52 protein-coding genes (1 of these 52 running past the window's edge) are annotated in these 56,846 nt (G+C 75.0%); 24 read left to right on the top strand and 28 right to left on the bottom strand.

All coding sequences use genetic code 11. The features are described 5' to 3' along the window. Positions 1-586: the 5' portion of a hypothetical protein gene (locus ACI79R_RS00790; protein ID WP_456571663.1), read on the bottom strand. It extends 50 nt beyond the left edge of the window; the window shows 586 of its 636 coding nt (coding positions 1-586); the start codon lies at positions 584-586; the stop codon falls past the left edge of the window. A gap of 162 nt (positions 587-748) precedes the next feature. Here ACI79R_RS00790 and ACI79R_RS00785 point away from each other — a divergent pair, with 162 nt between their 5' ends. Beyond that, positions 749-1,768 (top strand): methyl-accepting chemotaxis protein, encoded by a 1,020-nt coding sequence (locus ACI79R_RS00785; RefSeq protein ID WP_456571662.1) that lies wholly within the window; start codon positions 749-751, stop codon positions 1,766-1,768. A gap of 24 nt (positions 1,769-1,792) precedes the next feature. On the opposite strand, the gene pgm is transcribed toward ACI79R_RS00785, so the two are convergent. Both pgm and ACI79R_RS00775 read right to left on the bottom strand, forming a co-directional pair. Continuing rightward, on the bottom strand, positions 1,793-3,427 hold the full coding sequence (gene pgm, locus ACI79R_RS00780) for a phosphoglucomutase (alpha-D-glucose-1,6-bisphosphate-dependent) (protein ID WP_456571661.1): 1,635 nt from the start codon (positions 3,425-3,427) through the stop codon (positions 1,793-1,795). Positions 3,428-3,453: 26 nt separating this feature from the next. Next, entirely contained in the window at positions 3,454-3,783 is a 330-nt protein-coding gene (locus ACI79R_RS00775; RefSeq protein WP_456571660.1) for a hypothetical protein, read from the bottom strand. A gap of 126 nt (positions 3,784-3,909) precedes the next feature. Here ACI79R_RS00775 and ACI79R_RS00770 point away from each other — a divergent pair, with 126 nt between their 5' ends. After that, complete coding sequence (locus ACI79R_RS00770; RefSeq protein WP_456571659.1) at positions 3,910-5,124, top strand: DUF222 domain-containing protein; 1,215 nt, start codon at positions 3,910-3,912, stop codon at positions 5,122-5,124. Between the two features lie 6 nt (positions 5,125-5,130). Here ACI79R_RS00770 and ACI79R_RS00765 read toward each other — a convergent pair whose 3' ends face one another. Continuing rightward, positions 5,131-5,973 carry an alpha/beta fold hydrolase gene (locus ACI79R_RS00765; protein WP_456571658.1) on the bottom strand — a complete coding sequence of 281 codons (843 nt, stop codon included), beginning with the start codon at positions 5,971-5,973 and terminating at the stop codon, positions 5,131-5,133. Then, positions 5,970-6,107, bottom strand: coding sequence for a hypothetical protein (locus ACI79R_RS00760; RefSeq protein ID WP_456571657.1), 138 nt, complete (start codon positions 6,105-6,107; stop codon positions 5,970-5,972). Before ACI79R_RS00760 ends, ACI79R_RS00765 begins: the two co-directional genes overlap by 4 nt. 75 nt (positions 6,108-6,182) lie before the next feature. Between ACI79R_RS00760 and ACI79R_RS00755 the strand changes: the two genes are divergently transcribed. Continuing rightward, a complete protein-coding gene (locus tag ACI79R_RS00755; RefSeq protein ID WP_456571656.1) occupies positions 6,183-7,904 on the top strand; it encodes a helicase in 1,722 nt (573 codons plus the stop codon). A 9-nt stretch (positions 7,905-7,913) separates the two neighbouring features. Here ACI79R_RS00755 and ACI79R_RS00750 read toward each other — a convergent pair whose 3' ends face one another. After that, entirely contained in the window at positions 7,914-10,001 is a 2,088-nt protein-coding gene (locus tag ACI79R_RS00750) for a signal peptidase I (protein WP_456571655.1), read from the bottom strand. Beyond that, positions 9,998-10,609: a hypothetical protein gene (locus ACI79R_RS00745; protein ID WP_456571654.1), complete on the bottom strand. Its 612-nt coding sequence runs from the start codon at positions 10,607-10,609 to the stop codon at positions 9,998-10,000. Before ACI79R_RS00745 ends, ACI79R_RS00750 begins: the two co-directional genes overlap by 4 nt. A 196-nt stretch (positions 10,610-10,805) precedes the next feature. On the opposite strand from ACI79R_RS00745, the gene ACI79R_RS00740 reads away from it, so the two are divergent. Both ACI79R_RS00740 and ACI79R_RS00735 read left to right on the top strand, forming a co-directional pair. Continuing rightward, positions 10,806-12,167 (top strand): DNA polymerase IV, encoded by a 1,362-nt coding sequence (locus ACI79R_RS00740; RefSeq protein ID WP_456571653.1) that lies wholly within the window; start codon positions 10,806-10,808, stop codon positions 12,165-12,167. Further along, positions 12,164-12,754, top strand: coding sequence for a class I SAM-dependent methyltransferase (locus tag ACI79R_RS00735; RefSeq protein ID WP_456571652.1), 591 nt, complete (start codon positions 12,164-12,166; stop codon positions 12,752-12,754). The genes ACI79R_RS00740 and ACI79R_RS00735 overlap by 4 nt, the downstream gene beginning before the upstream one ends. Before the next feature lie 9 nt (positions 12,755-12,763). Here ACI79R_RS00735 and ACI79R_RS00730 read toward each other — a convergent pair whose 3' ends face one another. Next, the gene (locus ACI79R_RS00730) at positions 12,764-13,045 is read right to left on the bottom strand and encodes a hypothetical protein (protein WP_456571651.1); all 282 of its coding nucleotides are present in this window, start codon (positions 13,043-13,045) and stop codon (positions 12,764-12,766) included. A gap of 187 nt (positions 13,046-13,232) precedes the next feature. Between ACI79R_RS00730 and ACI79R_RS00725 the strand changes: the two genes are divergently transcribed. Then, complete coding sequence (locus tag ACI79R_RS00725; protein WP_456571650.1) at positions 13,233-13,661, top strand: hypothetical protein; 429 nt, start codon at positions 13,233-13,235, stop codon at positions 13,659-13,661. Positions 13,662-13,730: 69 nt separating this feature from the next. Here the strand turns inward: ACI79R_RS00725 and ACI79R_RS00720 are convergent, their stop codons facing one another. The 3 genes from ACI79R_RS00720 to ACI79R_RS00710 are packed head-to-tail and all read right to left on the bottom strand — an operon-like array spanning position 13,731 to position 15,710. Continuing rightward, complete coding sequence (locus ACI79R_RS00720; RefSeq protein WP_456571649.1) at positions 13,731-13,856, bottom strand: hypothetical protein; 126 nt, start codon at positions 13,854-13,856, stop codon at positions 13,731-13,733. Positions 13,857-13,912: 56 nt separating this feature from the next. Beyond that, the gene (locus tag ACI79R_RS00715) at positions 13,913-14,497 is read right to left on the bottom strand and encodes an RBBP9/YdeN family alpha/beta hydrolase (RefSeq protein ID WP_456571648.1); all 585 of its coding nucleotides are present in this window, start codon (positions 14,495-14,497) and stop codon (positions 13,913-13,915) included. A gap of 19 nt (positions 14,498-14,516) precedes the next feature. Further along, positions 14,517-15,710, bottom strand: a complete 1,194-nt coding sequence (locus tag ACI79R_RS00710) for a PucR family transcriptional regulator (protein ID WP_456571647.1) — start codon at positions 15,708-15,710, stop codon at positions 14,517-14,519. A gap of 155 nt (positions 15,711-15,865) precedes the next feature. Here ACI79R_RS00710 and ACI79R_RS00705 point away from each other — a divergent pair, with 155 nt between their 5' ends. Together ACI79R_RS00705 and ACI79R_RS00700 are read left to right on the top strand one after the other, a co-directional pair. Continuing rightward, the gene (locus tag ACI79R_RS00705) at positions 15,866-16,903 is read left to right on the top strand and encodes a ferredoxin reductase (protein ID WP_456571646.1); all 1,038 of its coding nucleotides are present in this window, start codon (positions 15,866-15,868) and stop codon (positions 16,901-16,903) included. Positions 16,904-16,940: 37 nt separating this feature from the next. After that, positions 16,941-18,149, top strand: a complete 1,209-nt coding sequence (locus tag ACI79R_RS00700) for a fatty acid desaturase family protein (RefSeq protein ID WP_456571645.1) — start codon at positions 16,941-16,943, stop codon at positions 18,147-18,149. A gap of 63 nt (positions 18,150-18,212) precedes the next feature. Here the strand turns inward: ACI79R_RS00700 and ACI79R_RS00695 are convergent, their stop codons facing one another. After that, positions 18,213-18,941, bottom strand: a complete 729-nt coding sequence (locus ACI79R_RS00695) for a MerR family transcriptional regulator (RefSeq protein WP_456571644.1) — start codon at positions 18,939-18,941, stop codon at positions 18,213-18,215. Positions 18,942-18,994: 53 nt separating this feature from the next. On the opposite strand from ACI79R_RS00695, the gene ACI79R_RS00690 reads away from it, so the two are divergent. Then, positions 18,995-19,450, top strand: a complete 456-nt coding sequence (locus ACI79R_RS00690) for a DUF6194 family protein (protein ID WP_456571643.1) — start codon at positions 18,995-18,997, stop codon at positions 19,448-19,450. Between the two features lie 7 nt (positions 19,451-19,457). On the opposite strand, the gene ACI79R_RS00685 is transcribed toward ACI79R_RS00690, so the two are convergent. Both ACI79R_RS00685 and ACI79R_RS00680 read right to left on the bottom strand, forming a co-directional pair. Next, positions 19,458-20,339 carry a hypothetical protein gene (locus ACI79R_RS00685; RefSeq protein WP_456571642.1) on the bottom strand — a complete coding sequence of 294 codons (882 nt, stop codon included), beginning with the start codon at positions 20,337-20,339 and terminating at the stop codon, positions 19,458-19,460. Next, complete coding sequence (locus ACI79R_RS00680; RefSeq protein WP_456571641.1) at positions 20,336-21,334, bottom strand: SPFH domain-containing protein; 999 nt, start codon at positions 21,332-21,334, stop codon at positions 20,336-20,338. The genes ACI79R_RS00685 and ACI79R_RS00680 overlap by 4 nt, the downstream gene beginning before the upstream one ends. A gap of 95 nt (positions 21,335-21,429) precedes the next feature. On the opposite strand from ACI79R_RS00680, the gene ACI79R_RS00675 reads away from it, so the two are divergent. Further along, positions 21,430-22,122 (top strand): NUDIX hydrolase, encoded by a 693-nt coding sequence (locus ACI79R_RS00675; RefSeq protein ID WP_456571640.1) that lies wholly within the window; start codon positions 21,430-21,432, stop codon positions 22,120-22,122. 84 nt (positions 22,123-22,206) lie between these two features. Here ACI79R_RS00675 and ACI79R_RS00670 read toward each other — a convergent pair whose 3' ends face one another. From ACI79R_RS00670 to ACI79R_RS00645, 6 genes are all read right to left on the bottom strand, one after another. Continuing rightward, positions 22,207-25,926 (bottom strand): replicative DNA helicase, encoded by a 3,720-nt coding sequence (locus ACI79R_RS00670; RefSeq protein WP_456571639.1) that lies wholly within the window; start codon positions 25,924-25,926, stop codon positions 22,207-22,209. A gap of 586 nt (positions 25,927-26,512) precedes the next feature. Continuing rightward, positions 26,513-26,959 (bottom strand): 50S ribosomal protein L9, encoded by a 447-nt coding sequence (rplI, locus tag ACI79R_RS00665; protein WP_456571638.1) that lies wholly within the window; start codon positions 26,957-26,959, stop codon positions 26,513-26,515. Between the two features lie 11 nt (positions 26,960-26,970). Continuing rightward, positions 26,971-27,207 (bottom strand): 30S ribosomal protein S18, encoded by a 237-nt coding sequence (gene rpsR / locus ACI79R_RS00660; protein ID WP_456571637.1) that lies wholly within the window; start codon positions 27,205-27,207, stop codon positions 26,971-26,973. A gap of 103 nt (positions 27,208-27,310) precedes the next feature. Continuing rightward, positions 27,311-27,796 (bottom strand): single-stranded DNA-binding protein, encoded by a 486-nt coding sequence (locus tag ACI79R_RS00655; RefSeq protein WP_456571636.1) that lies wholly within the window; start codon positions 27,794-27,796, stop codon positions 27,311-27,313. 2 nt (positions 27,797-27,798) lie between these two features. Continuing rightward, positions 27,799-28,089: a 30S ribosomal protein S6 gene (gene rpsF, locus ACI79R_RS00650; RefSeq protein ID WP_456571635.1), complete on the bottom strand. Its 291-nt coding sequence runs from the start codon at positions 28,087-28,089 to the stop codon at positions 27,799-27,801. A gap of 235 nt (positions 28,090-28,324) precedes the next feature. After that, the gene (locus tag ACI79R_RS00645; protein ID WP_456571634.1) at positions 28,325-29,371 is read right to left on the bottom strand and encodes a hypothetical protein; all 1,047 of its coding nucleotides are present in this window, start codon (positions 29,369-29,371) and stop codon (positions 28,325-28,327) included. A gap of 122 nt (positions 29,372-29,493) precedes the next feature. On the opposite strand from ACI79R_RS00645, the gene ACI79R_RS00640 reads away from it, so the two are divergent. Beyond that, on the top strand, positions 29,494-30,309 hold the full coding sequence (locus ACI79R_RS00640) for a deoxyribonuclease IV (RefSeq protein WP_456571633.1): 816 nt from the start codon (positions 29,494-29,496) through the stop codon (positions 30,307-30,309). Here ACI79R_RS00640 and ACI79R_RS00635 read toward each other — a convergent pair. The 3 genes from ACI79R_RS00635 to ACI79R_RS00625 all read right to left on the bottom strand — a co-directional run bounded on the left by ACI79R_RS00635 (position 30,301) and on the right by ACI79R_RS00625 (position 34,864). Further along, a complete protein-coding gene (locus ACI79R_RS00635) occupies positions 30,301-31,716 on the bottom strand; it encodes a glycosyltransferase family 87 protein (protein WP_456571632.1) in 1,416 nt (471 codons plus the stop codon). The genes ACI79R_RS00640 and ACI79R_RS00635 overlap by 9 nt on opposite strands. 175 nt (positions 31,717-31,891) lie before the next feature. Then, on the bottom strand, positions 31,892-34,276 hold the full coding sequence (locus ACI79R_RS00630; protein ID WP_456571631.1) for a transglycosylase domain-containing protein: 2,385 nt from the start codon (positions 34,274-34,276) through the stop codon (positions 31,892-31,894). Positions 34,277-34,450: 174 nt separating this feature from the next. Further along, positions 34,451-34,864, bottom strand: coding sequence for a DUF5318 family protein (locus ACI79R_RS00625; RefSeq protein ID WP_456571630.1), 414 nt, complete (start codon positions 34,862-34,864; stop codon positions 34,451-34,453). Positions 34,865-35,031: 167 nt separating this feature from the next. Here ACI79R_RS00625 and ACI79R_RS00620 point away from each other — a divergent pair, with 167 nt between their 5' ends. From ACI79R_RS00620 to ACI79R_RS00610, 3 genes are all read left to right on the top strand, one after another. Next, complete coding sequence (locus ACI79R_RS00620; RefSeq protein ID WP_456571629.1) at positions 35,032-35,649, top strand: PadR family transcriptional regulator; 618 nt, start codon at positions 35,032-35,034, stop codon at positions 35,647-35,649. A gap of 129 nt (positions 35,650-35,778) precedes the next feature. Beyond that, a complete protein-coding gene (locus tag ACI79R_RS00615) occupies positions 35,779-36,858 on the top strand; it encodes an inositol-3-phosphate synthase (protein WP_456571628.1) in 1,080 nt (359 codons plus the stop codon). A 115-nt stretch (positions 36,859-36,973) separates the two neighbouring features. Beyond that, positions 36,974-37,741: a hypothetical protein gene (locus tag ACI79R_RS00610; protein WP_456571627.1), complete on the top strand. Its 768-nt coding sequence runs from the start codon at positions 36,974-36,976 to the stop codon at positions 37,739-37,741. Positions 37,742-37,883: 142 nt separating this feature from the next. Here the strand turns inward: ACI79R_RS00610 and ACI79R_RS00605 are convergent, their stop codons facing one another. Continuing rightward, positions 37,884-38,549: a YqgE/AlgH family protein gene (locus ACI79R_RS00605; RefSeq protein ID WP_456571626.1), complete on the bottom strand. Its 666-nt coding sequence runs from the start codon at positions 38,547-38,549 to the stop codon at positions 37,884-37,886. Between the two features lie 103 nt (positions 38,550-38,652). Here ACI79R_RS00605 and ACI79R_RS00600 point away from each other — a divergent pair, with 103 nt between their 5' ends. After that, on the top strand, positions 38,653-39,936 hold the full coding sequence (locus tag ACI79R_RS00600) for an MFS transporter (RefSeq protein WP_456571625.1): 1,284 nt from the start codon (positions 38,653-38,655) through the stop codon (positions 39,934-39,936). A gap of 33 nt (positions 39,937-39,969) precedes the next feature. On the opposite strand, the gene ACI79R_RS00595 is transcribed toward ACI79R_RS00600, so the two are convergent. After that, positions 39,970-40,899: a hypothetical protein gene (locus tag ACI79R_RS00595; protein ID WP_456571624.1), complete on the bottom strand. Its 930-nt coding sequence runs from the start codon at positions 40,897-40,899 to the stop codon at positions 39,970-39,972. 107 nt (positions 40,900-41,006) lie between these two features. Next, positions 41,007-42,491, bottom strand: a complete 1,485-nt coding sequence (locus ACI79R_RS00590; RefSeq protein WP_456571623.1) for a CCA tRNA nucleotidyltransferase — start codon at positions 42,489-42,491, stop codon at positions 41,007-41,009. Between the two features lie 188 nt (positions 42,492-42,679). Here ACI79R_RS00590 and ACI79R_RS00585 point away from each other — a divergent pair, with 188 nt between their 5' ends. The 9 genes from ACI79R_RS00585 to ACI79R_RS00545 all read left to right on the top strand — a co-directional run bounded on the left by ACI79R_RS00585 (position 42,680) and on the right by ACI79R_RS00545 (position 54,627). After that, positions 42,680-43,156, top strand: coding sequence for an NUDIX hydrolase (locus ACI79R_RS00585; RefSeq protein WP_456571622.1), 477 nt, complete (start codon positions 42,680-42,682; stop codon positions 43,154-43,156). Positions 43,157-43,226: 70 nt separating this feature from the next. After that, positions 43,227-45,533 carry a DUF6049 family protein gene (locus tag ACI79R_RS00580; protein WP_456571621.1) on the top strand — a complete coding sequence of 769 codons (2,307 nt, stop codon included), beginning with the start codon at positions 43,227-43,229 and terminating at the stop codon, positions 45,531-45,533. Continuing rightward, a complete protein-coding gene (murJ, locus tag ACI79R_RS00575) occupies positions 45,530-47,536 on the top strand; it encodes a murein biosynthesis integral membrane protein MurJ (RefSeq protein ID WP_456571620.1) in 2,007 nt (668 codons plus the stop codon). Before ACI79R_RS00580 ends, murJ begins: the two co-directional genes overlap by 4 nt. A 74-nt stretch (positions 47,537-47,610) precedes the next feature. Then, complete coding sequence (locus ACI79R_RS00570) at positions 47,611-49,218, top strand: protein kinase family protein (RefSeq protein ID WP_456571619.1); 1,608 nt, start codon at positions 47,611-47,613, stop codon at positions 49,216-49,218. 55 nt (positions 49,219-49,273) lie between these two features. Beyond that, positions 49,274-50,296, top strand: coding sequence for a thioredoxin-disulfide reductase (trxB, locus tag ACI79R_RS00565; protein WP_456571618.1), 1,023 nt, complete (start codon positions 49,274-49,276; stop codon positions 50,294-50,296). Between the two features lie 72 nt (positions 50,297-50,368). Then, positions 50,369-50,698 carry a thioredoxin gene (trxA, locus tag ACI79R_RS00560; RefSeq protein ID WP_456571617.1) on the top strand — a complete coding sequence of 110 codons (330 nt, stop codon included), beginning with the start codon at positions 50,369-50,371 and terminating at the stop codon, positions 50,696-50,698. A 143-nt stretch (positions 50,699-50,841) separates the two neighbouring features. Continuing rightward, entirely contained in the window at positions 50,842-51,993 is a 1,152-nt protein-coding gene (locus ACI79R_RS00555) for an N-acetylmuramoyl-L-alanine amidase (RefSeq protein WP_456571616.1), read from the top strand. Positions 51,994-52,228: 235 nt separating this feature from the next. After that, the gene (locus ACI79R_RS00550; RefSeq protein ID WP_456571615.1) at positions 52,229-53,638 is read left to right on the top strand and encodes an aminotransferase-like domain-containing protein; all 1,410 of its coding nucleotides are present in this window, start codon (positions 52,229-52,231) and stop codon (positions 53,636-53,638) included. After that, positions 53,635-54,627: a D-alanine--D-alanine ligase family protein gene (locus ACI79R_RS00545; protein ID WP_456571614.1), complete on the top strand. Its 993-nt coding sequence runs from the start codon at positions 53,635-53,637 to the stop codon at positions 54,625-54,627. The genes ACI79R_RS00550 and ACI79R_RS00545 overlap by 4 nt, the downstream gene beginning before the upstream one ends. A gap of 53 nt (positions 54,628-54,680) precedes the next feature. Here the strand turns inward: ACI79R_RS00545 and ACI79R_RS00540 are convergent, their stop codons facing one another. Together ACI79R_RS00540 and ACI79R_RS00535 are read right to left on the bottom strand one after the other, a co-directional pair. Next, positions 54,681-55,712: a ParB/RepB/Spo0J family partition protein gene (locus ACI79R_RS00540; protein ID WP_456571613.1), complete on the bottom strand. Its 1,032-nt coding sequence runs from the start codon at positions 55,710-55,712 to the stop codon at positions 54,681-54,683. Continuing rightward, positions 55,709-56,803, bottom strand: coding sequence for a ParA family protein (locus ACI79R_RS00535; RefSeq protein WP_456571612.1), 1,095 nt, complete (start codon positions 56,801-56,803; stop codon positions 55,709-55,711). The genes ACI79R_RS00540 and ACI79R_RS00535 overlap by 4 nt, the downstream gene beginning before the upstream one ends. Positions 56,804-56,846 lie beyond the last annotated feature (43 nt).

The raw sequence follows: 56,846 nt of genomic DNA, 5'->3' as shown, positions 1-56,846 counted from the left end.
AGACCGCGGTGAGGATCGGCAGGGGCGCCGCGAAGAGCAGGAAGACCGCGATCCCGACGACGCTGTCGCTGGGCATCGTGCCCATCGCGACCAGCAGCACGAGCACCAGCACGCCGACGGCCGCGAGCGCCGAGGCGAACAGCACGGCCGACGAGCGGCGACCCATCACCTGCACCCCGCCGGTGATCAGCCCGGCGGCGCACGGGATGCCGAGCAGCATGAGCACGGTCGCCGGGTCGTCGTCACCGGTGGCGACGCCGATGAGGAAGCCCAGGCCGACCAGCAGGGTCAGACCGCCCGTGACGAAGCCGAGCACCGCGGCGGTGGTCGCCGGCCCCGGCCGCTCCGGGCCGTGCGGCCAGGTGCGCGGCAGGGGCACCCAGCCGTAGCCCGGCGGGGGTCCGTAGCCCGGCGGCGGGGGGTACGGGGGGACGCCGTAGCCCGGGGTGCCGTACCCCGGGACGCCGTACCCGGGCACGGGCGCGTAGCCGGGCTGGCCGTACGGCGGCGTCCCGTACGGCTGGACCGGCGGCCCGCCGTGGCCGCCGGCGTCCGGCTGTCCCCACTGCTGCTCGTGCTCGCTCATCGGCACCAGTGTGCCGCCGCCGGTCCGCGTGCGACGCCCGGGACCGCTGTTCACACCGTGTTGACGCGGCCCGGCTGGAGCCCGGGTCCGGAGCGGCCGATGGCAGGAGGACCAGACATGCGGGACGGCGCGGCGCCGTCCCCCCGGGGAACAGGGGTCACCGTGCCCGAGAGAGTCGTGGCACTGGCCGAGCAGGTGGAGCGCCAGTCGTCCGCGCGGTTGCGCGACCTGGACGCCATCGCGCGGACGACCCGCATGCTGGCGCTCAACGCCCTCGTCGAGGCGGCCCGCGCCGGGGACGCCGGCCGCGGGTTCGCCGTGGTCGCCGAGGAGGTCAAGCAGATCGCCGAGCAGGCCGCGGCGATCAGCGCCGGCCTCACCGGGGAGCTCGCCCCGACCGTCGCCGAGTTGCACGAGCTCGGGACCCGGCTGGTCACGCGGGTCCGCGGCCAGCGGCTGGCCGACCTGGCGCTGAACGCCGTCGAGCTGGTCGACCGCAACCTCTACGAGCGGACCTGCGACGTCCGCTGGTGGGCCACCGACGCCGCCGTCGTCGCCGCGGCCGAGGCGGCCGATGCCTCCGGGCCGGCCGCCGCGGAGGCCGGCGACCGGCTCGGCGTCATCCTCCGCAACTACACCGTCTACCTGGACCTGTGGATCACCGACCTGTCCGGCCGGGTGCTGGCGACCGCGGCGCCCGGACGGTGGCCGGGGATCAGGGGCAGCGACGTCAGCCGTGCGCGGTGGTTCCGCGACGCGCTGGCCACCCCCGACGGCGACGCCTACGCCGTCGAGGACGTCACCTGGAGCGAGGCGCTGGGGTCGACCGTCGCGACCTACGCGACGGCCGTCCGCCGCGGTGGCCGGACCGACGGCGAGATCGTGGGCACGCTCGGCGTCTTCTTCGACTGGGCGCCGCAGACCGCGGCGATCCTCGACGGGCTGCGGCTGGACGAGGAGGAGCGGGCGGCCACGCGCAGCCTGCTGCTCGACGCCTCGGGCCGGGTGATCGCCGCCTCCGACGGCGTCGGCGTGCTCACCGAGCGGCTCGAGCTGCGCACCGGCGGGGCGGCCAGCGGCTGCTACGACGACGGAGCGGCGACGATCGGCTTCGCCCGCACCCCGGGCTACGAGACCTACGAGGGGCTGGGCTGGTACGGCGTCCTCGTGCGCTCCCGCTGACCCTCCGGCCGCCCGCCCGCGGGGTCAGCCGCCCAGCGCGGCGGTCACCACCTGCTGCGCCTCCTCCTGCACCCGGGCGAGGTGCTCGGGCCCGCGGAAGGACTCCGCGTAGACCTTGTAGACGTCCTCGGTGCCCGAGGGCCGGGCGGCGAACCAGGCGTTCTCGGTGACGACCTTCAGCCCGCCGATGGGGGCGTCGTTGCCCGGCGCGCGGGTGAGCTTGGCGGTGATCGGCTCCCCGGCCAGCTCGGTGGCGGTCACCGCCTCGGGGGAGAGCTTGCCCAGCGCCGCCTTCTGCTCGCGGGTGGCCGGGGCGTCGACACGCGCGTAGGCGGACTCGCCGTGCCGCTCGGTGAGCTCGCGGTGCAGCTCGGAGGGGGAGCGGCCGGTGACCGCCTGGATCTCGCTGGCCAGCAGCGCCAGCAGGATGCCGTCCTTGTCCGTCGTCCAGACACTGCCGTCGCGGCGGAGGAACGACGCCCCGGCCGACTCCTCGCCGCCGAAGCCGACGGTGCCGTCGAGCAGGCCGGGCACGAACCACTTGAAGCCGACGGGCACCTCCACCAGCCGGCGGCCCAGACCCTCGACCACCCGGTCGATCAGCGACGACGAGACCAGCGTCTTGCCGACCGCGACGTCGGCCCCCCACTCGGGGCGGTGCGCGAACAGGTGGGCGATCGCGACGGCGAGGAAGTGGTTGGGGTTCATCAGCCCGCCGTCGGGGGTGACGATGCCGTGCCGGTCGGCGTCGGCGTCGTTGCCCGTGGCGATCGCGTAGTCGGCGCGCTTGCCGATCAGGGAGGCCATGGCCGACGGCGACGAGCAGTCCATGCGGATCTTGCCGTCCCAGTCCAGGGTCATGAACCGCCAGGTCGGGTCGACCAGCGGGTTGACCACGGTGAGGTCCAGCCGGTGCCGCTCGGCGATCGCCGCCCAGTAGTCGACGCTGGCGCCGCCGAGCGGATCGGCGCCGATGCGCACGCCGGCGTCCCGGACGGCGTCGAGGTCGAGCACCGCGGGCAGGTCGTCGACGTAGTCGCCCAGGAAGTCGTGGCGGCCGGCCGCGGCCCGGGCCCGGGGGAAGGGCACCCGCCGCACGCCGTCCAGCCCGGCCCGCAGCAGCTCGTTGGCGCGGCGGGCGATCCAGCCGGTGGCGTCGGTGTCGGCGGGGCCGCCGGAGGGCGGGTTGTACTTGAAGCCGCCGTCGCGCGGCGGGTTGTGCGACGGGGTGACCACGATGCCGTCGGCCAGGCCCGATGTTTTGCCGCGGTTGGCCCGGAGGATGGCGTGGCTGACCGCGGGCGTGGGCGTGTAGCGGTCGGCGGCGTCGACCAGCACCGTCACGTCGTTGGCGACGAGCACCTCCAGCGCCGAGGCCCACGCCGGCTCCGACAGCGCGTGGGTGTCGCGGCCGATGAACAGCGGTCCGTCGATGCCCTGGCCGGCGCGGTACTCGCAGATCGCCTGGCTGGTGGCGAGGATGTGCGCCTCGTTGAAGGCGGCGTCGAAGGCCGAGCCGCGGTGCCCGGAGGTGCCGAAGGAGACCTGCTGGCCGGGGTCGTCGGGATCGGGGGAGAGGGTGTAGTACGCGGTCACCAGCGAGGCGACGTCGACGAGGTCGGAGGGCTGGGCGGGCTGACCGGCACGGACGTCGCTCATGCGGGGATCCTGTCGCGGGAGGCGGCTCAGCCGCGACCCGGACCCCCCTCCCGGAGGAGGCGGGCCGGCGCCCGGCGGGTCCAGGCCTCCGCGAGCAGGTCGGCGACCAGCTCGCGGTCAGCCGCCGCGAGGTCCACCGCGACCCCGCTCAGCGCCTTCCCCCACCACAGCAACCGGCACGGTCCGCCCTCGGCCGCCCGCGCCTCCGACTCCGCCAGCAGAACGTTGAGCTGCCCGTCGTCCCACAGCGTGGCGAGCACCGTCGAGCCCAGCCGGAACGACGGCCGGCCGTGGTGGTCGGCCTCGGTCACCCCGGGGAGGGCGAGGGCGAGCGCGCGGACGTCGTCGGGGGTCACGCGCCCATCCTGACCGTCGGCAGCCGACCGCGGAAGTCCCGGCGATCTCCCGCCTGACCTGCGGTTTCTGTCGTACCCCCGCCCTACGCTGGGGGTGTCCGGACGGCAGGGAGGGAGGTGCCCGGGATGTCGGAGCTGCGGTCGGCCCTGGACTCCCTGGCCGCCGTCGACCTGGCCGGGATGGCCGCCGACCAGGTGCTCGACCTGGTCGCCGAGCTGTCGGTCGCCGCCAACCGGCTGGCCGCGGTGCTGACCTCCGCGGTACGCGAGTCCGACCGGCGCCAGGCCCACCGCCGCGACGGCGCGGTGTCGGAGAGAGCCTGGCTGCGCGGTCACTGCCGCATGGCGTCGCCCGTGGCCACCGCCATCGTGTCCGCGGGCCGGCGGCTGGAGCACCTGCCCGCGCTGGCCCGGGCCTTCGCCGACGGGCAGGTCACCGCCGAGCACGTCCACGTGGTCACCCGGGCAGTGACGCCGGCCCGCGTCGCCACGGCCGCGCAGGCCGGCATCGACCTGGCCGAGACCGACCGCATCCTCACCGCCCTGGCTCTCCGCACCACCCCGGAGGACACCGCCAAGGGCGTCCGCGAGTGGGTCCACGGCATCGACCCCGACGGCAGTCTGGACGACGCCGCGCACACCCGCCGCCACCTCACGCTGACGTCCGGTCTCGACGGCCGGGTGCACGTCCGCGGTGAGCTCGACGCCGCTGGCGGGGAGATCCTGCACGCCGCGCTGGCTGCCGAGATGAACGGCGACCGCCCGGCCGGCGACCTGCGCACCCACGCCCAGCGACAGGGCGACGCCGTCGTCTCCATGGCCCGGCGGCTGCTGGACGCCGGCACCCTGCCCGCCGTGCGCGGCGAGCGCCCGCACGTGCGGGTCACCATCGACTGGCAGGCGCTCTGCGCCGAGCGCGGAGCACCCGGCGTCGCCGGCGGCACCCTCGGGTGGGCCGGGCCCGTCACCCCGGAGACCGCCCGCCGGCTGGCCTGCGACGCCTCGGTCGCCCGCGTCATCACGGGCCCCGACGGCCTGCCGCTCGACGTCGGCCGTGCCCAGCGCACCGCCACCGCCGCCATCCGCCGCGCCGTGGAGCAGCGCGACGGGCACTGCGTCTTCGCCGGCTGCGACGCCCCGCCCGAGTGGTGTGACGTGCACCACGTCGTCCACTGGGCACACGGCGGGCCGACCTCGTGCGACAACGGCGCGCTGCTCTGCGAGCGGCACCACACCGCCGTGCACGAGGGCGGGTTCACCATCCACCGCGACCCCGGCACCAGCCGATGGCGCACCCACCGGCCGGACGGCACGGAGGTGCTCAGGCGAGCGGGGCCCTGAGCCCGCTCAGTCCCGCTCCACCGCCTCCAGGAACCGCCGCAGCGTCTCGAGGAACACCTCCGGCTGCTCGGAGTGCACCCAGTGCCCGGCGTCCTTGATGCGGACCAGCCGGGTGCGCGGGAAGAGCGCGTCCATCCGCGCCCGGTCCTCCGGCAGCACGTAGTGGGACCTCGCTCCGGCGACCCACAGCACCGGGCCGTCGTAGGTGGCGCCCTCCGGCGGCTCCGGGAAGCCACGGAGCTCCCCGAGGTCGCGCTCGAGCAGCTCCAGGTTCAGCCGCCAGCGCCAGCCCCCGCCGTTCCCCATCCCCTCGCGGACCAGGCTCTGCAGCAGGAAGGAGCGCACCATCCGGCTCGGCACCGCCTCCAGCAGCGCGCGGTCGGCGTCCTCCCGGGTCTTCAGCTGGTCGAGGTCGACCGCCCGCATCGCGGCGATGAACGCGCCGAACGGGGAGGCCTCCTCGTCGGGGTCCTCGGTGCGCCCGCCCTGCAGCGGGTACTCCACCGGGGCGATGTCGACGACCACCAGCCCCCGCAGCAGCTCCGGCCGGCGCAGCGCCAGCTGCATCGACACCTTGCCGCCCATCGAGTGCCCGACCAGCGTCACCGGCTCGCCGAAGGAGGCCAGCTCCGCGGCGACCAGCTCGGCCATGTCGACGTAGTCGACCCGGTCGGTCCACGGCGAGTGCCCGTGGTTGGGGAGGTCCAGCAGCGTGACGCGGTGGCCGTCGGCCAGGCCCTTGGCGATCGTCGTCCAGTTCTTGCCCTGGCCGAACAGGCCGTGCACGAACACCACCCGCGGGCCCGACTCGCCGACGGTGCGCGCCGCCAGCCGCTCGTCGGCGGTCACGCCGCTGCTCCCGCGAGCGCAGCCACCAGGTCGGCGGGCGGGGTCGGGGCGGGCCGGTCGCCGACCTGGCCGACGGCGAAGTGGGGCTCCGCCCGGCGGGGCGCGAGCGGATCCCGCGGTACGAGCAGCAGCATGGGGGGCAGTGTGCCGGGCGCGGTCCGTGCGGGGTGTCCGGGCGCCCCACCGCGTGCCGGCCGGGAGGAGGCGCGGTGCCGGGCAGGCGACGGCGGACGACGACGAGCGCCCGGTCGGCCGCGACCACCACGCGCCGCCGGACGACGGCGAAGCGGCGCACCGCCACGCCGGTCCCCGACCTCCCCACCGCCGGCCCGGGCGAGCGGGTGTGGGTGCTCGCCGTCCCGTTCCGCGCCCCGGCGCCCGGCGCCACCTGGCACGCCGGCCTGCAGGCGCACGTCTGGGTCGGCGCGCAGCTGCCGCCGGAGCTCGCGCCCTACGACCCGCCCCCGTACAGCCTGGAGCGCTTCCTCGAGGACGAGCTCAACGAGGAGCCGCGGCCGCTGCCGGCGGCCCGCTCGCTGACGCCGCGGGAGGAGCAGTGCACCGGCGCGGAGGCGGTCATCGCCTCGGCCGAGGCCGGCCACCGGGTCTTCCTGCTCGGCGACGACCCCGGCGTCGGCAAGACCGGGACGGCGATCCTCGCCGCCCGCGAGATCTGCGAGATGCGCGGTGGCGACCGGGTGCTCGTGGTCGCCGACCGCCCCGCGGCGATCACCATCCCGCACTGGGCGCGGTCGATCGCCGGCTTCGGGGACGGCGGGCTGCGCTGGTGCGTCACCACCTGGGACCGGCTGGCCAAGGTCGCCAAACTGCGCTTCGACGTCGTCATCGGCGACGAGGCGCACATGGTCCGGCACACCACCACCCAGCGCTGGAAGCACTGGAAGGCCGTCTCCGGTGCCACCCGCGTCAAGGACGCGCCGTTCGTCATCGCGGCCACCGCCACCCCGGCGCACACCCCGCTGGAGCTGCCCTACCTGGCGCCCCAGTTCGCCGCCCGGGCCGCCGAGCCGCTGCGCGAGTGGGCCGACCTGCCCGCCCGGCTGGCCACCTCCGGGTTCCACGTGCAACGCGGCCGGTACGGCTGGCAGTGGACCGACGACGTCGACGAGCGGCGCGCCGACCTCGACCGGCTCAAGGAGTGGCTGACCGGAGGGCAGCCGCCGGCCGCGCTGCACCGCTCCGCGCCGTGGGGTGCGGTGTCGGTGGGTGGCGCGCCGGTCGCGCTCACCCCGGCCGAGCGGGCGCAGTACGAGGCCGAGTGGTCGCAGTTCCGCGCCGAGATGCAGCTGGCGCGCCGCGGCCGGCAGACCGCGCGCGGCCGGGCCGCCCTGCTCCGCTTCCGCCAGAAGGCCGGGCTGATCCGCGTGCCGGCCACCGTCGACTGGGTCAGCGCGCAGGTCGAGGCCGAGCGGCAGGTCGCCGTCTCGGTGGAGTTCGTGGAGACCGCCGCCGACCCGATCCGCGAGGCGCTGCTGGACTCCGGCATCGCCGTCGCCGGGATCTACGGGCGCGACCGCTTCGACGTCGAGGCCGAGCGGCTGCGCTTCCAGCGCGGCGAGGCGCCGGTCTGCGTCTTCACCGTGACCGCGTCGATCAGCCTGCACGCCGGGGAGCTGCTGCCCGGCGGGACGACGGCCACCGAGGTGCCGCGGGTGGGGCTGTTCCACCAGCCGCGGTTCTCCGGCATCCAGGCCCGGCAGGTCACCGGCCGCACCCACCGCGACGGGAAGACCTCGCCCTGGCGGATCGCCTACGCCGAGGACACCGTCGAGGAGCAGGTGGCCCGGGTGATGGTCGAGCGGCTGGCGGTCAGCGGCTCGACCGCCGGTGCCGACACCTCGTCGCTGCAGGAGATCGCCGAGCTGCTCGACGCCGACTGGCTGCCCTCGGCGGCACTGACCGACGCCTGAGCCGGGCGGTCAGCGAGCCGCGGCGTACTGACCGGCGACCTCGTCGGCGGTGAGCACCCGCGGGACGACGACGGCGTGCGCCAGCGATCCGGCGAAGAAGTTGCTGGTGGGCGCGTCCGGCCAGCTGCCGAGGTTGTCGTAGCCGATCCGCCAGTACCCGGTGGCGTTCTCGGCGGCGGTGGTGGCGGTGCTCGACCCCACCAGCACGCCGTCGACGTAGAGCGCCATGCCGGTGCCGGGCGAGAAGGTGGCGGTCGCCAGGTGCCAGCCGCCGTCGTTGTACGCGCCCGGGCTGGCCACCGTGAAGTAACCGCCGTTGTAGACGCCGAAGCGCAGCCGGCCGGCCGTGGTCATGTAGACGTGCCGGTCGTAGGTGCTGGACTGGGCGCCGCTGGTGGAGCCACCGAAGCCGATCAGCTTGCCGCCGCGGGTCGTGGTCGTGGCGAACCAGATCTGCACGGTGAACCACTGCGGACCGGTCATCGCCCGGGTGGTCCAGATCTGGCCGGAGACGCCGTCCAGGCGGACGGCGGCGTCCACGCCGCCGCCGCACTGCGGCCCGGCGACCCGGTAGGTGACCCCGCCCGAGGCGTACGTGCCGTTGCCGGCGCTACCGGCGGACCCGGCGTTGGCGGCGACCGTGCCGGCGCCCTCCTGCAGCGGGAGGTACTGCAGCGCACCGGCACCCGAGGGGCCGGCGGCGGTCGCGCAGGACCACGGCCCGACGTCGTACTGGGCGGCGACGGCGGAGGCCGGCAGCGCGGAGCCGAAGACGGAGACGGCCGCCATGGCGCCGGCGAACCGGTCGCTGGTGGGCCGCCCCGGCCAGGACCCGAGGTTGTCGTAGCCCACGCGCCAGTAGCCGGTATTGGTCTCCGCCGCCGTGGTCGCCGAGCTCTGTGCCACCTGGGCGCCGTCGACGTAGAGCGTCATGCCGGTCGAGGCCGAGAACGTCGCGGTCACCAGGTGCCAGCGGCCGTCGTTGTAGGCCGCCGGGCTGGTGATCGTGTGGTGGGTGCTGTTGTAGACGCCGAAGACCAGCTGCCCGCCGTCGGTCATGTAGACGTGCCGGTCGAAGGTGCCCGAGGCGCCGCCGTCCGCGCCGTTGCCGAAGCCGATGAGCTTGCCGCCGGTCGTGGTGGTGGTGGCGAACCAGGCCTGCACCGAGAAGGTCTGCGGGCCGGCCACCGGCTGGGTGGTCCACATGGCGCCGTTCACGCCGTCGAACCGGACCGCCGACGAGGCGCCGCTGCCGCAGCGGGGGCCCGGGACGCCGTAGGTGACCCCGGTGCTGCTGTAGACCCCGTTGGCGGCCGTCCCCGCCGACCCCCGGTTGACCGCGACGGTGCCGCCGCTCTCCTGCAGCGGGTAGTGGTGAGCCGCACCGGCGCCGGTGGCCGCGGCGGTGCAGGTCCAGTTGGGGGCCGCGGTCAGCGAGCTCGCCGGGTTGCTGGTGGTGGCGGTGAAGACCGCGAGTGCGTCGCCGACCCCGGGGCCGGCGATCCAGACGGCGCCCAGAACGGCCAGCGCGGCCGGCGCTGCGGCGCGGCCGCTGCGCCGGGAGCGCGGCCGCTCGTCCTCCTCGGGCCGCCGGTACACGCCGGCGAGGGCGAGCAGGGCCAGCAGCCCGGCTCCGGTGAGGACCAGCGGAACCGCCCGCCCCTCGCCGAGCCAGACCGCCGGCAGGCCGATGGCCGGCAGCCGGATCGCGCCCACCCCGTGCACGGCGGCCGGCTCGACCAGCGAGCCGTCGGCGGCGGGGTTGGCGTCGCCGCGCAGCTGCAGCCGGCCGCCGTCCTCGACGGAGACCACGCGGTGCAGCCGCAGCTGCCCGGGCAGGTCGGGGTCGTCGACCAGGACGACGTCCCCGGGCGCGATGTCGGCCGGCTCGGCCGGCCGGACGACCACGAGGTCACCGGTGTCGATCGCCGGCGCCATCGAGCCGGACATGACGACGGTCGGCTGCCAGCCGACCAGCCCGGGGACCACCGACACCGCGAGCAGGACGGCGAGCGTGCCGAGCACCAGCCGGGCGGCGCAGCTGACCAGCAGGGCGGTCCAGGACGACCGACGGTCACGGGGGGAGGGGGCGGTCACGTGGATCGCGCCTCCCAGGTGAGGCCCAGCGACGCGCTGCCACCGGCGGCGCTCGCCGCGGCGTCCGCGGGCAGGCTGTAGGTGACCTGGTAGGTGCGGCTCTCGGTGCCGCCGGCCGGGTTCCAGCCGCCGACCCCGGTGCCGTAGCCGGCCGCCGGGAAGGCGGCCAGCGTGCCGCGGTAGAGCTCGGCGGACGGGCTGAACCCGGAGCAGGTGGCCGACGAGCCGCCGGTGCCGACGACGACGGCCAACCTGATCTGCGCCGACAGCGACCGGCTGGTGGTCCGCCCGGTGCCGTACAGGCGGACGGCCGACGGCGCGCTGCCGGTGGAGGTGACCGTGATGCACCGGGTCGAGCTCGCGCCGGGCCGCAGCCCGGTCACGGTGAACAGGGCGGTGCCGGCGTCGTCGTCGCCGAGGGCGACGGTGCCGGTGCTCCAGGTGGAAGTGACGGGCGGGGTCGAGACGGTGAAGGCGGCGTAGCCGGACTGCCAGGCGACGACCGCGGCCAGCACGAGGGCGGACCCGCCGGTCAGCCGCAGCCCCCAGCGGCGGGCGCGACGGCCCGGCGGACGACGGAGCCACGCGTGCGGCAGGGACCTGCGCATCGGGGGCTCCTCGGTCGGCGGCGGTGCCGGCCAGGAGCACCACCCCGTCCATCGGCCACCGCGGACGCGCCCTTGACCAGCGCTTTCGCGGGCGTCACCCGGCCGGGTGACGGCTTCCGGAGCGGTCAGGGCGCGCGGAGTCGACCGGTCGGGAACGGAGCCGTGCCGGTTCACCCGGCCGGGGACAATGGACGGCGTGCGTCGGGAGGCCAGCGTCCTGCATCTGGACCTCGACGCCTTCTTCGCCGCCGTGGAGCAGCGCGACAAGCCGTCGCTGCGCGGCCGGCCGGTGGTCGTCGGCGGGGTGGGCGGCCGTGGCGTCGTCGCGACGGCGTCCTACGAGGCGCGCGCCTACGGCGCCCGCTCGGCCATGTCGACGGCGGAGGCGCGGCGCCGCTGCCCGCCGGGGACGGCGTTCCTGGGCGGCCGGTTCGCCGCCTACCGGGCCACCTCGGAGGTGGTCATGGGGCTGCTGCGCGAGCTGTCGCCGCTGGTGGAGCCGGTCTCCTCCGACGAGGCCTACGTCGACCTGGCCGCGGGCACCGGCCACGACCTGTCCGTCGACGGGGTCACCACGCTGGCCCGCGCCCTCAAGGAGCGCATCTCCGCCGCCACCGGCGGGGTGACCGGGTCGGTCGGGGTGGGCAGCTCCAAGCTCATGGCCAAGATCGCCTCGGACCTCGACAAGCCCGACGGCCTCGTCGTCGTCGCGCCGGGCACCGAGCTCGACGTCCTGCACCCGCTGCCGGTCACCCGGCTGGGCGGGGTGGGGCCGGCGACCGCCGAGCGGCTGCACAGCGTGGGCGTGAAGACCGTCGCCGACCTCGCCCGCAAGACGCTGCCCGACCTGGTGGCGCTGGCCGGCCGGGCACACGGCACCGGGCTGTACCAGCTGGCCCGCGCGGAGGACGACCGCGCCGTCGTCGCCGACCGGGAGACCAAGTCGGTGTCGGCCGAGGAGACCTTCGAGCGCGACCTCACCGACCGGGCGGCGCTGCACCGGGAGATCGACGCGATGGCCGCGCGGGTGGGCGGCCGGCTGCGGGCGGCGGCCTACTCCGGCCGCACCGTGACGCTGAAGCTGCGGCGCTACGACTTCACCACGCTCACCCGCTCGCAGACCCTGCCGCAGCCGACCGACGACTCCCGGCAGATCGCCGCGATCGCCCGGCGGCTGCTCGACGAGGCCGGCACCGCCGGCGGGCTGCGGCTGCTCGGCGTGGGCGTCTCCGGGCTGTCCCTCTACGCGCAGGGCGACCTGTTCTCCGCGGGACCGGCCGACGAGGAGCCGGTGGACGAGGCGCCTGCGGAGGAGGCCACGCCCGAGGTGCCGGAGCCGGAGGACCTGCCGGCCGAGCGGCGCTGGTGGCCCGGGCAGGACGTGCGGCACGACGAGCTGGGCGCCGGCTGGGTGTGGGGGAGGGGGATCGGCCGGGTGACCGTGCGCTTCGAGGGCCCGCGCACGCCGCCCGGGCCGGTCCGCACCTTCGCCGCCGACGACCCGGCGCTGCACCCGGCCGATCCGCCGGACTGGCGGTCGGAGACGATGGAGCCGTGACCGAGCCGAGCGCGTGGGTGCGGATGACCCAGGAGGACCCTGGCCACTCGGCCGCCTACGTGCAGCGGTTCCGGGACCTCGCCGCCCGCGGCACCGACATCGTCGGCGAGGCCCGGCTGGTCGACGCGATGCTGCCCCGCGGCGCGCGGGTGCTCGACGCCGGCTGCGGTCCCGGCCGGGTGGGCGGTCACCTCGCCCGCGCCGGGCACCAGGTGGTCGGGGTGGACGTCGACCCGGTGCTGATCGCCGCGGCCGAGGAGGACCACCCGGGCCCGCGCTGGCTCGTGGGCGACCTCGCCGAGCTCGACCTGCCGGAGCGGTTCGACGCCGTCGTCTGCGCCGGCAACGTGGTGACCTTCCTGGCCCCGGGCACCCGGCGGGAGGTGCTCCTTCGCTTCCGCCGGCACCTGGCCGCCGACGGCCGCGCGGTCGTGGGCTTCGGCGCCGGCCGGGGCTACGCGTTCGACGAGTTCCTCGCCGACGCCCGCGCCACCGGGCTCGAGCCGGACCTGCTGCTGTCCACCTGGCACCTGCACCCGTTCACCGACGCGTCGGACTTCCTCGTCGCGGTGCTCCGCCCCGCCTGACGCCGGTCGTCAGCCGACCTCGGCGACCCAGCCCCGGACGCGCAGCCGCCCGTCGAGCCGGACCACCACCCGGGCGCCGTCACCGGTGCGCAGCCGGGCGGCGAACCGGCCGGCGCCGTCGACGGCGACCGACTCGACCACGGCGCCGGGATGCTCGGCCAGGGCGGCCTCGGCCACCCGGACGGCGAGCGCCCCGTCGAGGTCGACGTCGGCCGGGACCGGCCGCGGACGGCGCGGCGTGCGCACCCACGCGTGCGAGCCGACCTGCTCTGTCCGGAGTGCCTGGCGCATGGCGGTTCCCCTCTCGGTCACCGGCTCCGTTCCGGCCGGTCGAGGACGAGCCTGGGCCCGCAGCCTGGGGACCTCCTGGGAGGAACCGGTGAGGTCGTCGTCAACCCGCAGCGGCGCCCTGTGGACCACCCGCCCCGTCCACAGGCGCCGTTCGACGCCCGGTGTCGTGGGCGGCCACCGTGGCGGCATGCCATCCGCACCGGTCTGCTCCCCGCCCACCGTCTTCGCCGTCCCCGCACCGTCGGCCGTGTCGCCGCCGGCCGCGCTGCCCGTCCGGGCGCGCGACGACCTCGCCCACCGCGGGCTGCGGCGGAGCGTGGTCGGCCTCGTGCTGCCCGCCGTGGGTTTCGGCACCTGGCCGATCGCCATGGCGGGGGGTGGGGAGGCCGAGGCCGTCGGCGCGGTCCTGCAGCTGCTCCCGTGGGTGCTGTCGGCGATCGCGCCGCTGGTCGCCCTCGGCGGCGTCTTCCTGTGCATGGCCGCGCTGGGCGGGGGCTTCCCCGGCCGCGGTCGCGCGATCACCGGCCTGGTCGCCGGGGTGCTCGCTCTCGGGCAGTTCTGCTACCTGCTGCAGCAGTTCGTGGCCGTGTGGCAGTCCGCGCCGTGGTGGTGGTGACCCCGGCCGGCGGCCAGCCGTCGATGTTCCACGTGGAGCACGCGCCGCCGGGGTCGGCCTTCCTCCGGGTCAGGGAGCGGTGACGAGCCTGCCCGCGGGCTCCGGCGCGGACGGCGTCCAGCCCGTGGGCGGCACGGTGCGCAGCCAGGCCTGGGCCCGGAGGCGCTTGCGGAGTGCGGTCTGCCGGCTGTCCATGGCCCGAGACAACACCCGGGGTCTGACAGTTCCCTGGCAGCCGGCCGGGAACCGGCTCAGCGACCGGTGATCCGCACCACCGGGTCGGTGCACCAGGCCAGCACCGAGGGCCAGGAGCCGTACCCCGCCGGGAGGTCCAGGTGGGCACCGCCGGCCACCAGGTCGGCGTCGAGCCCGCAGGGGTCGGCGAACCCCGGCAGCGCGCCGCCCGGCCAGTACGGGTCGTCGTCGGAGGCGACCAGCCGCACCCGCCGCCGGACGTCGGCGTCCGGGCCGGGAGCGGCGAAGCCGTCGGCGAACGCCGCCACCTCCCGGTGCTCCCGCAGCACCTCCGGTGACGGCGGGGCCACCAGCAGCACCCGGTCGGCCTGCAGCTCGCCGAGCTCCGCAGCCGCGCCCCACCACAGCGGAACGGCGAGGCTGTGGCAGATCAGCACCCGCTCGCTCCCGCTGCGGCCCAGACCCGACAGCGACGACCGCAGCAGCGCCGTCCACTCCGCCCGCGCCGGCTCGTCCGGTGTCGGGAACTGCGGGTAGGACACCTCGTGCCCCGCCGCGGAGAGCTCGCCGGCCAGCCAGTGCTGCCAGTGCCCGGGCGGCCGGCGGTTCTGCCACCCGTGCACGAGGAGGAAGCTGGTCACGGCGGCAGCCTAGGAGGGCTCAGTCCGCCGGCACCGCCAGGGCGACGGTCAGCTCCAGCACCATGCGCGGGTCCTCCAGCCGCGGCCCGTAGATCTGGCGCAACTGCCCCATCCGGTACCGCACCGTCTGCGGGTGCACGAACAGCTCCGCGGCCACCTGGTCGCGCCGGCCCTGGTGCAGCAGCCAGGAGCGCAGCGTCTCGGCGAGCTTCTCCCGCGTTCCCTCCGGCAGGTCCTCCAGCGGGGCCAGCACGCGGGCCCGCAGGTCGGCCAGCGCCGCACCGTCGGCCCGCAGCACCAGCTCGGGCAGCCGCTCCTCGGTGTCCAGCGCCGCCGCGCCCTCGGCCCGCAGCCCCAGCTGCAGCGCGCGGCGCACCCGCTCGTAGGAGCCCTGCACCTGCGTCCACGGACGCGCCGGGCCGACCACGGCCTCCCGCCCCTCCAGCGAGCGCAGCAGCGCCGGGCGGGACCGCCCGTCCGCGTCCGGCACCAGCAGCAGGGTGCGGTCGGGCGTCGCGGTCTCCACGGTCTCGTCGGCGGCCTGCAGCGTGCGGGGGTCCAGCAGGGACACCGCTCCCCGGGCGCGGACCTCGGGCAGCAGGACGGCGGTCAGCGTGCGCGGTGGCGTCCAGTCGGCCTGCTCGGCGGCGGCCGTCAGATCGCGCACCGGCCGCCCGGCCAGGAGGACGGCGACCAGCCGCTCCAGGTGCCGGCGCCGTTGCCGGCCGGTGGAGGCCAGCTCGTCGGCGTGCCCGGCGACGCTGGCCGCCGACAGCTGGTCGATGTAGGCGAACACCAGCTCGGCGAAGTGGGCCAGCGCGTCGGCCGGGATGCCCGCCGCGACCGCGGTCTCGGCCATCTGCCGCCAGGCCACGCGCGCGCCGACCCGGTAGGCGGCCAGCAGGGCGTCCATCGTCCGGCCGCTGCGGGCCTCGCCGCGGCCCAGCGAGTAAGCACCCTCCAGCGCCGGGCGCACCAGCCGGCTCGGTTCCACGCCGCCCGTGGCCAGCTCCAGGAACCCGGCGAGGGTCAGCTCGACCGCGGTGGTGATCTTGCGGCCCATCTCGCCGCCGAAGGGGTCGGTGTAGCTGGGCACCTCGACCACGATCGCCGCCACCGTGGCCTGCGCGACCGCCGGCAGTTCCGCCCGCATGACCGCGGCGATGGGGCCCGGGATCGCCACCCGTGCCGCCGTGGTGGGCTCCGCGCTCATCGACCCTCCCTTGTCCCGTGCGCACAAAATCTACGGCCCGATTCACGTCGGAGGCACAGGTGATTGCTCCCTGGGTGGGGAAACCTCAGGACATGACCGCGACTGTTCCCCGCCCGACTCCGGGCCGGCCGCGTCTGGGTGCACTCCGTGACCGGATGGTCAAGCTGGCCGAGGCCGTCACCACGCCGCTGCTGCCCTCGGACTACCTGGACCTGATCGACCCGCTGCGCTCCGGCGCCGCGCTGCGCGGCCGGATCGAGGCGGTGCACCGCGAGACGCGCGATGCCGCGACCGTCGTCATCCGGCCCGGGCGCGACTGGCTGCCGCACACCCCGGGCCAGTACGTCCGGATCGGCATCGACATCGACGGCGTCCGCCAGTGGCGCGCCTACTCGATCACCTCGGTGCTCGACCGGGCCGACGGCTGCTTCACCATCACCGTCAAGGCCATCCCGGACGGCACGGTCAGCAACCACCTCGTACACCGGGCCCGACCCGGCACGATCGTGCAGCTGGACCAGGCCACCGGCGAGTTCGTCCTCCCGCCGCAGCGCCCGGCCAAGGCGCTGTTCGTCACCGCCGGCTCCGGCATCACGCCGGTCATGGGCATCCTGCGCAACTGGGCCGATCTCGCCGACGTCGTCCTCGTGCACTCGGCGCCCACCGCCGACGACGTCATCTTCGGCGCCGAGCTGCGCGCCCTCGCCGCCGACGGCCGCATCCGCCTGGTCGAGCAGCACACCGACTCCGCCGGGATGCTCGACGCCGCGGCGATCGCCGCGCTCGTGCCCGACCTGGCCGAGCGCGCCACCTGGGCCTGCGGCCCGGTCGGCATGCTCGAGATGCTCGAGGAGCACTGGGCCGGCGCCGGCATCGCCGACCGGCTCTACACCGAGCGGTTCCGGCCGCGGGTGCTGGCCACCGGCGAGGGTGGCACCGTCGTCTTCACCAGGACGGGGACGACGGTCGAGGCCGACGGCGCCACCCCGATCCTCGACGCCGCCGAGGGAGCCGGCGTCCTGATGCCGAGCGGGTGCCGCATGGGCATCTGCTTCGGCTGCGTCCTCCCCCTGCGCGAGGGCGCCGTGCGCGACCTGCGCACCGGCGAGCTGACCACCGCCGCCCCCGGCGACGGCGTCCTCGTCCAGACCTGCATCAGCGCCGCCGCCGGCGCCTGCGACATCGACCACTGACACCCCGGACCGAGCCCGAGCGAAGGAGCCGGAACACATGACTGCCATCCAGAAGAAGGCCGACAACCCGATCGCCCACCTCACCCCGGAGGACGTCGAGCTGCTGGGCAAGCAGCTCGACGCCATCCGCCAGGAGGTCATCGACACCCGCGGCGAGGCGGACGCGAAGTACATCCGCACCGTCATCGACGTGCACCGCAAGCTCGAGCTCGGCAGCCGCGCCGTGCTGCTCGCCTCCGGCTTCCCGCCCGCCTGGGTGCTCGGCACGATCGGTCTCTCGGTGGCCAAGATCCTCGAGAACATGGAGATCGGGCACAACATCCTGCACGGCCAGTGGGATTGGATGCGTGACCCGAAGATCCACTCCACGACGTGGGAGTGGGACATGGCCAGCCCGGCCGAGCAGTGGAAGCACTCGCACAACGAGCTGCACCACACGTACACGAACGTGATCGGCAAGGACAACGACCTCGGCTACGGCATCATGCGCGTCGACGAGGACCAGCCCTGGCACCCGTTCTACCTGGCCCAGCCGCTGTGGAGCTTCCTCAACGCCTGCTTCTTCGAGTACGGCATCGCCGCCTACGACCTGGAGCTCGGCGCCGTCGTCGCCAAGAAGCAGACCGGTGACCCCGAGTTCCGCCGGCGGGCCAAGGCCGTGCTGACCAAGATCGGCCGGCAGGTGCGCAAGGACTACGTCGTCCACCCGCTGCTGTCGGGCCCGAACTTCCTGGCCACGCTGGCGGCGAACTTCACCGCCAACATCGTGCGCAACCTGTGGTCCAACTCGGTCATCCTCTGCGGGCACTTCCCCGAGGGCGTGGAGACGTTCGAGAAGAAGTCGATCGACGGCGAGACCCGCGGCGAGTGGTACCTGCGCCAGATGCTGGGCTCGGCCAACATCTCCGGCAGCAAGGCCATGCACCTCATGACCGGCAACCTGTCGCACCAGATCGAGCACCACCTGTTCCCCGACCTGCCGAGCAACCGGTACGCGGAGATCGCGCCGAAGGTCAAGGCGCTGTTCGACGAGTACGGGCTGAACTACCACGCGGCGCCGCTGCCGAAGCAGGTGGCGTCGGCCTGGCACAAGATCATCCGGCTGTCGCTGCCCAACGGGTGGCTGGACAACACCACCGTGAAGAACCTGCCGCACCAGCTGAAGAACCTGTGGCGCATGACCACCGGCTCGGCCAAGGTGCGCCGCCGGCTGCAGCGGGAGGAGATGGCCGCCGCGGCGGCCTGATCTCCCCGAGCGCCCGCCGAGGGCCCGGATCCCCACGGGGGGTCCGGGCCCTCGGCGGTTCCGTCACACCGGATCGGCGGGCGAGAGCAGGCCGTGGAGCGCGGCGGCGCCGCGGAGCAGGGCGCGGGAGCGGCGGCTGACGTCGGCGTCCCGGGCGGCCAGCGCCGCGGCGAGGTCCTCTCCCCGCCGGCCCCGGCGCAGCTGCGGCAGCAGGGCCCGCAGCGCCTCGATGCGGTGCCCGGCCCGGCGCAGCTGGACGACGATCCGCGCGTCCCGGACGTCCGCGGGCGCGTAGCTGCGGGCGTGGCCCGGACCGGAGCGGCCGGGCACGACGAGGCCCTCGGCGTCCCAGTGGCGCAGCGTCGACGGCCGCACGCCGAGGGCGCCGGCGAGCTCGGCGACGGTCATGGCGTCGGCCGGCCGCACGTCGGCGATCGGCTCGGCGGAGATGGCCGCCGCGGCCTCCCGGGCCAGTGCCAGCTCGCACCGCTCGGTGTGCAGCGCGGCATGGGCCTCGTCCAGCAGTGCCAGCACCTCCTCCGGCCGGGCGGCGCACGCGGCGCGGAGCAGCCGCCGGGCCGCGACCGGGCCGATGCCGGCGGCGAGCGCGCGGTACGCGCGCACGGCCTGCACGTGGGTGGCGGTGTACCGCCGGTGCCCGGCCGCGGTGCGGACGGCGGGCGGCAGGACGCCGTCGTCCTCGAGGTCGCGGACCTGCTGCACCGAGTACCCGGCCGACCGCGCGACGTCGACCGTCCGCAGCCCCGACTTGCGATTTCCTTCGGCGTCCACGCGGGGATCCTGCCCCCAGGTCACCACAAGCAGATGAAGGAGACGCTGGAGGCATGCGGATCGACGAGGTGCGCGCGGCCGTCGAGGCCCTGGACGGCGTGCTGACCCTGGCACCGGGGCCCGGGGACGGCTCCCCGGAGCTCGCCTGGGGTGACCTGTTCTTCTACGTCGCGCCCGACGGGGTGGTGCCGCCGGGCCAGCCCTTCGCCACGGTCGTGACCAAGCCCTATCCCGGCGAGCCGGCCTGGGGGCTCGACCGGCCGGGAGCCTTCCGCGTCAACGTCGCCGCCGGCCGCGACGAGTTCCGGCGGTGGACCGGCCGGGACCCGGGGGAGGCGGTCGAGCCGGCGCCCGGGACGCCGGACACGGTGCTCGCCCACCCGACCTACGCGGGCCTCGGGTGGCTCGCGGTCGTGTCCCCCGGCCCGCGCACCGCGGACGGGGTGCGGGAGCTGCTGCGGGCCGCGCACGGTCGGGCGCTGGCCCGGTGGGAGCGCCGGAGGCGCTGACCCGGCGTCACACCAGCTGCAGCTGACGGGCCGACCGGCGGACGGTCACCCGCTGACCCCAGGAGAGGGTCAGCCGGTCGGCCTCCAGGCCGTCGCCGAAGACCACCAGCCCGTCGGACTCCACGGCCAGCTCCAGCACCTCGTCCTCGTCCAGCAGCCCCTCGGTGCACGTCGTCCCGGTCGCCGGTGAGGGCCATGCCTCACGGACGAACCAGGCCAGCGCCGGATCGGTGCGGGCCGGCAGGCGCAGCGGGCTCTGCCGCTCGCGCCACACCGACCGGCACCAGCCGGTCGCTCCGGTGCCGGTCGAGACGAGCACACCGGAGGAGGCCTGCCGCTCGGGTACGGCGGCCCCCGGCGCGGTCAGCCGGTAGCGGGCGGTCTGGTGGGTGGGCGAGCCGAGGTAGACCTCGTTGAGCGCGCGCAGCACCTGACCGTCGTCGCTGACCGCCTCCACCATGGTCAGCGGCGTGGGCGCCGGCCGGTTCCGCAGCAGCGCGGCCACCTCCTCCGGCCGGTGCCGCACGAGCACCCCGGGATTGCGGCCGGGCTCGGGGTCGACGCCGATGACCGGCTGCCCGTCGAGGTACTTGGCCACGTTGGCCACCAGCCCGTCCTGGCCGACGACGAGGACGACGTCGTCCGGGGCGAACAGGAAGCGCGAGAGGTCGGCGCGATCGACGCTGCCGCGGCGCCAGTCGACCGGGATGCCCGCCGTGGCCGCGGCCAGCGCCCGGGTCTGGGCGGCGTCGCGCTCGGCGACCTCGGCCATGTCCCGGCCGCGGGTGGCCAGGAAGAACGCCGCCTGGGCCGCCGTCCCGTGCCGGGCGACCAGCTCCCGCAGCTCGGTGGCGCGGGAGACCACGACCACCCGCGGCGCCAGGCTCACCGCTCCACCCCCAGCCGGGTCAGCACCGGCGCCAGCAGGTCGGGGGTGAGCACCAGGTTGCCGATCTGGGGCAGCTGGCCGGCCAGCTCGCGGGCGGCCAGGGCGAAGAGCACCTCGGCGGGCACCTGCGCGTGCGCGGCCAGCTCGGCCGCGGTGGCCTCGGCGCGGGCGGCGCCCAGCAGCCGCTCGGTCTCGGCGCGCACCTGCGCCGCGCGCTGGTCGCGCCGTGCCTGCGCCTCGCTGGCCACCTCGGCGGCGGCCGCGGCCTGTTCGGCCTCCCGGCGGGCGTTCACCCCGCGTTGGCCGATCAGCTCCTCCTCGCGGCGGGCCAGCTCGATCTGGTTGGCCAGCTCGTTCTCGCTGATGGCCCGCTCGCGCTCGACCGCCAGCGCGCGCCGCTCGTAGGTGGCCCGGTCGGCCTCCTGCTGCACCTGCTCGCGGGTGGGCATCTGCAGGGCGCGCTCGACGTCGGCCTCGGGGCGGACGGCGACGACGCGGACGCCGAGCACCGCGATGCCGGTCTCGGCCAGCCGCTGGTCGACGGCCAGCCCGCGCTCGACGGCCTCGCGGACCGGGGCCACGCCCCGGGTGAGCGCGGTGGCGAGGTCGATGGTGGCCAGGAGGTCCAGGGCGTGCTGCTGGGCCGACTCGGTGAGCAGGCCGGCGACCTGCTCCAGCGGCGTGCCGCGCCAGCGGCCGGTGCCGGGGTCGATCGAGAAGTCGATGCGGGCCGCGGCCAGCGCCGGGTCGGTGACCCGCGAGGTCAGCGTCATCTGCACGGTGACGTCCTGGAAGTCCGCCGTCCGGGCGTGGAAGAGCAGCGGCAGCTCGCGGTCGTCCACCGGCACCTCCGAGAGGACCGCCGACAGCGGCCGGAACCAGAAGCTGGCGCCGGTGGCGCCCTGCACCACGCGGCCGTTGCGCACCTGGAGGACGTGCGCCGTCGCGGTGCTCCGCAGGTGCCGCACGAACGGGTAGCGGGTGATGTCGGCCATCGCCGGACCTCCTCGGGAGTCGTTGTCGTCGGGCTGACGATAAGCACCCATCCGGCTTGTCGTCAATCTGACGATTGCTCCGCTAGGGTAGGCGCGTGACCGGCTACGACCCGAGTGCGTTCCCCGCGGTGGCGGTGACCGTCGACCTCGTCGTCCTCACGGTGCGGAACGGCGAGCTGCAGGTGCTGGTCGTGCGGCGGGGAGAGGAGCCGTTCGCCGGCCGGGAGGCGCTGCCCGGCGGCTTCCTGCGGCCCGACGAGGACCTCCTGGCGGCCGCGTCGCGCGAGCTCGCGGAGGAGACGGGGCTGGCGCACGCCCACCTGGAGCAGCTGGCCTCCTACGGCGATCCCGGCCGCGATCCGCGGATGCGCGTGGTCACCGTCGCCCACCTGGCCCTGGTGGCCGATCCCCCCGAGCCGCGGGCGGGCAGCGACGCGGCCGCGGCGCGCTGGGCGGCGGTGGACGAGGTGTCGCCAGGGCTGGCCTTCGACCACGACCGCGTGCTGGCCGACGGCGTGGACCGGGCCCGGGCCAAGCTCGAGTACAGCGCGCTGGCCACGTCGTTCTGCCGGTCGGAGTTCACCGTCGCCGAGCTGCGCCGGGTCTACGAGGCGGTGTGGGGGCGGCGGCTGGACCCGCGGAACTTCCACCGCAAGGTGACCAGCGCGGCCGGCTTCCTGGCGCCGACCGGGGAGACCACGACCCGCGACGGCGGTCGCCCCGCCCAGCTCTACCGGCGCGGTCCGGCCGCCGTGCTGCACCCGCCGCTGCTGCGCGCGGAGAACTGAGCCGGCCTCCCGGAACGGCCGCGGGCCCGCTGCCCGTCGCCGTGCGGCGATCGGGGAGCGGGCCCGCGCTGGGTGTGCTGCCGGTCAGTTGGCCATGTCGACGAAGCGGCTGTAGTGACCCTGGAAGGCGACCGTGACGTTGGCGGTCGGGCCGTTGCGGTGCTTGACCAGCATGATGTCGGCCTCGCCGGCTCGCGGGGACTCCTTCTCGTACATGTCCTCGCGGTGGATCATCATGACCATGTCGGCGTCCTGCTCGATGCTGTTGTGGACGGCGATCCCCTCGGCCACGAAGTTGTGGCCGCCCAGCACGGTTGCGTCGTAGACCTCCTCGACGGCACCCTGCTCGATCGAGACGATCTCGTCCCACAGCAGGTCGTTGACCGCCTGGATCTCCAGGTCGGCGTCGTCGAGGACCGCGGCGATCCGGCCGAGCCGCTCGCGACTCGGCGCGTGCTTCCACATCGCGCTACCGCAGAAGGCGGAATCCATGGCGGCGGCGAAGGCGCGGTGGCTCATGCCCCGCTCCTCGAGCACGTCACGGACCCGGTCCCACACCTGGACGGGCACGGTGTCGACGTTCGTGTTGGCCGACGTCGCCCGGACGATCGCCAGCAGGCGCTGGGCCGACTCGCTCCGAGCGCCGTGGACGCCGATCTCACCGAGGAACCGCCGCTGGTCGTCGCAGCCGGAGACGTCGAGCGTCCAGCCGTCCCGGTAGCCGCTCTTGCGGGTCCGGCGGATCCGGGCGGAGATGCCGAACCGCAGGAGCAGCCGGGAGACGTCGTCGACGAGCTGACGGCTGGTCGAGGCGTAGTAGACCCGGCCACCGCGGCCGTGCTCGTGCACCGTGACGGATCCGTCGGTGGCCCACAGGTGGCTGAGGAACAGCGCGATCTGCTTCTTCGGCAGTGAGAAGACCGGCTGCGGCACGAACTTCTGGTGGCTGCGGAGCCCGAAGAGCCCGAGTTCGTCGAGCCACGCCGCGATCGGGTTGCGCTTGCCATGGGTGAGTCGGAAGGGCGCCGGCAGGCGCAGCGTCGTGCACCGCGCGGCCGCGTACTCGTCGCGGACGGCGATGACCCCGAAGTGCAGCGCCGCGGTCGTGACCGCCCGGAGGTTGGCCTCGTCGATCGAGGCGTAGCGGATGGGCTGACGCTCGACGAAGCTCCCGTCACCGATGAGGTGGGCGAGGAGGACGACCTTCTCGTCCTCCCAGACCGTCATGCGGTCCGGAGCGGGCACGTGCCGGGGCACGGCGATGCGGTCGCCGACAGCCAGCTCGCCGATGGGTCGGAACCCGTCGTAGGTGAGGAACGGGTGGTTGGCCGTGGCCCGCACCGTCTTCCCCGACGACGTCGTCACCTGCAGCACCGGCTTGCGACCGGTGGAGAACACGTGCGTGAGGTGCCGCCGGACGTAGCGCAGGTTGTCGTCGAGCGACCACACCGGGACGTCGCGCGCACCGGACTCGAAGAGCTCACCCATCGTCGTCTCGGCACCGGTATCGGCCCGCAGGATCCGGGTGTCGGCGGTGAGGCAGCCGGACTCACGCAGGTCGGACAGCATCGGCTTCTTGTCCTGCCGCTGCTCGGACCCACGGTTGAGCTGCGACATGGCGATGACCGGCACCTCGAGCTCCTTGGCCAGCAGCTTGAGCGCACGGGAGAACTCCGAGACCTCCTGCTGGCGGCTCTCGACGCGCTTGCCGGACGTCATCAGCTGCAGGTAGTCGATGACCACCAGCTTCAGGTCGTTGCGCTGCTTGAGCCGCCGGGCCTTGGCCCGGATCTCCATCATCGTCATGTTCGGCGAGTCGTCGATGTAGAGGGGCGCGTCGGCCACCTCACCCATCCGGCGGGCCAGCTTGGCCCAGTCCTCGTCGGACAGGGTGCCGGCGCGCATGTGGTGCAGCGGCACCTTCGCCTCCGCCGACAGCAGACGCATGGTGATCTCGTGCTTGCTCATCTCGAGCGAGAAGATCACCGCCGGGAGGCCGTGCTTCACCGTCGCCGAGCGGGCGATGTCGAGACCGAGCGTCGAGTTGTGCGTCGGGATGAAGCTGCGGCCCGCGAGGAACAGCGAGTCCGCGGCGTCCACCTGGATGCACCGGACCGGAACGCTCTCGACCGGCCGGACGTCGGTGATGAACCGGACGCCCCGCGCCGTAGAGGTGCGCGCACCCCGCTCCTTGTGCAGGAGCTTCTTGCGTTCGAGCCGGAAGACCTCGTCGTCGGTGCTGAAGGTCAGCGTGTAGCAGGTCGACGAGGCCTCGGTGCGGCCCGCGACCCGCTTCGTCGACATCCGCACCCGGTGGCCGAGGCCGGCGATCAGCTCGCGGGTGTCCTCCGCCAGGCGGCGGCTCGTCACAGCGAACTGGACGGCACCGCTGGGGGCCACCGTGCCGTCGGTGTCGAGCAGAGCCGCGAGCAGCGCGCGTCGCTGCGCCACCGAGGCGCGCAGGTAGGCCGTGGGGATGTGCTTGTCGCCCAGGACGCCGAGCGAGCGCAGCAGACCCGTGACGGTGCGGTCGTCGCCCTCGCCACCGTCCGGGACCGGCAGCCGCAGCGCGTACCGGCGGTCGCTCGCGAGCGGGGTGACCACGAGACCCTCGGCCTCGATGTACGCCGCGATCTCCGGGTCGGCGCTCGTGTAGTGCGCCGCCTCCGACGTGCCGTCGCCGAGCCAGACGCCCAGCGCGTAGGGCGGCAGCGGCAGGTCGGCCTCCGGCAGGTCCAGGGGTGCGGCGTTGGTGACGCTGTGGTTGAGCCGGGCGTCCCTGGTCGCCAGCCGGACGGTGCGGGCGAGCTCCTCGGTGGTGCGGACGGCGGCGACGGTGCGCTGGCTGCGGTGACGGCTGTAGCCGACCCGCGCGGCCTGCGCGCTCTTGCGGCTGGCGCGGTCCTCGGTGAGCCACTGGTGCTGGGCGTCGGCGACGATCACCGACCCGTCGGAGAAGTGCACCTCGTAGCAGGGCCGGCCGGTCATCACGTCCGTGGCCGCGACGACGGTGGTGGGGCGCCCGTCGGAGCCCAGCACGCGGTCGCCGACCCGGATCTCCCCCATGGTGGTCCAGCCGGAGGGCGTGGCGATGGGGGTGTCGAGTGCGAGCGCCTTGCCCACACCGGGCCGGGCCGCGATGACCACCATCTGCCCGGCCTGCAGGCCGTTGGTGAGCTCGTCGAGATCGCGGATGCCGGTCGGGACGCCGCGCGCGGTGCCGCCCCGGGAGGCGATCGCGTCGAGCTCGTCCATCGTCGGCTGCAGGACGTCCTCGAGGCGGGAGTAGTCCTCGCTCATCCGCTTCTCGGTGACGTCGTAGATCTCCTGCTGGGCGCGGTCGACGATGTCGTCGACGTCGCCCCGGCCGCCCGCGGCGCCGTAGCCCAGCTGCACCACGCGGGTGCCGGCCTCCACCAGCCGCCGCAGGACGGCCTGCTCGGCCACGATGGCGGCGTAGTAGCCGGCGTTGGCCGCGGTCGGCGTGGAGGCGATCAGCGTGTGCAGGTAGACCGCGCCGCCCATCTTGGACAGCTGGTCGGTGCGGTTGAGCTCGGCGGCGACGGTGATCGCGTCGGCCGGCTCACCGCGCCCGTAGAGGTCGAGGATGCAGTCGAAGATCACCTGGTGCGCGGGCCGGTAGAAGTCCGCGCCGGTCAGCACCTCCACGACGTCCGCGATCGCATCCTTGCTCAGCAGCATGCCGCCGAGCACGGACTGCTCCGCCTGGACGTCCTGCGGCGGCTGCCGGTCGTACTCCGGCGCCGTCGCCTGCGGCCGGCTGAAGTCGTCGGCCACCGCCACGTCGGTTCCTCCATCCACTCACCGGCGCGCACCCGCGAGGCCCTGGCCGCTGCGGCCGGGCCTGGTGGGGGAGCACCAGAAACGCTGTACGCCTGACTCGAACGTGTGTTCGTGCCAGTCCTACCGGGGGGCACCGACAGTTCCGGTGCCGCGTGGTAGCCGGAGAGGACGTTAGGAAGTGGGGACGGACCCGTCCAACACCGATGTGCACGCCGTTCTGCACAACTTGTGGACAAGTCGGTGGACACAGGCATGTCGACATGTGGAGGAGTCGGGGGACGACGGCGTCCCGCCGTCCCCAGCTCGCGGCTGACCAGCGCGAAGACGACGCACGGGCTGTGGACGGGAGAAAAGCGCGAGAAATCGTGGTGTCGCGCCCCGGCGTGTCGCGAGCCGGGGAGCACCCGCCCCACAAGTCACAGGCAGGGAGTTCTCCACAACCCGCTCACCAGGCCGCCGGGAACCCGCGCGGCCCCCCTCCACGGGCGGCGGCCGGGCCCCACGAACGCCGAGAGGGGCGCCGGACCGGAGTCCGACGCCCCTCCCAGGGGTACTGCGCGTCCCTGCCGGTGCGGCAGGGACGGGTTCAGCCGGCGACGACCTCGATGGCCAGCTGGGTGCTCACCTCGGGGTGCACGCGGACGGTGACCGTGTGCTGGCCCGTGGTCTTGATGCTGCTGGGCAGCTCGACGCGACGGCGGTCCAGCTCCGGGCCACCCGCGGCGACGACGGCGTTGACGACGTCGGCGGTGGTGACGCGACCGAACAGGCGGCCGCCGTCGCCGGCGCGGGCCGGGACGCGGACGGTCAGCCCGGTGAGCTGGCCGGCCACGGTCTTGGCCTCGTCCAGCGAGCGCACCTCGCGGGCGGCGCGCGCCCGGCGCAGGGACTCGACCTGCTTCTCGGCACCGCGGGTGGCGACGATCGCCAGGCCGCGGGGCAGGAGGTAGTTGCGGCCGTAGCCGCCCTTCACCTCGACGGTGTCACCGGAGGAACCGAGACCGGTGACCTCCTGGGTCAGGATCAGCTTCATCGTGCTCATGGTCAGCGCGCCGTGGAGGTGTAGGGGAGCAGCGCCATCTCGCGGCTGTTCTTCACGGCGGTCGCGACATCACGCTGGTGCTGGCTGCAGTTGCCGCTCACGCGGCGGGCACGGATCTTGCCGCGGTCGGAGATGAACTTCCGCAGCAGGGTCGTGTCCTTGTAGTCGACGTAGGTCACCTTGTCCTTGCAGAACTGGCAGACCTTCTTCTTGGGCTTCCGGACGGGGGGCTTGGGCACTGGGTTCTCCAGGTACGACGTGATTCAGGGAAAGGCTGTGTCGGCCCCCTCGCAGGGGCCCACGCCGAGCGGAGCCAGACGTGGGGAGCGAGGGGGTCCTTGCTCAGAAGGGCGGCTCGTCCGACGGACCGGCGGGCGTCGACCACGGGTCGCTCGCGCCCCCGCCGCCGCCACCGAAGCCGCCACCACCGCCGCCGCCGCCGAAACCGCCGCCACCCTCACCGCGCTGGGCCTTGGTGACCTTGGCGGTGGCGTAGCGCAGCGAGGGGCCCACCTCGTCGACCTCGAGCTCGACGACGGTGCGCTTCTCGCCCTCCTTCGTCTCGAAGGAGCGCTGCTTGAGGCGGCCGGAGACGATGACGCGCGAGCCGCGGGTGAGCGACTCGGCGACGTTCTCCGCCGCCTGGCGCCACACGTTGCAACGGAGGAACAGCGCCTCGCCGTCCTTCCACTCCTGCGACTGACGGTCGAACGTCCGCGGGGTGGAGGCGACGGTGAAGTTGGCGACCGCGGCCCCCGACGGCGTGAACCGCAGCTCCGGGTCGGAGGTCAGGTTGCCGATGACGGTGATGACGGTCTCGCCGGCCATGGTCAGTGGACCTCGGGCCGCATCAGCTTCGTGCGCAGGACCGACTCGTTCAGGTTGAGCTGGCGGTCCAGCTCGGCGACGGCAGCGGGCTCGGCATCGATGTCGATGACGGCGTAGATGCCCTCGACCTGCTTCTTGATCTCGAAGGACAGCCGGCGGCGGCCCCAGATGTCGACCTTGCCGACGGTGCCACCGGAGTTGGTGACGACGGTCAGGAACCGGTCGAGGGAGGGCGCGATCGTGCGCTCCTCCAGATCGGGGTCGAGGATGACCATCAGTTCGTAGTGACGCACGGAGAACCCCACCTCCTCTGGTCTGTGGCGGCTGCAGCGGATCTGCAGCAGGAGGGTCGTACACGCGTCGCGCGCCCTGGCCGTGGGTTCACGGCGCGGACGCGCACCCGACAGGCTACCAGCGTGCGGGCCGGCGGCCGACCGCCGTCCACAGGCCCCGCGGGGAGACCCACCCCAGACGCACCGCGGCCGCCGTCCGGGAGTCCGGACGGCGGCCGCGGGGAGCCGGCGGGGGTCAGCGCCCGCGCGTGGCCTGCTGGGTGCGGACCAGCGCGGCGGAGACCGCGGCGAGCGCGATCACCGCGACGAGCGCGGGCAGCGGCAGGGTGCGGTCGGTCGAGGAGCCCGCCGTCGCGTCCTCGGTCGCGGCGCTCTCCTCGTCGAGCGCCGTGCCGTCCAGGCCGGCCAGCTGGCCGAACACCGGCACCGAGGCCCCGTCGTAGCTGCCGGCCAGGCCCCCGCCACCGCTGCCGGAGCCGGAGCCGGAGGAGCCGGCGCCGCTGCCGGCGGGCGAGGTGGCGGCGAACCGGCTCGGGTCGAAGGCCGCCGCGGCGGCGGAGTCGACCGGGGCCAGCGCCGCCGCGCCGCCGCCGCCGACGTCGTAGGAGTACGGCGCACCCGGGACGCCCGACCCGACCGGCTGCTGGGCCGGCGCACCGGGCTGGGCCGGCTGGACCGGGGGGACGGGCGCGGTGGGCGCCGGCGCCGGGGTCGGCAGCGGGCTGACGCCGGGCACGGTGACCGGCACGTCGACGACGGGCGGGGACGGGACGTTGGCGCCCGGCAGGTTCGGCAGCGGGATCGAGGTGACGACGAAGGGCGTGGGCGCGGGCAGCGGCGGCAGCAGGCCGAGCGCGGCGTCGGTGACGGCCGAGGTCAGCGAGGCGTTGGAGACCAGCCGGTACGTATAGGTGATCGAGCAGGACAGGCAGTCCCGCGAGAAGGTCTCGCTCCGCGAGCCGCCGTTCGGCGCCAGCACGTGCGAGCCCGAGGGCAGGTTGAGGGTGACCTCGGTCTTGGCGGTGACGCTGACCAGCGTGGGCAGCAGCCCGCCGCCACCGACCTGGACCGTCTTGTCCTGGATCTGGTTGACGAAGGTGACCGTGCCGCCCTGGTCCACCGAGACGTACGGCGGGGTGAGGTCGTTGATGTTCTTGGTCACCTGGGGCGCGGCGCCGGCGCTGGGCGCCAGGGCCACCGAAGCCCCCACGATCGCCAGCCAGCCCAGGAGCAGCCCGGCGAGGCCGCGCCGCGCACCACGTCGGATCCGACCGCTTGCCATGTCCGTCGTGTACCTCCGCCTCGGTCCTACTGAGGAGTAACCCCCGTCACGCTGCAAGAACGAAGATGTGACCGGCGCGATACGGCTAAACGCGGAGAAAGAGGCGAACTAGTGTCGCGAGCGTGGCGGCACACCCGATCGGCGTACACGTGGGACCAGGACTGACCGAGGACGGGGAGCCGGCAGACGGCGGTCCGCTGGCCCGCGCCGCGGAGATGGACGCCGACGGCGTCCAGGTGTTCCTGGCCGATCCCCAGGACTGGAAGACGCCCCGGCCCCGGCCGGACGCCGCGGAGCTCGCCGCCGGCGACGTCACCGTCTTCGTGCACGCGCCCTACGTGCTCAACGTGGCGACGACGAACAACCGGATCCGCATCCCCAGCCGCAAGCTTCTCGGCGCGCACGCGACGGCGGCCGCCGCGGTGGGGGCGGCCGGGCTGGTCGTGCACGGCGGCCACGTGCTGGCCAAGGACGACCCCGCGGCCGGCGTGGACAACTGGCGCAAGACGTTCGCGCGCCAGGAGGAGGCCGGCGGCTTCGCCGTCCCCCTGCTCATCGAGAACACCGCCGGCGGCGGCAACGCGATGGCTCGCGACCTCGACGCCCTGGGCCGGCTCTGGGAGGCCGTCGGCGAGTTCGGCGCGGGCTTCGTGCTGGACACCTGCCACGCCTGGGCCGCCGGCTGGGACCTCACGACCGTGGTCGACGACGTCCGCGCGGTCACCGGGCGGATCGACCTCGTGCACCTGAACAACAGCCGCGACCCGGCCGGTTCCAGCCGCGACCGGCACGCCCCGCTCGAGGAGGGCGAGATCCCGACCGAGCTGCTGCTGGCCGTGGCCCGGGCCGCCGACTGCCCGGTGGTGCTGGAGACGCCGGGCGACGCCGCGTCGCACGCGGCCGAGGTCGCGCTGGTGCGGGCGGCGCTGTCAGCCTGAGGTCCCGGCCGGCACCGGGTCGGCCGCGCGCTCCCGGCGCCGAGGCCGGGGCAGGGTGAAGCGGTCGGGGGCGTGCACGAGCGGGCCGCCGGTGGGGTCGTCGACCCCGCGCCACGACGTCCGGACGACGTCCCCGTCGGGCCGCCACATGTCGCGGACGACGAGCCCGGCCAGCACGACCAGCGCGACGTCGCGCAGGAGGACGGCCATCCAGAACCACTCCTCGTCCACGCCGCGGTTGGCGGTGCCCAGGTACCAGAGCATGGTGAGCACCCACACCAGCACCTCGGTGGCCTGCCACAGCAGCAGCGACCGCCAGCGGGGCCGGGCGAGCACCGCCAGCGGCAGCAGCCACAGCGAGAACTGCGGGCTCCACACCTTGTTGAACAGCAGGAAGCCGGCGACCAGCACGAAGGCCAGCTGCGGCCAGCGCGGGCGCACCGGGGCGGCCAGCGTGGTCCAGGCGACGGCGAGACCGAAGACCAGGAGCACCGCGGCGATGACCGCGTTGAGCACCACGGGCGTCTGGCCGGGCAGCAGCGGCCCGTCGAACAGCCGGTCGTCGGAGAGCGTGAGGGCCAGGTTCCACAGCGTCTCGGGGTTGGCCGGGCGGCTGCTGCTGAACGAGTAGAACGTCGCCCAGCCGTCGAAGGCCAGCAGGGCGACCGGCACGTTGACCACCAGCCAGGCGACGACGGCGGCGGCCGCGGCCCGCGTCCACGCCGCCAGCCGGCCGGCCCGCAGGCACAGCAGGAACAGCGCGCCGAGCACGAGCAGCGGGTAGAACTTCGCCGCGACCGCCAGGCCCAGCAGCGCGCCGGCGAGCACCGGGTGCGACCGGGCCCAGGCCCACATCCCCAGCCCGGTGAGCGCGAGGGCCAGGAGGTCCCAGTTGGTGAAGGCGTGGAACAGCAGCAGCGGGGAGAGGGCGACCATCGCGGCGTCCCACGGCCGGCGGCCGGCCAGGGCCAGCACGCTTCGGACGACGACGAAGGCGCACAGCGACAGCATCAGCGCGGTGATCACCGCGTAGGCCTGGACCGGCGGCACGACCGGCAGCAGCCCGCCGGGGCCGGTCAGCTCCCCGTAGCCGTGCGCCAGGCCGGCGGCGACGGTCATGAACCCGCCGGTGAGCACGGGGTACTCCACCGGCGCGTCCAGGTAGGGCACCGCGCCCTCGTCGAGGCCGTGGATGGACCACAGCGGCACCGCGTCGGAGTAGCAGAGGTGCGTGTACTGCTTGGAGCCCGCCCAGTCGCCGTCCGAGCACGGCGCCTGCTTGACCCAGGCCAGCGCCAGCACCGCGGTGGCCATGAGCAGGCAGATCCGCAGCGGCGTCCAGAACAGGGCCCGGCCGGTGACCGCGTGCCGGCCCCACGGTCCGCCGACGGCCTCGCTGGCCTGCACGGCGACCGGGTCGGTCCAGGTGGGGACGACGCGGTCGGGCCATCCGGTCGGCTCCGGGGACGCCCCGCCCCCCGACGCCCCGGGTCCGGACGCCACGGACCCCCCGGCAGCAGCGCTGTCCGAGGGGTCCGTGGTCGGGTCGTCGTGGCGCACCCGGTCAGTGTGCCGTGGGCGGTCAGCCCCCCGGCGCCGCCGGGGCCGGTTGGCCGTTGCCGGTGCCGTTGCCGTTCCCGTTGCCGGGATTCCCGCCGCCGCCACCCGGCAGCGGGATGCCCGGGGCGGGCGTGGTGGTGGCCGGCGTGGACGGCGGCGGCGTGCTGGTGGTCGCCGGCGGTGTGGTGCTCGGGGCGACCGGGGTCTCCTCCGGCTCCGGCGCCGGGGCGCTGGTCGACGGCTGCGGCGGCGGGGCCGACGTCGTGACCGGAGGCGGTGCCGAGCTCGTCGTCTCCTCGGCCACGACGGTGCCCCGGTCGGCGTCGATCACCGGCTCGTCGGGCAGCGGCTCCTCCGGCGTCCCCGCCAGCACGGTGTCCATGAACTGCTGCCAGATCGCACCCGGCAGGCCGGACCCGTAGATGATGCCGCCGTCGGCGTTGACGATCGGCTCGCGGGCGTCGCTGCCCATCCAGACCGCGGTCGAGATCGACGGCGTGTAGCCGACCATCCAGGCGTCGGAGTTGTCCGTCGCGTTGAGGCCCTGGGTACCGGTCTTGCTGGCCACCGGCCGGCCGCCGTCCAGCGCGCGGCGCGAGTACTGGGCGACGCCCTCCAGCGCGTAGGTGACGTCGTTGGCCACGTCGGGGGACATGACCTGCTCCCCGGCGTCGCCGGTGAACTCCAGCAGGACCGCGCCCTCGTTGTCGGTCACCCGCGCGACGAAGAACGGCGCCCGCTCGACGCCGCCGGCCGCGAAGGTGGCGAAGCCGTGCGCCTGGTCGATGGTGCGCATCTCGTACTCGCCGATGCCGATGGCCGCGCCGGTGCCGCCGTCGGCGTTGGCGAGCACCTTGTTGCCCTCGAGGAACCCGCCCTGCCACGACTCGGGCAGGCCGGTCGCCTCCAGCGCCGTCTGGCGCACGTTGTCCGGACCGACCTCCAGGGCCAGCCCGTAGAAGGTGGTGTTCAGCGAGCGCGTCATCGCCTCGACGAGCGTGCAGTTGCCGCAGGAGGCGCCGCCGGAGTTGCGCACCGGCGCGTCCCGGTCGGGGAAGGTCTGCGGCGACGAGCCGTCCCGGCGGGACTCGACACCGATGCCCTGCTCCAGCGCGGTGGCCAGCACGTAGGGCTTCATCGACGAGCCCGGCTGCCGCTGCGCCTGGGCGTAGTCGGTGCCCGTGCCGTTCTGGCCGCCGTAGTAGGCCTTCACCGCGCCGGTGCGCGGGTCGATGGCCACGAGCGCCTGCCGGAGGTTGCCGGGCTGGCCGGCCATGACGTCGGCCACGCTGGCGAGCGCGGCGTCCTGCATCGGCTTGTCCACGGTCGTGGTGATGCGCAGCCCACCGGCGGACAGCTGCTGGTCGGAGTAGCCCTTGGCGCGCAGCTCGGCGAGGACCTCCTTGACGATCAGCCCCTCCGGACCGCTCGGGATGCCCAGGCTCGACCCGGTGCGGGGCAGCACCGGCGGGTAGACCGAGGCGTCCCGCTCCTCCTGGGTCAGCCAGTCCTCCTCGACCATGGCGTCGAGCACCCCCTCCCACCGGCTCAGCGCGCCGTCGGGGTTGACCTCCGGGTCGTTGTTGGAGGGGTTGCGGATCAGGACGGCGAGCACCGCGCCCTGCTGGGCGGTGAGCTGGCTGGCCGGCACGCCGAAGAAGGTGTTCGCCGCGGCCTCGATGCCGTAGGCGCCGCGGCCGAAGTAGATGGTGTTCAGGTAGTTCTCGAGGATCTCGTTCTTCGAGTACTGGTTGTCCAGCTTGATGGCCAGGAACAGCTCCTGGAACTTGCGGCTGAACGTCTGCTCGTGGCTGAGGAAGGCGTTCTTCACGTACTGCTGGGTGATCGTCGAGCCACCCTGCGTCGAGCCGCCGGTGATGTTGTTCCACGCGGCGCGCACGATGCCGGTGAAGGAGATGCCCGGGTCGGAGTAGAAGCTGCGGTTCTCCGCCGCCAGGATCGCGTTGCGCGCGGGCTCGGAGACCTGGTCGATGGTGACGTTGGTGCGGTTCTCGTCGCCCAGCCGGGCCATCTCGGTGACGCCGTCGGAGTAGTAGACGACCGTCGTCTGCGCGTTCTGCACGCTGTTCGGATCGGGCACCTCGGTCGTGGCGTAGACCACCCCGACGAAGACGCCGAGCAGCACGAACATGCCGAGGACGGCGGCGCCGAAGATCTTCAGCCGGCGACGCCGCCGCTGCTTCTTGGTCCGCGCGGGCTTGCCGCGCTTGCCGGCCGGTGGGCGGCCGCCCCCGCCACCGGAGCTGCCCGACCGGGACGCCGTCGTCCGGCCGCCACGGCCGGCGCCGGGACCGTTCCCGGCGCCGCCGGGACTGCGGCCGGCCGGCGGCCGGCGGTCGGGCCCGCCGCGCGGGCCGACCGGGGAGGTCTCGTCGTGGGGAGGCACGAGCGGGGCCCCTCTCTTGGTTCAGTCGGTGGGTCGGGACGCGGACGTCCCGGGACCCAGGGTGGCGTGTTCAGCTGTGGGTGCGGGGGAGGACCCGCGAGGGCGGCGACCGGCACTGGTCACACCCGGGGACAACGAGCGCGCCGCACCAGGGGTGCTGCGCGCCCGCCGGAGCTACTCCGTGGCCGCGCGCCGCCGGCCCCGGCGGGGCTGGCGGCCGGGCTCCGGCTCGGCGCCGAGGACGTAGGAGCTGTCCAGGTGGTTCCACCCGCAGCCCCGGCACACCTCGACGGCGTAGACGGAGAACTCCTCCTGCATGGCGTCCATCCGGGCCAGCTCGACCTCGGTCTTGGCCTGTCCGGAGACGTGCCCGAGGGCGTCGCCGTAGACGTAGTTCACCCTCGTCAGCCGCTCGCGACGGCACACCGGGCAGGCGACGTCGGTCGCCTCGCCGTGGTACTTCGCCGCCCGGGAGAGGTAGGTACTGGCGTCGCAGACCTCGAACAACCCGGTGCGCCCGGCGTAGACGTCGGCCAGGACGGCTCGCCGCTGCAGCGAGTAGTCCACGACGGATCGACGTCCGGGCACGGGCCAAATGTACGCACCGGGAGCGCCTGGCGGCGGTCCGCGAGGACCGGCCGGACGACCTCCCCGTTCACCCGGACGACGGTGGTCCGCCCCGTCCGTTGGCGGGCCGTACTCCGCCGGATGTATCGTCCCGATACATCGACCGGCGGAACGGTTGGGGGGGCGGAGTGCTCGAGTTCGCCATCCTCGGCCTGCTGCAACAGTCGCCGATGCACGGGTACGAGCTGCGCAAACAGCTCGCCCAGGTGCTCGGCGGCCTGCGCAGCATCTCCTACGGCTCGCTGTACCCCGCACTGAAGCGGTTGCACGCCGCCGGGTTGGTCACCACCGACGACCCCGGCCCGCGCGACCTGCTCCCGGCCGATGCGCCACCGCTCACCGGCCGGCGGGGGAAGGTGGTCTACACGATCACCGCGGAAGGCAAGGAGCGCTTCCAGGAGCTGGTCAGCCAGGCCGGCCCGGAGGCCTACGACGACGGAGGCCTCTTCGGCGTCCACCTCGCCTTCTTCCGGCACACCGCCGCCGACGTGCGACTGCGGATCCTCGAGGGCCGCAGGCGGACCGTCGAACGGCAACGGGACGGACTGCGGGCCTCACTGGCGCGGACCCGCGAACGTCTCGACCGCTACACCATCGAGCTGCAGCGTCACGGCCTGGAGTCGGTGGACCGGGAGGTCCGCTGGCTGTCCGAGCTCATCGACAGCGAACGTCGCGACGCCGCGACGGGGGAGGCCGGCCGCGACGACGCGACCGGCAGCCGCGACGAGCAGTCGCACGCGACCTGACCACAGCCCGCCGGGGCGCAGCAGCCGCCCCACACCTCGGACCGCCCGCGGTCCGTACCCGCGTCACACCGCGGACCGCCCCGGCGGCCGCACCGGAGGACCCCCCGGGGTCCGCGAGGAGGAGAGTCCATGGGAGCCGTCAAGGTCGCCATCGTCGGCGTCGGCAACTGCGCCGCATCGCTGGTGCAGGGTGTGCACTACTACCGGGACGCCGACGAGACCTCGTCGGTCCCGGGTCTCATGCACGTGCGCTTCGGCGAGTACCACGTGTCCGACATCGAGTTCGTCGCCGCCTTCGACGTCGACGCCAAGAAGGTCGGCCGCGACCTCTCCGAGGCCATCGTCGCCAGCGAGAACAACACCATCAAGATCTGCGACGTCCCGCCGCTCGGCGTGCCCGTCCAGCGCGGCACCACCCTCGACGGCCTGGGCAAGTACTACCGGGAGACGATCGAGGAGTCCGACGACGAGCCGGTCGACGTCGTGGCCGCGCTGCGCGAGTCCGGTGCCGACGTCCTCGTCTGCTACCTGCCCGTCGGCTCGCAGGAGGCCGCGGAGTTCTACGCGCAGGCCGCGATCGACGCCGGCGTCGCGTTCGTCAACGCGCTGCCGGTCTTCATCGCCGGCACCAAGGAGTGGGCGGACAAGTTCACCGCCGCCGGGGTGCCGATCGTGGGCGACGACATCAAGAGCCAGGTCGGCGCGACCATCACCCACCGGGTGCTCGCCAAGCTGTTCGAGGACCGCGGCGTCCAGCTCGACCGCACGATGCAGCTCAACGTCGGCGGCAACATGGACTTCAAGAACATGCTCGAGCGCGAGCGCCTGGAGTCCAAGAAGATCTCCAAGACCCAGGCCGTCACCAGCCAGGTCGACCGGGACATGGGCAAGGACAACGTGCACATCGGCCCGTCGGACCACGTGCCGTGGCTGTCGGACCGCAAGTGGGCCTACGTCCGGCTCGAGGGCCGCGCGTTCGGCGACGTCCCGCTGAGCCTGGAGTACAAGCTCGAGGTCTGGGACTCCCCGAACTCGGCCGGCATCATCATCGACGCCGTGCGCGCCGCGAAGATCGCCAAGGACCGCGGCATCGGCGGCCCGATCCTCTCCGCGTCGTCGTACTTCATGAAGAGCCCGCCGGTGCAGTACCGCGACAGCGAGGCCCGCGACCTCGTCGAGGCCTTCATCAAGGGCGACGTCGAGCGCTGACCCGCTCCTGCACCTGACGCGACAGGGCCCGCTCCCACCCGGGGGCGGGCCCTGTCGCGTCCCACCGGCGCGTGGGGGCCGCTCCGGCCCCCACCCGCTGCCTACGCTGACCGGCATGCCGCGCCGCCGTCGCCTGCTCGTGCTCGTCGTCGGGCTGGTGCTGGCGCTGCTGGCCGGCTGCTCGAGCGGGGGCGAGGGCGACCGGGAGGCCGGTGACCCGGTCACCGAGGACGAGGCCGCCCTGCTCGCCGGGCTGCTCGCCCGCAACGCCGAGGAGGGCGGCGCCGACTTCCTGGTCACCGCGCCGTACCAGGAGGGCGCGCTGCTCACCCTGACCGGCGAGGTCGACTTCACCGGCGGTGCGGGGCGGGCCCAGGCCGTCACCAGCTACGGCGACGGCCGGGCCGACGACGTCCGCACCGTCTTCTTCACGCGGGACCAGCTGTGGTTCGGCGACGTGCCCGGGCTGACCGAGGCGCTGGCCGCCAGCGGGCTCCCGGAGGCCGCGTACGTGCGCCGGCCCAGTGCCGCCGACGGGGAGCAGCCGCCGCTGACCGACGTCCTCGTGCTGCTGGTGCTCAACCTCGCCGCCGAGGAGGCCGACGACCCGGCCGCCTTCCGCGGGGGCGACTACACGTGGGAGGGCCAGCGCTCGATCGACGGCGAGCTCACCACGGTGTTCGGCTCACCGGCCGGCTGGCAGGTCGCCGTCGACAGCTCCAGCGAGCTGCTGGTGCAGTACCTGACCCGGCTGGCCGACGAGGACTTCGACGTCACGGTGTCGCTGAGCGACCACGGCGAGCGGGAGATCACGCCCCCGGCGGACGAGGAGAGCGTCGACGCGGCGGCGCACCCGGAGGTCGCGGCGGCGGTCGGGGTCTGAACATGCGGGAAGGGGCGGCCTCTTCCCCAGACCGCCCCTTCCCGACGTCCTTCCTACCAGATGTCGGCGTGCGGCGCTCCCCCGGACGGAACACCCGTCACCGGGGCACCGGCTGCCCCGATCGGGGTCGGGGGCACTTTCCTCAGTTGGCGGACGGGTCGGCCGGCGCCGTGGACAGCACGGCCAGCCGGCCGCTCTGCCGGCCCATGACCCGGCGCCACAGCTGCGGCCCGGCCAGGTCGCTGAGGACGTCGTCCGGACGGCCGGGCACGCAGGCCCACGCACCCTCGGCGATCTCCCCGGCCAGCTGGCCCGGCGACCAGCCGGCGTACCCGGCGAAGACGCGCAGCCCGGTGAGCCGGCCCTCCAGGGCGACCGGGTCGGCGTCGAGGTCGACCAGGTGGACGTCGCCGGCGACCCGCCGCAGCCCCTCGGGCTCGGCGTCCGCGGCCCGGCAGGTGGCCAGGCACAGCGCGGTGTCGGTCTCGCAGGGGCCGCCGACGTGGAACACGCCGGGCTCGACGGCGAGGTCGCACCAGCCGGGCAGCACGTCGCGGATCTCGACCTGGCTGGGCCGGCCGAGCACCACGCCCAGGGTGCCGGTGTCGTTGTGGTCGAGCACGTAGACGACGGTGCCGGCGAACGTCGGATCGGTCAGCGACGGCATGGCGACCAGCAGGGAGCCGGGGCGGACGTCGTCGACGGTGCCGATCGACAGCGGCGGGACCGCGTCAGCGCGACGCCGTCCCGTGGTCGGCCGCGCCTGGGGGCCGAACTCGGGATCGGGCGACGAGGGCACCGGATTCATCGCACCCAGTGTGCCCCACCCGGCGGCGTGCAGGCGGGTCGAGCCCCCCGCCGGAAGCCGCCCGGCAGGCCGTGACCCGACGCGGGGGAGACCGAACCGTAGGGTGACCGCCGTGCAGCCGGCGCCGACCACCGTCCGGCACCTGCTGGTGCGGGGGGACTTCCGCCGGCTGCTGGCCACCCGGCTGCTCTCCCAGTTCGGCGACGGCGTCTTCCAGGCCGCGCTGGCCGGCACCGTCCTGTTCAACCCGCAGCGGGCGGCCGACCCGGTCGCCGTCGCCGCGGGGTTCGCCGTCCTGCTGCTGCCCTACTCGCTGGTCGGCCCGTTCGCCGGCGTGTGGCTGGACCGCTGGAGCCGCCGCCAGGTGCTGCTGCGGGCCAACGTGCTGCGCAGCCTGCTGGTCGGCCTGGTGGCCGCGCTGATCGCCGCGGGGGTGTCCGGTCCCGGGTTCTACCTGGCCGGGCTGCTGGTGTTCGGCGTCAACCGGTTCGTGCTGTCGGCGCTGTCGGCCGGGCTGCCGCACACCACCGACGAGCCGTCGCTGGTGTCGGCCAACGCGCTGTCGACGACGGCCGGCTCGGTGGCCACGGTGATCGGCGGCGGCGCGGCGGTCGGCGTGGTCCAGGTGGGTGGCTCGGGCGACGCCGCGTACGCCCTCGTGGCGCTGTGCGCGGCCCTGCCCTACCTGGCCGCCTCGGCGGTCGTGGCGGGCTTCGACCGCCGGTACCTCGGCCCCGACCACATGCGCCGCTCGGCGCGCCTGTCGGTGGCGGAGGTGCTCGCCGGCATGGTCTCCGGGGCGCGCCATGCCGTGCGGATGCCACCCGTCGCCGCGGCGCTGGCCGCGATCAGCGTGCACCGGCTCTGCTACGGCTTCCTCAGCCTGATGACGCTGCTGCTCTACCGGAACACCTTCCCGTCGTGGGGGGCCTTCTTCCCCACCGGCCTGGTCGGGCTGGGGCAGGTGCTCGCCGCGGGGGCCGTGGGCACGCTGCTGGCCGCGGCGGTCACCCCGTGGGTCGTGCGGCGGATCGGCAAGCCGCGCTGGATCACCGGCCTGCTCGCCGGCGGCGGGGTGGCCCAGCTGGCGCTGGGGCTGCCGTTCATCCCCCCGACGGTCGTGGCCGCCGGGTTCGTGCTCGGCTTCGTCGGGCAGGCGGTGAAGATCTGCGTGGACACCACGCTGCAGGAGTCGATCGACGACGACCACATCGGCCGGGTGTTCGCCGTCCACGACACCCTGTTCAACGTGAGCTTCGTGCTCGCGCTGGTGGTCGCGGCGGTGCTGCTGCCGCCGTCGGGGGTCTCGCCCGGGATGCTGGCCGCGATCGCGGTGGTCTACCTGGCGGGGGCGGCGGGGTACGCGCTCACCACCCGTTCCCACTGACTGGAGTGCCACGGCGCGGAAAACGCGCCCCTCTCACTCCACTGGGACCCCGAGTGCCGCCGCGAGCTCGCCTCCGCAGCGCAGTGCCTCCTCCCGCAGCCGCCGGACCGGGAACCGCATGAGCCGGATCCCCGTCGCCTGGACGGCGTTCTGGCGGCGGACGTCGTGCTCCCAGTCGGCCGCGGAGAGGTGGAAGGCCGCACCGTCGGCCTCGGCGCCCACCCGCCGGTCGGGCCAGTAGGCGTCGAGGTGGTAGGCGCCGGCCGCGGTCTCCACCGGTGCGCCCCACTCGGGCTCGGGCAGCCCGCACAGCACGATCACCCGGCGCAGGTCGGCCTCTCCGACGGAGCGCATGCCCCGGGCCGCGTCCGTCACCGCGGCGCGCACCCACGGACCCGCCCGCCGACCCGCGGCGCGCACCTCGGCGGCCAGTGCGTCGACGTGCGCCAGGTCCCTCTGCAGCACCTCGGCGACGACGTGGTCGACGTCCTGCCGCCGGGGTGCGCTGATCCCGACGTCCACGGCCGCCCGGGCCGCGGACGTGGTGCGCAGGCCGGCCACGACGAGGTCGCCCATCGGCCGGCGGGTCTGGTGGACGACGACGAAGCCCACGGACTCCAGGTGCCGGCCGTGCGGCGCGGTCACCTGCACCAGCCCCGCGTCCGGCGGCTCGAGGTAGTGCCCGCGCACCCCGGCGACGCGGCTGCGGGCCAGCGGCTCGGTCACGCGGGCGCCGAGGAGCAGCAGCGCGCTGGTGTGCGACAGCCGCGACTCGGGGCCGGCCCACGCCAGGGCGGTCAGCAGGCGCTCCCGGCGGGTCAGCGCCCCCGAGTGCAGGACGACGACCCCGGGCACGGGCTCCTGCCACCGCCCGGAGCGCACGGCCCGCCGGATCCGGTCCTTGTCCACGCCCAGCCGCTGCAGGTCGCGCCGGTGGGCGACGGACGGGCCGGCATCTCGCATGCGGTCAGCGTGGCGCCCGCGACCGGCTCATCTGCGGTTGTCCACAGGCCCGCTCGTCCAGTGGAGTGGCAGGGGAGCGTTTTCCGCGCCGTGGCACTCCACTCCGACTAGCGGGTGGACCACCAGCGGCGCAGCTCCTCCTCGGCTTCCTCCGGCGCCAGCGGCCCGCGCTCGAGCCGCAGGTCCTTGAGGAAGCGCCACGCCTCGCCCACCTCGCGGCCGGGGCCGATCCCGAGGATCTCCATGATCGCGTTGCCGTCGAGGTCGGGGCGCACGCGCGCGAGGTCCTCGGCCGCGGACAGCTCGGCGATCCGCTGCTCGAGCGAGTCGTAGGTCGCCGACAGCGCCGCGGCCCGGCGCTTGTTGCGGGTCGTGCAGTCCGACCGCACGAGCTTGTGCAGCCGCGACAGCAGGTCGCCGGCGTCGGTGACGTAGCGGCGCACCGCCGAGTCGGTCCACTCGCCGCGGCCGTAGCCGTGGAAGCGCAGGTGCAGGAAGGTCAGCCGGGAGACGTCCTCGACGACCTCCTTGGGATAGCGCAGCGCGGTCAGCCGCTTGCGCACCAGCTTCGCGCCCACCACCTCGTGGTGGTGGAAGGAGACCCGCCCGCGCGGCTCGTGCCGGCGGGTCGCCGGCTTGCCGATGTCGTGCAGCAGCGCCGCCAGCCGGAGCACCAGGTCGGGCGACGGCGCGTCCGGGTCGGCCTTCTCCAGGGCGATCGCCTGGTCGAGCACGGTCAGCGAGTGGGCGTAGACGTCCTTGTGCTGGTGGTGCTCGTCGATCTCCATCCGCAGCGCGGACAGCTCCGGCAGGACGACGTCGGCCAGCCCGGTGGCCACGAACAGCTCCAGCGCCGCGCGCGGGGAGTCCTGCAGCAGCGTCTTCGACAGCTCCATCTGCACCCGCTCGGCGGTGATCCGGCCCAGCTCCCCGGCGAGGGAGGTCATGGCGGCGACCACCTCGGGGTCGGGCGTGAGCCCGAGCTGGGCGACGAACCGGACGGCGCGCAGCATCCGCAGCGGGTCGTCGGCAAAGGAGTCCTCGGCCGCCCCCGGCGTGCGCAGCCGCTTCACCAGCAGGTCGCCCAGGCCGCCGAAGGGGTCGGTCACCGTCCGGTCGGGGCCCAGCGACACGGCCATCGCGTTGACCGTGAAGTCGCGCCGGGCCAGGTCGTCGACCAGCGAGGTGCCCCAGGCGACCTCGGGGTTGCGCGACTCGCGGTCGTAGCGGTCGGCCCGGAAGGTGGTGATCTCGACGCGGACGCCGCGGATCTCCGCGCCCACCGTGCCGAAGGCGATCCCCTGGTTCCACGTGGAACCGGCCCAGCCGCGCAGCAGCTCCAGCACCTGCTCCGGCCGGGCGTCGGTGGTCACGTCGAGGTCACCGGGGACGGACGGACCGCCGGGGCCGGCGGCCGACAGCAGCGCGTCCCGCACCGACCCGCCCACCAGGTGCGCCTCGAACCCCGCGGCCCCGAAACGCTCGCCCAGCTCGCCCAGCACCGGGGAGACGTCGACCAGCTCCCGCACGGTCTGCTGGACGGCGGGCGGCACGGGCTCGACCGGGGGACGGCTCGGGGGGACGGCGGACACGACGAGCCAGAGTAGGCGACGGACCGTGCCGCCCCCGGGCGCCGGCTCCACCGGACGCGCCGGACGCGGCCCCGCTGCAGGGGGCGCCGCGGGCTCGTGCGCGGTGAGGGCAGCGGGGTCCTCCGTCCCGCAGCGCGGCTGTGTCCGCGCTCCCTGAGGTCTTCCCGTCCGCGCGCTACCCTCCTGACATGGCTGGGACGGGCGGGCGCGGACGCCCCGGCCGCCGGTTGCGCCGGGTCGACGAGACCTCCGCCGGGGGCCTGGTGGTCGCCGACGACGGTGTGCACGGGCCCCGTGCTGCCCTGATCGGCCGCACCGACCGCCGCGGCCGCCTCCTCTGGTCGCTGCCCAAGGGGCACATCGAGGAGGGCGAGACCCCCGAGGACACCGCCGTCCGGGAGGTCGCCGAGGAGACCGGCATCATCGGCGAGGTCCTCGCCCCGCTCGGGATCATCGACTTCTGGTTCGTCGCCGACGGCCGGCGGGTGCACAAGACGGTGCACCACTTCCTGCTGCGGGCCATCGGCGGTGCGCTCTCCGACGCCGACATCGAGGTCACCGAGGTCGCCTGGGTCCCGCTCGACGAGCTGAGCGCCCGGCTCGCCTACGCCGACGAGCGAGCGCTCGTCGAGCGTGCGCCGGCACTGCTCGCCGACAGCGCGTGAGCCGGCCGGCGACCTCCCGCACAGGCACCGCCCCGAGCCCCGGGACGACGAGCGCCGGCGAGGAGGTGTCGTGAGCCGACCCCGCGCCACGGCCGACGCCGCCCCGGCCCTCCTCCGCGCGCTGCTGGCCGCGCTGCTCGCCGTCCCACTGCTGGTGCTGCCCTCCCCGGCGGCGGCCGCGCCCGGCGACGGGACCAGCGAGGACGACGCCGCCGACCGCCCGGTGCGCATCGAGATCACCCGGCTGGACCCCGCCACCGTCACCCCCGGCGCGGCGATCACGCTGGCCGGCACCCTCACCAACACCGGCGACGAGACCCTCGCCGACCTCACCGTCCGGCTGCAGCGCGGGGAGGCCTTCGGCACCCGCCGCGCCCTGCTGGCCGCCGACAGCGACCCCGATCCGGCGACCACCGTCGCGGCGGACTTCCAGCCGCTCGCCGGCACGCTGGCCCCCGGCGACACCAGGGAGTTCTCCTACACGACCACCACCACCGACCTGCAGCTCGGCGGTGACGGCGTCTACCCGGTGCTGCTCAACCTCAACGGCACCACCGACGGCGGCGGGCAGAGCCGGATCGGCGAGCTGGCCACCTACGTCGTCCAGCAGTCCGCGCCGCCGCTGACCGGCACCTCCGTGGCCTGGCTCTGGCCGATCACCGAGCCGTCGCACCGCGACGCCGAGGGCGAGTTCGTCGACGACGGCCTGGCCGAGGCCGTCACCTCCGGCGGCCGGCTGGACCGCGCCCTGGCCGCCGTCGAGCGCATCCCGGACGGCGTCCTGCCCGACGGGCAGCCGACCGGGACGCCGGCCGCCCGGGTGACGCTCGCCGTCGACCCGGCGCTGGTCGAGGAGCTCACCGTCATGGCCGCGGGCCCCTACGCCGTGGGCGAGGGCGAGGGCACGGGCACCGAGGACGCCGCGGCCTTCCTCGAGCGGCTGTCCGCGGCCGCCGCCGAGCACCCGGTGCTCGCCCTGCCCTACGGCGACGTCGACGTCGACGGCCTCGTGGCCGCGGGCCTGGGCGCCGTCGTGAGCCGCGCGCTCCCGGCCGGCGGAACGGCCCAGGCCCGGCCCGCGACCGACGGCCAGGCGCCGCCCGCCGGCGGCGCCGAGGACGAGGACGGCGCCGAGGCGGGCGCCGGTGCGCGCATCCTCCGCGACGCCCTCGGCGTCGAGCCGCGCACCGACGTCGCCTGGCCCGGGGCGGGCGGGCTGCGCCCCGAGACCCTCCAGGTGCTCGCCGACGGCGGCGTGGACACCGTCGTCGTGCCCTCCTCCGGCCTGGCCGACGGCGACCGCGCGCTCGGCCTGGACGGCACCCCCGCCACCGCGCGCAGCGACGTCGCGGGCACCGGCACGGCCGCGCTGGTCGCCGACAGCGGCCTGGCCCAGGTGGTGGCCGGGGCCGACAGCGCGGCCGGCGGCGCCCGGATCGCCGGGCAGCGCTACCTCGCCGAGCTGGCGCTCGTGGCCGCCCGGGGCGCGACCGACCCGGTCGCCGTCCAGAGCGTCCTGGTCGCCCCGCCCCGCGGGCTGGACGTCGACCCCGCCGGCGCCGCCGCCATGATCGGCGCCACCGTGCAGCTCCCCGGGCTGCGCTCGGCGACCCTCGCCGACCTGCTGTCCGCGCCGGCCGCCGACACCGGCGGCCTGGCCGAGCCCGGGGAGCCGGCGCTGGACGGTGCGGCCCTGGCCGACGTCACCGCCGCGCTGGCCGTGCGGGACGACATCGCCGGCGCCGTGGTCGGCGACCCGGCCGTCGCCCTGGCCCCGCAGGACGCCGCGGTCGCCCGGGCGACCTCGCTGGCCCGGCAGGACGATCCCGACGGCGCCCGGGCCGCCGCGGCCGACCTGCGGCGCGCCCTGACGGAGCTGCGGGGCGCGGTCACGCTGCTCGCCCCGGCCGACGGCACCTACAGCCTCGCGTCGAGCGACGCGCCGCTGGTGCTCACCGTCCGCAACGACCTGCCGTTCGCGGTGCGCGTGCTGCTGGACGTGCGCACCCGCGGCAACGTGGGCCTGACCGTGGCCGACATCGGCGCGCAGGAACTGGCGCCGGGGGAGCGCACCGTGCTCCAGGTGCCCACCGAGGTGCGCCAGTCCGGCCGGTTCGGGGTCACCGCGACCATCACCACGCCCGACGGCGGCGCGCTCGGCTCCCCGGTCGAGCTGCAGGTCACCAGCACCGCCTACGGCGTCATCTCGCTGATCATCACGATCGGCGCCGCCGCCCTGCTGGGGCTGCTCTTCCTGCGCCGGCTGGTCCTCTTCGTGCTGCGCCGCCGGCGCGGCACCCCCGGGGACGAGGAGGACCGCTCCGTCCCGCCCGAGGGCGCCGCCGTGCCGCTGCCGCCCACCCGGAGCCCCGTGTGAGCGCCGAGCGCCCGCTGCCCCCCGTCCCCCCGGCCGGCCCCCGGACCGACGGGTCCGACCGGTCCCCGGGTGGACGGCGGGCCACCCGCAGCCCGCTGCCCCCGCCGCCCTACCCGTTCGCGCCGGCGCCACCGCCGGCGGCCGGTCCGCCCAGCGGCGGGCGGCCGCCCGTTCCGCCGCCACCCCCGCCGGTGCGCCGTGAGCCGATCCAGCACGCCCCCGCCGAGCCGCCCGCCGTCCCCCGCGCCCGGCCGCTGCCGCCGGTTCCGCCGCCCCCGCCGCGCAACCGCTGGCTGCCCGGGCCCGACGACACCCAGCTCATCCCCGTCCTCCCGCCGGTGCCGGCCACCGACGAGACCGACGAGGAGGTCGAGCAGCGCGACGGCGCCCCCGGCGCCAGCCGCGGCATCCTCCGGGCCGCCGGCACGATGGCGGTCGCGACGCTGGTCTCCCGCGTCACCGGCCTGCTGCGCACGATGGTGCTCGCGGCGGCGCTCGGCGTCGGCCTGGTCAACGACGCGTACAACACCGCCAACACGCTGCCCAACATCGTCTACGAGCTGCTGCTGGGCGGGGTCCTGACCTCGGTCATCGTGCCGCTGTTCGTGCACGCCCAGGAGCGGGACCGGGACGGCGGCGTGGCCTACGTCCAGCGGTTGTCGACGATCGCGGTGGTCGGCCTGGTCGGGGTCACCGCGCTCGCCGTCCTCGCCGCGCCCCTGCTCACCCGGCTGTACGGCATCGAGGGCGACCCCGAGCAGGTGCGGCTGGCCAACTGGCTGGCCCGGATCCTGCTGGTGGAGATCGTCTTCTACGGCATCGGGGCGCTGGCCACCGCGATCCTCAACTCCCGCGGCGTCTTCGGGCCCCCGGCCTGGGCGCCGGTGCTCAACAACCTCGTGGTGATCGCGACCGGCTTCCTGTTCGTCGCCTCCGCGGGTCCGGGCGGCCTCACCCCGGCGACGATCACCCCCGGGCAGGTCTGGCTGCTCGGCGGGGGGACGACGCTCGGCATCGCGCTGCAGGCGGTCGTGCTGCTGCCGCTGCTGCGCCGCGCCGGCGTGCCGCTGCGGCCGCGCTGGAGCCTGCGACGGACGGGGCTGCGCGAGGCCGGCTCGCTGGGGCTGTGGGTGATCGCCTACTCGGCGGTCAGCGCGGTCGGCGTCGCCGTCGCCACCCGCACCGCCAACGCCGCCGGCCGCGAGGGCGAGCTGGGCTCCAGCGCCTTCGCCATCGCGAGCCTGCTGTTCCAGATGCCCTACGGGATCATCGGCGTCGCCCTGCTGACCGCGCTGCTGCCGCGGATGAGCCGCGCCGCCGCCCGCGACGACGTCCCCGGGGTCGTCCGCGACCTCTCGCTGGGCACCCGGCTGTCGGCGCTCGGGCTGCTGCCGGTGACCGCCGTGCTGTCCGTGCTGGGGCCGGCGCTGGCCACCGTCGCCTTCGCCCGCGGCAACACCTCGGTGGCCGACGCGCGCGGCATCGGCGTCGCCCTCGCCGTCGGCGCCTTCGGCCTGCTCCCGATGGCGGTGACGCTCCTGCAGCTGCGGGTCTTCTACGCCACCAAGGACGCGCGGACGCCGACGCTGATCCAGATCGGCATGGTCGCCGTCCGGGTGCCGCTGCTGCTCCTGGTGCCCGCCGTCGTCGACGCCGAGTACGTCGTCGCGGGGCTGATGCTCGTCACGAGCCTGACCTACGTGGCCGGGTGGGTGCTGGGCCACGTGGCGCTCACCCGCCGGCTCGGCGCCCTCGACACCGGCGCGACGCTGGGGCCGGTGGTGCGGGTCACAGCCGCGTCGGCCGCCGCTGCGCTGGTCGGCTGGGTGGTGGTCCGCCTCTGTGACGACGCGCTGGGCACCTCGCTGGCGGGGTCGCTCGGCACCCTGCTCATCGGTACGGTGGTCATCGGTGTCGCGGCCCTGGGCGGGTCCGTCGTCGCCCGCGTCCCGGAGGTCACCGGGCTCCTGGCCTCGGTCAGGGCCCGGGGAGGACGCCGGTGACGCCCCCACCGCCCGCGGCGGCACCCGGGCCGGGGCATCCGGGCCGCCGGAGAGCTGGGGAGAAGGAGGCGGCGATGACCTCCACGATCACCGGGCTCCCCGACCGCTACCGCCCGCTCGACGAGGTCGGCCCCGAGGAGACCACCGCCACCGGCGTCATCCGCTGCTGGCGGGCCAAGGACCGCGTGCTCAACCGCGACGTCGCCATCCGGGTGCACACCCCCGGGGGGCCGGCCGCCCGTGACTGGATCGCCCGGGCGCTGACCGCCGGCGGGCTGGCCACGCCGGCGCTGGCGATGGTCTACGACGCCGCCGAGGGCACGGGGGACGCCGCGTCGGCCGCCTACGTGGTCAACGAGTGGATCGAGGGCCAGACGCTCGCCGAGCGGCTGGCCGCCGGCCCCATGGACGAGCGCGAGGCGCGCACCGTGCTGCGCCGGCTGGCCGAGGGCGTCGCCGAGGCGCACCGCGTGGGCCTGGCCGTGGGCGGGCTGTCGCCCGACACCGTCGTCCTGCGCCCCAACGGCCTGGTCGGGCTGCGCGCCGTGCCCGCCGCCAGCGGAACGATGCAGGGCGACATCGCCGCGCTGGGCGAGCTGCTGGAGGGCTGCCTCACCGGTCACCGGCCGGGCGGCACCGCCGGCCGGCCGCCGGCCATCGTCCAGCCCGACCTCGCCGCGCTCGTGCGCCGGGCCCGGTCCAGCGAGCCCGGCACCGGGCTGGCCAGCGCCGCCGCCATGGCCGCGCTGCTGGCCGAGCGGCCGCGCAGCGCCTCCACCTACGCCGCCCAGCCGGTCCGCGGCACCGGCGAGAGCGACAGCGGCTGGCTGCGCCGGCTGCGGGAGCGCGCCGAGGACGACGACCGCGGGGACGCCCCCGTCGACGACGACCCCGCCCCCACCCAGGCCGGCGGTGGCCCGCGCCGGCTGGACCCCGCGGCGCTGCCACCGGTCCCGCCGGCCCGCGCGGGCGAGGAGCTGCTGCCGCTGGACGACGAGGACGACGGCTCCGCCCCCGCCGGCGACGAGGAGGAGGCCACCCCCGGCCGCCGCAAGCTGCTGGTCGTCGGGCTGCCGCTGGCCGCCCTCGTCGTCGTGGTGCTGCTGGCCTGGTGGGTGGGCAGCAACCTGCTCTCCGTCGCCGACTCCGTCGACGGCGACGGCACCGGCTCGACGCCGCCGTCCTCCTCGGTCCCGGCACAGGCGCCCGAGACCGCCGAGCCGGCTCCCGGCGACGCCCCGGCCGCCACCATCGTCGGCGCCGAGCTGGTCGACCCCGAGGGCGACGGCGCGGACAACCCCGAGGACGTCCCGGCCTCCTTCGACGGCGACCCCGCCACCGCCTGGTCGACGGTCGACTACTTCAACCGGCCCGACTTCGGCGGTCTGAAGGACGGCATGGGGGTGCGCTACGACCTCGGCGACCCCACCGCCCTGGCCGGGGTCACGATCACCACGAACACGCCGGGCATCAGCGTCGAGGTGCGCACGGGCGACCTCGCCGACGGCGACGTCGACAGCTACCCGGTGGCCGCCTCCGGCACCGTCGACGGCACCGCCGAGCTGACCTTCCCGGAGCCGGTCACCGCCCGCTACGTGCTGGTGTGGATCACCGAGCTGGTGCCCAGCGAGGGCGGCTTCGCCGGCGACCTCGCCGAGATCGCCCTCCAGCCGGCCGGCTGACCCGCGGGGGCGCCAGGGGTGCTGGCGCGGGAATCTGGCACCTACGATCCTCGTTGTGCCGCCCGTGACGAACGACCACCAGCCCACGCCCGGCCCCGCGGTGACCGACGAGGTGCAGCACCCGGCGATCCCGCCGGCCGAGCACGACGGCGTCCGCGACCTGGTCATCATCGGCTCGGGCCCCGCCGGGTACACGGCGGCCATCTACGCCGCGCGGGCCAACCTGCACCCGCTGGTGTTCGAGGGCTCCCAGTTCGGCGGCGCGCTGATGACCACCACCGAGGTGGAGAACTTCCCCGGCTTCGCCGAGGGCATCCAGGGCCCGCAGCTCATGGACGACATGCGCACGCAGGCCGAGCGGTTCGGCGCCGAGCTCGTCGCCCGGGACGTCACCGAGGTCGACCTCACCGCCAACCCGAAGATCGTCAAGGTCGGCGACGAGGTGACCCGCGCGCACGCGGTCATCGTGGCCACCGGGTCGAAGTACCGGTACCTGGGCCTGGACAACGAGCAGCGGCTGCTCGGCCGCGGGGTCTCGGCCTGCGCGACCTGCGACGGCTTCTTCTTCCGCGACCAGGACATCGTGGTCGTCGGCGGCGGTGACTCGGCGATGGAGGAGGCGACCTTCCTCACCCGGTTCGCCAAGACCGTCACGGTGGTGCACCGGCGGCAGGAGCTGCGCGCCTCGAAGATCATGGTGAAGCGCGCGCAGGACAACGAGAAGATCCGCTGGGCGCTGGGCAAGCAGGTCACCGACGTCCTCGGCGACCAGACCGTCGACGGCGTCCAGCTGACCGACGTGGAGTCCGGCACCACCGAGACCGTGCCGGTGTCGGGCATGTTCGTGGCCATCGGCCACGACCCGCGCAGCGAGCTGTTCGTCGGCCAGCTGAAGCTGGACGACGCCGGCTACATCCAGGTCGACCACCCGACCACGCGCACCAACATCGACGGGGTCTTCGCCTGCGGCGACGTCGTCGACCACATCTACCGCCAGGCGATCACCTCGGCCGGCACCGGCGCCTCCGCCGCGATCGACGCGGAGCGCTGGCTGGCCGAGACCTTCGGCGAGCGCTGAACGCGGGCATAGAACCACCCGTCCACCGGTTGCAGCCGGTGGACACCCGTAGACCTCTGAGGGAGTACGACCATGGCAGGCAACACCGTGACGGTGACCGACGCGAGCTTCGCTGACGACGTGCTGGGCAGCGACAAGCCCGTGCTCGTCGACTTCTGGGCGGAGTGGTGCGGCCCGTGCAAGATGGTCGCCCCGGTGCTCGAGGAGATCGCCGCGGAGCACGGCGACAAGCTCACGATCGCCAAGCTCAACATCGACGAGAACCCGCAGATCGCCCGCGACTACCAGGTCATGTCGATCCCGACCATGACCGTGTTCCAGGGCGGCAAGCCGGTCAAGAGCATCATCGGCGCCAAGCCGAAGGGCGCGATCCTCTCGGACCTGTCCGACTACATCCAGTGAGTCGCCCGTCCCCTGAGGGACGAGTACGCAGCGTCACCAGGGCCCACCCGGCCACCCCGCCGGGTGGGCCCTGACGCGTCCGGGGCCGGTCGGGCGTGCCCCCGGTGGGCCGCGGGGCCGGACGAGGACGACAATCGTCGACGATGGCAAGCGACAGCGTCATGCACCCCCTGGGACCGGGCGACCGCGGCCCGGCCGTCGCCGACGTCCACGCCGCCCTGCGCAGCCTCGGGCTGCTCGACGGCGACGGCCGGCCGGGCGACGGCGACTCCGCCGACGCGGTCTACGACCAGGCCACCGAGCTCGCCGTCCGGCACTTCCAGCAGGTCCGCGGGCTGTCGGTCGACGGCCGGGTCGGCGAGGAGACCTACCGGGCACTGTCGGAGGCGCGCTGGTCGCTGGGCGACCGGCTGCTGCACCACGACCCCGAGCGGCCGATGCGCGGCGACGACGTCACCAACCTGCAGGAGCGGCTGCTCGAGCTCGGCTACGACGCCGGCCGGGCCGACGGCATCCTCGGCCCCGAGACCGAGGCCGGCCTGCGGGCCTTCCAGCGCGACTACGGGCTGACCGCCGACGGCACCTGCGGCCCGGCGACCCTGCGGGCGCTGCGCCAGCTCGGCCGCAAGGTGACCGGCGGACGCCCGCAGCTGCTGCGGCAGAGCGCCTCGATGGTGGAGAGCGGCCCGCACCTGATCGGGCGGCGCATCGTCATCGACCCCGGCCACGGCGGCGACGACCCCGGCTTCACCGAGGGGGAGACCACCGAGGCCGACCTCGTGCTGGACCTCGCCTCCCGCATCGAGGGGCAGCTGGCCGCCGCGGGGGCCACCGTCTACCTGACCCGCGGCCGCGAGCAGGACCCGTCGGCCGCCGAGCGCACCGCGTTCGCCAACGACGCCCGCGCCGACCTGTTCCTCTCGCTGCACATGGACGCGCACGGCTCCGAGCACGCCCGCGGGGTGGCCAGCTACTACTACGGCACGGGCACCGGGACGTCGTCCACGGTGGGGGAGCAGTTCGCCCACCTGGTGCGCCGCGAGGTGGTGGCCCGCACCGGCATGCTCGACCTCGGCGGTCACCCCAAGACCTGGGACCTGCTGCGGATGACCCGGATGCCGGCCGTGCGGCTGGACTGCGGCTACCTCTCCCACCCGGTGGACCGGTTGCTGCTGCTCGACGCCCGGCTGCGCAGCACCGTGGCGGCCGCCGTGCTCGCCGCCGTCCAGCGGCTGTTCCTGCCCGCCGAGGCCGATCCGCCGACCGGCACGTTCGTCCTCCCCGCGAAGGTGTAGCCCGGCGCCGACCCTGCGCTCCGCCAGGCATAGGAGGCTTTACGCACGTTCCCGCGCCCGAAGCGTGCGTGAAGCCTCCTATGCCGCGGGAGGATGACCCGCGGCCCGGTCGGACTCGCGGCGCCGGCCGGTGACGCGCCACCGCCGCGCGGTCGCTCCCGGCGACACTGGACCCGTCCGTCACATCCGCCGTGTCCCCGGACACCGCGCGCGACCGGCTCCCTACACTCGACAGGTGGCCTCTCTCCCGCCGGGTGTGCCGTCGCACGGCACCCCGCACCCGCACCAGCACGTGGTCCCGCGCCATCCGCGCCTGGATCCCCTGGCGGACCGGTACGCGGCACGCACGCACGGGATGAAGACCTCGGAGATCCGCGCACTGTTCTCGGTGGTCAGCCGGCCCGAGGTGGTCTCCCTGGCCGGGGGCATGCCGGCGGTCACCGCGCTCCCGCTGGACGCGGTGGGCTCCATGATCGGCGACCTGGTGTCGGGCATGGGCGCGCAGACGCTGCAGTACGGCTCGGGTCAGGGTGACCCGCGGCTGCGCGAGCGCATCTGCGACGTGATGGCCCTCGAAGGCATCACCGACGCCAGCCCGAGCGAGGTCGTCGTCACCGTCGGCTCGCAGCAGGGCCTGGACCTGGTGACCCGCGTGTTCTGCGATCCCGGCGACGTCATCCTCGCCGAGGGCCCGTCCTACGTCGGCGCCCTGGGCGTCTTCCAGGCCGCCGAGGCCCAGGTCCAGCACGTGCCGATGGACGACGACGGCCTGATCCCCGAGGCGCTGGAGCAGGCGCTGCTCGAGTGCCGGGCCCGGGGCGAGCGGGTCAAGTTCCTCTACACGGTGCCCAACTACCACAACCCGGCCGGCGTCACGCTGTCCGAGCCCCGCCGCCAGGCCATCGTCGAGCTGGCCGAGCGCTACGACCTGCTGATCATCGAGGACAACCCCTACGGCCTGCTCGGCTTCGAGCACGAGCCGATGCGGGCGCTGCGGGCGCGGAACTCCCAGCGGGTCATCTACCTGGGCTCGTTCTCCAAGACCTTCTCGCCGGGCCTGCGGGTGGGCTGGGTGCTGGCGCCGCTCGCCGTCCGCGAGAAGCTGGTGCTGGCCACCGAGGCGCAGGTGCTCTGCCCGCCGTCGCTGACCCAGTACGCGGTCGCCCGCTACCTGGACACCCAGCCCTGGCGCGAGCAGATCAAGCTGTTCACCGAGCTCTACCGCGAGCGCCGCGACGCCGCCCTGGAGTCGCTCGACGCGCTCATGCCCCCGGGCACCACGTGGACCCGCCCCGACGGCGGCTTCTACGTCTGGCTGAAGCTCCCGAACGGCCTGGACGCCAAGCTCATGCAGCCGCGCGCGGTCAACGCCCACGTGGCGTACGTGCCGGGCATCGGCTTCTACGCCGACGGCAGCGGCCGCGAGTACATGCGGCTGTCCTACTGCTACCCCGAGCCCGACCAGATCCGCGAGGGCGTGCGCCGCCTGGCCCGGGTCATCGAGGCCGAGCTGGACCTGCACTCCACCTTCGACACCGTCGACACCGGCACCTTCCGCGCCGTGGGGCGTCCCGTGCCCGGCCACGAGGCCGAGAACATCGTGGGCCCGGCCAACAGCGACCGATTCGAGGACGGCCGAGCATGAGCGAGCCCACCACCGCCCCCGCGGAGGAGACCACCGGCGCCGAGCACCTGCGGGTCGTCGTCCTGGCCGGCGGGCTGACCTTCGAGCGCGACGTCAGCCTCTCCTCGGGCACCCAGGTGGCCGAGGAGCTGGCCCGCGTGGGGCTGGACGCCGAGCTGCGCGACGCTGACGCCGAGCTGCTGCCCGGCCTGGCCGCCGCCCCGGCCGACGCCGTCTTCATCGCCCTGCACGGCGCCACGGGGGAGGACGGCGCGCTGCGCGCGGTCCTGGACCTGGCCGGCGTCCGCTACGTCGGGTCCCCCGCGGCCGCCTGCCGGCTGGCGTGGGACAAGCCGGCCGCCAAGTCCGTGGTCCGCACCGGGGGCCTCACCACCCCCGACTGGGTGGCGCTGCCGCACAGCACGTTCCGCGAGCTGGGTGCCGGTGCGGTGCTCGACCTGATCGTCGCCCGGCTGGGCCTGCCGCTCATGGTCAAGCCGGCCTCGGGCGGCTCGGCGCTGGGCGTGCAGAAGGTCAGCCGGGTGGAGGACCTCCCCGCCGCCATGGTCAGCTGCTTCGCCTACGGCGACACGGTCATGGTGGAACGCTTCGTCGAGGGCACCGAGCTCGCGCTCGCCGTCGTCGACCTCGGCGACGGCCCGGAGGCGCTGCCGGCGGTGGAGATCTCGCCGGAGTCCGGCGTGTTCGACTACACCGCCCGCTACACCCCCGGCCTCACCGAGTACCACGCGCCGGCGCGGCTCTCGCCCGAGGTCGCCGAGCGCGCCGCCGAGCTCGCCGTGCGGGTGCACCAGGCGCTGGGCCTGGCCGACCTCTCCCGCACCGACGCGATCGTCAGCCCGGACGGCGAGGTGCACTTCCTCGAGGTGAACGTCTCCCCGGGGCTGACCGAGACGTCGATGTTCCCGATGGCCGTCGAGGCCGCCGGGCACGACCTGGGCGACGTCCTCGCCCGGCTGCTGGCGGGGCGGGCAGCCGCCGACCGCTGAGGCACCGCCCCGGGATTACCGATGTGACGGAATCCCGGGGCGTCCCTCCGGCTTCACTCCGGGCGGCGTCCGGTGATGTCCGGCGCCATCAGCCCGATGATGCGCTGCAGGTCGTCGACGGAACCGAACTCCACGACGATGCGGCCCTTGGCCCGGCCGATCTGGACCTTCACCTTGGTCTCGAAGGCGTCGGACAGCCGGCCGGCGAGGTCCTCCACCCCCGGGGCGGTGATCCGCCGGGCGCGGCGCTTGGCCGCCGGCTGCTCGGCGACGGCCAGCGCGACCGCCTCCTCGGTGGCGCGCACCGACATGCCCTCGGCGACGATGCGGGTGGCCAGGGCCTCCTGCGCCTCGGCGTCGGGGAGACCGAGCAGCGCCCGCGCGTGCCCGGCGGAGATGACCCCGGCGGCGACGCGGGTCTGCACCTTCACCGGCAGCTTCAGCAGCCTGATGGTGTTGGTGACCTGGGAGCGGCTGCGGCCGATCCGGCCGGCGAGCTCCTCGTGGGTGGCGCCGAACTCCTCCAGCAGCTGCTGGTAGGCCGCGGCCTCCTCCAGCGGGTTGAGCTGGACCCGGTGGATGTTCTCCAGCAGCGCGTCGCGCAGCAGGGCGTCGTCGTCGGTGTCCCGGACGATCGCCGGCACCGTCTCCAGCTCCGCCGCCCGCGCCGCCCGCAGCCGGCGCTCGCCCATGATGAGCTCGTAGCCGCCGTCGGCCCGCTCGCGGACGACGATCGGCTGGAGCAGGCCGAACTCGCGCACCGAGTGCGTGAGCTCCTCCAGCGCCTCGTCGTCGAAGACCTGGCGGGGCTGCTTCGGGTTCGGGACGACGTCGGCGACGGCGACCTCGCGCAGCTGCGCCCCCGGCACGCCGACGGCCTCCTCCACCTGCCGGGCGACCGTCGCCGCGGCCTCGGCGGCCGGCGGCAGCAGGTGCACCGGCGGCGCGGGGACGGCGGGCGGGGCGTCGGGGGAGGGCGCCGCGGACTCCGCGGGAGCCGGCGCCACCGCCGGCGCCTCCGCTGGCGGCGCGCTGGTGGGGATGAGCGCCGCGAGACCCCGGCCGAGACCGCCACGCTTGTTCATCGGGTCCGCTCCTCAGGGGACGGGGCGACCGGCAGGGCGGTCGCGTCGGTGTCGGAGAACGCCGCACCGGGGAAGTCGGTGGGGGGCGCCGCCGGGGGATGCGCCGCCGGGGCGCCGGTGGGCCGGGTGTCGGTCAGCGGCGGCAGGGCGACGCCGCGCTCGGCCAGCTCGCGGGCGGCCTCGACGTAGCTGGTCGAGCCGCGGCTGCCCGGGTCGTAGGTCAGCACGGACTGCCCGTAGCCCGGCGCCTCCGAGACCCGGACGTTGCGGGGGATCACCGCGTCGAGCACGAGGTCGCCGAAGTGGTTGCGGACCTCCTCGGCGACCTGGTCGGCGAGCTTGGTCCGTCCGTCGTACATCGTGAGCAGGATGGTCCGGACCGCGATCCCCGGGTTGAGGTGCGCGCGGACCAGCTCGATGTTGTTGAGCAGCTGCCCCAGCCCCTCGAGCGCGTAGTACTCGCACTGGATGGGGATGAGCACCTCGTCGCCGGCCACCAGCGCGTTGAGCGTGAGCAGCCCGAGCGACGGCGGGCAGTCGATGAGCACGTAGTGCGGACGCTCGCTCTCGGGGAGCTCCTGCAGGTACCCCTCGATCGCCCGGCGCAGCCGGTACTCGCGGGCCACCACCGACACCAGCTCGATCTCGGCGCCGGCCAGGTCGATCGTCGCGGGCACGCAGCGCAGGTGCGGGCTGGCCGACGTCGGGTGGACCACCTCGGCCAGCGACCGGTCACCGACGAGCGCGTCGTAGATCGACGGCGTGCCGACGGTGTGCTCCACGCCGAGGGCGGTGCTGGCGTTGCCCTGTGGATCGAGGTCGATGACCAGCACCCGCAACCCGTAGAGCGCCAGGGCGACGCCCAGGTTCACCGTCGACGTGGTCTTGCCGACGCCGCCCTTCTGGTTGGCGATCGTCACGACCCGGATGCGGGCCGGCGCCGGGAACGGCTCCTGGTTCGCCGCGTGCAGCACCCGGGTGGCCCGCAGCGCCTCCATGGCGATGGGGCTGTCGAAGTCGGCCAGGTCCGGGGTGCCGGCCGCCTGGTCGGCGGCGAGACTGCTCCGCAGCCGCTGGCCCGGGTCGGTCATCGCGGGTCCTTCCTGCCGGGCCGTTTCACGTAGAACGGGCCCG

It is taken from the genome of Blastococcus sp. SYSU D00820 (genome assembly GCF_054050695.1).
The sequence above is the reverse complement of the archived record's forward strand: the minus strand, read 5'-3'. Positions and strand labels throughout refer to the sequence as shown.

Coding starts and splice junctions, on each gene's coding strand:
- ACI79R_RS00555 (WP_456571616.1), top strand. CDS start 50,842: ATGGCAAGCGACAGCGTCATGCACCCCCTGGGACCGGGCGACCGCGGC.
- ACI79R_RS00570 (WP_456571619.1), top strand. CDS start 47,611: ATGACCTCCACGATCACCGGGCTCCCCGACCGCTACCGCCCGCTCGAC.
- ACI79R_RS00700 (WP_456571645.1), top strand. CDS start 16,941: ATGACTGCCATCCAGAAGAAGGCCGACAACCCGATCGCCCACCTCACC.
- ACI79R_RS00595 (WP_456571624.1), bottom strand. CDS start 40,899: ATGCGAGATGCCGGCCCGTCCGTCGCCCACCGGCGCGACCTGCAGCGG.
- ACI79R_RS00745 (WP_456571654.1), bottom strand. CDS start 10,609: ATGCGCAGGTCCCTGCCGCACGCGTGGCTCCGTCGTCCGCCGGGCCGT.
- ACI79R_RS00710 (WP_456571647.1), bottom strand. CDS start 15,710: ATGAGCGCGGAGCCCACCACGGCGGCACGGGTGGCGATCCCGGGCCCC.
- ACI79R_RS00645 (WP_456571634.1), bottom strand. CDS start 29,371: ATGGCAAGCGGTCGGATCCGACGTGGTGCGCGGCGCGGCCTCGCCGGG.
- ACI79R_RS00605 (WP_456571626.1), bottom strand. CDS start 38,549: ATGAATCCGGTGCCCTCGTCGCCCGATCCCGAGTTCGGCCCCCAGGCG.
- ACI79R_RS00545 (WP_456571614.1), top strand. CDS start 53,635: ATGAGCGAGCCCACCACCGCCCCCGCGGAGGAGACCACCGGCGCCGAG.
- rplI (WP_456571638.1), bottom strand. CDS start 26,959: ATGAAGCTGATCCTGACCCAGGAGGTCACCGGTCTCGGTTCCTCCGGT.
- ACI79R_RS00680 (WP_456571641.1), bottom strand. CDS start 21,334: ATGGCCGACATCACCCGCTACCCGTTCGTGCGGCACCTGCGGAGCACC.
- ACI79R_RS00615 (WP_456571628.1), top strand. CDS start 35,779: ATGGGAGCCGTCAAGGTCGCCATCGTCGGCGTCGGCAACTGCGCCGCA.
- pgm (WP_456571661.1), bottom strand. CDS start 3,427: ATGAGCGACGTCCGTGCCGGTCAGCCCGCCCAGCCCTCCGACCTCGTC.
- ACI79R_RS00585 (WP_456571622.1), top strand. CDS start 42,680: ATGGCTGGGACGGGCGGGCGCGGACGCCCCGGCCGCCGGTTGCGCCGG.
- ACI79R_RS00730 (WP_456571651.1), bottom strand. CDS start 13,045: ATGCGCCAGGCACTCCGGACAGAGCAGGTCGGCTCGCACGCGTGGGTG.
- ACI79R_RS00705 (WP_456571646.1), top strand. CDS start 15,866: ATGGTCAAGCTGGCCGAGGCCGTCACCACGCCGCTGCTGCCCTCGGAC.
- trxA (WP_456571617.1), top strand. CDS start 50,369: ATGGCAGGCAACACCGTGACGGTGACCGACGCGAGCTTCGCTGACGAC.
- ACI79R_RS00690 (WP_456571643.1), top strand. CDS start 18,995: ATGCGGATCGACGAGGTGCGCGCGGCCGTCGAGGCCCTGGACGGCGTG.
- ACI79R_RS00725 (WP_456571650.1), top strand. CDS start 13,233: ATGCCATCCGCACCGGTCTGCTCCCCGCCCACCGTCTTCGCCGTCCCC.
- ACI79R_RS00760 (WP_456571657.1), bottom strand. CDS start 6,107: ATGCTGCTGCTCGTACCGCGGGATCCGCTCGCGCCCCGCCGGGCGGAG.
- ACI79R_RS00770 (WP_456571659.1), top strand. CDS start 3,910: ATGTCGGAGCTGCGGTCGGCCCTGGACTCCCTGGCCGCCGTCGACCTG.
- ACI79R_RS00535 (WP_456571612.1), bottom strand. CDS start 56,803: ATGACCGACCCGGGCCAGCGGCTGCGGAGCAGTCTCGCCGCCGACCAG.
- ACI79R_RS00655 (WP_456571636.1), bottom strand. CDS start 27,796: ATGGCCGGCGAGACCGTCATCACCGTCATCGGCAACCTGACCTCCGAC.
- ACI79R_RS00610 (WP_456571627.1), top strand. CDS start 36,974: ATGCCGCGCCGCCGTCGCCTGCTCGTGCTCGTCGTCGGGCTGGTGCTG.
- ACI79R_RS00540 (WP_456571613.1), bottom strand. CDS start 55,712: ATGAACAAGCGTGGCGGTCTCGGCCGGGGTCTCGCGGCGCTCATCCCC.
- ACI79R_RS00720 (WP_456571649.1), bottom strand. CDS start 13,856: ATGGACAGCCGGCAGACCGCACTCCGCAAGCGCCTCCGGGCCCAGGCC.